Here is a 57671-nt window from a genome sequence, read left to right as displayed (position 1 = left end):
TCGATTGTTTGGAAAAAGCGATCGCATAATTCTGGTTCTTCGTAGGCTCCGCTTTTTAGTGCTTCTACAGTTACTTGAACGTTGCTAATTGGTGTGCGCAGTTCGTGAGAAACATTTGCCAAAAACGAGCGACGTTCTTGCTCTAGTGAAGCTAGTCGTATGCTCATCCGGTTTAACTCTGCTGCTAACTGATCTAACTCATTGTTCTGGTTAATTAAAAGCTTGTCACCAAAATGACCTTTACCCAGGTGAATAGCAAAGTTTCGCATTGTTTCAATTGGTTTAGAAAGGCTGCGCGCAAGACGAGCACTAATCAGCGCACACAGCAAAATTACTAACGTTAATGCTCCTAAAACACTCCAAATTACCCTAGCAAACTGACGCTGATACTGCTCCAGAGTGATGGACATGCGTAGCACACCCAGCAATTGACCACGACGCGAGATTGATTTAGCAATGTAGAGGCGATCTTCATTTGATAAAACTCCTTTTGCAATCCCCTGCGCCTGATGATTTTCTAAAGCTTCGCGGATTCCCGGAACTTTATACCAGTCTCTAACTTGTTTGTCGATTCTGGAATCAGAACTAGCTAGTAAACAAGCTTGTTGATCAAAAATGCGGAGTGTTACTGTTTGTGGCGCACCATAGCGTTGCACTAACTCCTCTAGCTTTTGAATATCTTGTTTTTCTAAAGCATCAGCTGCACTCTCGCTGAGGGCTGTTGTCCAATTCTCTAAATCAGCTTGTCGTGTCCGCATGAAGTAGGTATGAAATGACCAGAGAATGTAACCTGCCATGAAGGAGGTTCCTAAAGCTGTGAGCAGCAGGTAAGTAGCTAATAACCTGGCATATATAGAATTGAAATGGATGCGCCGTAGCCAGTCCATCATGAAGACTGCTCTCCAGAACGACGCTGCAATACTGTTCTGATACTAGCTAGCAGTTCATTAGTTTTAAATGGCTTAGTGATATAGTCATCTGCGCCTGCTTCTAAGCCCCAAATCTTATCAACATCTTGGTCTTTTGCCGTGAGCATAATGATGGGAACATCTGAAAATGCTCGAATTCGCCAACAGACTTCCATACCACCAACCTCTGGTAGCATCAGGTCGAGCACAATTACATCTGGTACTTGCTTGTGGAACTGTTTGATAGCAGTATGCCCATCAGCAGCTGTTGTTACCTTATAACCTTCTTTTTGTAGTGTGTATGTAAGGCTTTCACGCAGAGGAGCTTCATCATCTACGAGTAAAACGTGAGGCATTTTATATTGCACAATCGTCAGCGCCCAATTTTAAACTACATTCGGCACTGAGTTCAACAAAGCAGATCGTATTTGCTGACAAGAATTTAGTAACAATATTGCCTTTTCTGTATCTTAGTGGCAAATTTCCTCTCTGTGTTGAACAAGATACTACGTAGATCCGTAGCAGTCAGACATTGCTCGGTAAAGCTTTAGTTGAACTTGTTAAGCAATGCGATCGCCCTTAGGAGAAGTTATCCATCCTCGCCATTCAACACTTCTGCTACTCTAGCTTCCAGTTGTCCTAAACCAAATGGCTTGGTGAGATAGCTATCAGCACCTCTACCTTCAGCTAAATGCGTAGTCAGCATAAGTACAAATACTGTTCTCTGATTTTGCATCTCTTTGCAGAGATCGTGAATATTCACATCTGGTAAACTCACATCTAAAATCACTAGATCTGGGTGAAAGCTCTGGAATACAGCTCTTGCTGTCTCACCATCTGCGGCAGCTTCCACTTGATAGTTCAGTTTAGTTAAAAAACGCTGGATTAAGTTGCGAACTGCCGGATCATCATCAACTACAAGAATTTTCCTCCGAATCATAAATGTCTCTTTATATGAGAACATAAAGTTGCTTGGTTCTATGTAATATAGTTGTGTAAAGGACAAAGACTAAAATAGTGTATTACAACTCTATAAAAACCGCTATAAAATGATTGCTATTTAAATGCGATCGCCTAAACTGATAAGTTGCCTTGTTTCATATAAAAGACTACTGATAAAACCGTTGAATAAATCAATTTATTATTTTAATAAAATTAAGTTTCAACCAACTGAAATAATATTTGCCTAATGACGACTCACCCAGACATTGCCACCAAGCAAAGGTTAACGGAACTTAGACATACATAAATACAGTAGTGGTGATGTTAGAATGCTCTCTAGGGTTACCGCAAACAAGATTGATATTTAGAGATAATTCAACAGGAGTGAAAAAGTGATGGCTCAGGTTGTAATTGTTGGGGCTGGACCCACTGGTGCAACACTTGCACTCCTGCTTGTGAAACGCGGTATTGAAGTCAAATTGATTGAAGCATCCCGTAACTTTCGGCGAGTTTTTCGCGGTGAGGGGTTGATGCCCAGTGGAATAAATGCCCTAGAACAAATGGGATTATTACCTATCTTAGCACGTATACCCCATCGCGCTTTGGATGCCTGGGAGATTTTAATTAACAACCGCTCACTTTTTCGAGTTGATGAACCAATAGAAGATGGTGGTTGTCCTACTACACTCGTTTCACAGCCAGCCCTTCTGCAAGCGCTGCTCGAAGAAGCAAGCACTTATCCTAATTTCGAGTTTGTGCAGAGCGAACCTGTACAAGATTTGTTGTGGAGAAATCAACGTGTTTCCGGTGTCAAGCTAGGTGAAGAACGCTCTATTTCTGCTGATTTAGTCATTGGGGCAGATGGCCGTAATTCAATTGTTCGGCAACAAGCAAATTTATCTTTAGAACAACAATCTCAAAGCTTTAATATTCTTTGGTTTAAATTAGCGAATAGTCCACTTTTTGACATTGAGAATGTATTTTATTCGATTGTTAACGGTAGTCATGCATTTGCTGTGTTTCAAGGATCAGAAGGTAATCTCCAATTAGGCTGGTCGCTCCCGGAAGCTTCTGCTATAGACTGGAAGCAAGTCGATTGGCCCAAAATGTTGGCATCCGTATCACCTCCTTGGTTAGCAGAGCATTTCCGACAAAATGCAGAAACCATTGAGAGACCTGTACTGTTGACTGTTGTGGTTGGGCGGTGTCCGCGTTGGTATGTACCCGGGTTATTGCTTCTGGGTGATTCTGCTCATCCCATGTCACCTATCCGCGCCCAAGGAATTAATATGGCTTTGCGGGATGTGATTGTTGCCGCAAATTATCTGGTGCCGCTGTTGCGTTCTCAAGCAGGACATATCGATATTGATGCGGTGTTGCCGCAGATTCAAGCTGAACGAGAGCCAGAGATTGTTCGGGTGCAGCAACTTCAAAGTCAGGAAGCGGCTCAGGCTGAACTATTGGGTAAAAGCTCACTGCTCGTATCGGTAGTAAGCAAGCTAGCTTTTCTGCTTCGTAAACCTGTTCGGCAGTCTTGGCTGCATCGGCAGATCCAGTTGCGCCAAGGTGTAACGCAGGTAGAGTTAATTGTTTAAGTTCTCTTTAGCAATATTGTCAACAAAAAGAAAGTGTTAAAACTTCTACTTCCAAGCGATGAATTGTGATACTAATAGCAGAACCCCGCGGTTTGAATTTGGCGATCGCTTGCGATTTTCCTATAATATTTAGATAATTTTTATTTTCATCTTCGCCAGGTTAGCTGTTCTACAATATTTAGCAATTTTATTTGCCCTATCTATTGGTCTGGCTCTCTCAGCTTTTGTCATACTTTGAATATATGAAACTCATTGAATGAGTTTAGTATTAGGGATGTACACTGCTGATTTCTCAAACCAAATCCGCGTCTCCAGCTTAGTATCAAATATCGAAAGCAGTTGGAGTACGGCGTACATAATTACTAACTCTATCTGTGGCGTACTTAGCTCTTTTCTTGGTAGTTACAAATGCGGAGTGTAGCAGTGCGATCGTATTTATCATCTCAGATGATATTGCTTTAGTTACCTAATGAATGTTTAGAAAAACGTCTACAGATGTTTCAGCAATCTAAATCTACTGCGTAAGTCCATCACCAATTTCTTTTACCTAGCAAGAGAAGGAATCAATACCAATGGCACACCTGTTTGAACCATTCAGTATTCGTGAAGTCAGCTTTCGCAACCGTATTGCCGTTTCACCAATGTGTCAATATTCGAGTACCAATGGTTATGCTAATGACTGGCACAAAATTCATTTAGTTTCTCGTGCAGTTGGCGGTTCTGGTTTAGTAATAACAGAAGCAGCAGCCGTAGAGCCACGAGGACGCATTAGCCCCCAAGATTTGGGAATCTGGTTAGATGAACATATTGAGAATTTAGCCCAGATTGTGGAATTAATTCATAACTTTGGTGCTGTTGCTGGTATTCAACTCGCTCACGCAGGTAGAAAAGCAAGCACTGCCAAACCGAGCAAGGGCGGAAAATTTTTAGATGAAACTCAGGAGGGTTGGCGTCCATTAGTGTCCAGTAGTGCGATCGCTTTCAGCAAAGATGCTCCCATACCAGAAGCTTTAAGTGTTGAAGGCATTAGACAAGTTACTGATGCTTTTGTCCAAGCTGCCAAACGTTCTTTAAAGGCTGGGTTCAAAGTAATTGAAATCCATGCTGCTCACGGTTACCTGCTGCACCAGTTTCTCTCACCACTTGCTAACACTCGTACAGATGATTATGGTGGTAGCTTTGAAAACCGTACTCGGTTGCTTAGGGAAGTCGTTCAAGGAGTGCGAGAAGTTTGGCCGGAAACGCATCCATTATTTGTACGTATCTCTTCTACAGATTGGGTAGACAAGGGTTGGGACATCGAGCAAAGTGTTACTTTAAGTGACAAACTCAAGTCTTTAGGTGTAGATTTGATTGACTGCTCTTCTGGTGGCATTATACCGGGCATCAACATCCCACTTAAACCAGGTTATCAAACTCAGTTTGCCGAACGCATCCGCCGGGAAGCGAATATTGATACAGGAGCTGTAGGCTTAATTACATCTCCTGAACAAGCCGACCAAATTATTAGTACAGGAAGCGCTGACATAGTATTGTTGGGACGTGAATTACTTCGCAATCCTTACTGGCCGCATTTGGCTGCTAAACAGTTAGGACACGAAAAACTCTGGCCGGTTCAATATGACCGAGCTTGGCTGTAATATCAAGTCTATCTAATTACCTATCCATCAAACTCAACCCACCTCCAACTCTTACTGCAAACGGCAAGGAATTAGGGGTGGATAAGCTTCTCATACTTTGAAATTCCACTATTGAAGCCATTATTTGATGAAAACTTATCTTTTTCCAATGCCTATAGCTCTACCTGAATTCCTTTTTTTCAAGATGTGTCACTCATGACACATAAATGACATATAAATGTCATTTAGAGTATACTTCCACAGATATATATTTGATAAATTGCTTCTGGTAAAATTCTTCTTAATCTTTTAAGTTTTACAGCCATGTGTACAAGTCTTGGATAAAAACGTAAAAGATTCATTAAAAAAGATGCTACAACTTTACTAGTTTAGTGTTCCTTACTTGAGAAAGGTTAGTGATGATATGAACAAAAAATTTCTGTTGCATTTGCTCTCCACTCCTACAGTATTTACATCTATGCTGTCTATGGTGATGATGGGTCACCCTGCTCATGCAGCTCTTCGTTCAACTGAAGTCATTTATACTGCTGATGGGCGTGCATGTGTACATTCTCCGCACGGTGCTTATCCCACACCTTTAGTCTGTATTCGCCGGAGTAAAAATAATAACGCTGTTGCTGCTCAATCAACACAAGTTGTGGCATCAAACCAAGCAACAACTAGCGATGCTGCCAAACTAGAATTTAGTGAAGCAGAGAGTAATGGAGCTATAGCCTTATTTGGTTGTGATTGCCCTGCTTGCGTTAGTGCCTATCGCAATTTACAAGGATTACCTGGATTACCCCTCTAGAATTGCATAAACAATACTTTTAGATTAACTAATATATCTACAATTAAAAGGTAAAAGTAAAAAGTTGATTTTTATTTTTACCTTTTTTTAGATTAATCATCTCATTTGTTGTTTGTAGATATTAAGAGCATGGCTGAAAAGTTTTTGCTTGAGTACCAGAACTACTGGAGCATCCCCACACTTCAACGGTGCTGTCTCCACTCCAAATAAAATGTGCACATTACTTGTTGTGTTTGCAATTGCTTAACTCTTTCAACCCCTCCTAAAACGGGTGCATCCCAGTTTTTATTTTGCAACTAGAGAATAACTGTCATTGCCAGGAGGAACGACGAAGCAATCACAAAATCTTCAACTAAGAACGAGTCCATGCGATTGCTTCGCTCCGCTCGCAATGACGTTCAAAAAAGTGGGATGCTCCCTCCTAAAACTGCATCGTTTGCTAGAAGTTTAGAATCATTGCTTATAAGAACATCGGACTTTTGGGGCTGATGCGAATTTGTGCTCACAGAGTAAACTCCAGCTATTACAAACAAAAAGATACTAAGCGATCGCGCCCTTGCTTCTTAGCTGTATAAAGTGCTTTGTCAGCTGCATCAATCAGGTCTGGTGGAGAAAATTTTGGATTTGGCACAATACTAACAATGCCTAGACTTACAGTGACATAGTTACAGACACTAGACTGAGCATGAGGAATTGCCAAGTTACGTACTGCTTGTCGAATAAGTTGAGCGACATGGATTGCTCCTTGCACCTCTGTAATAGGCAGGATTATAGTAAATTCTTCCCCACCGTAACGAGCAACTAAATCGGTTGGGCGCTGGACAACAGTTTTAAGCGCATTTGCTATTTGCCGCAAACAATCATCTCCTGCTAAATGACCGTAGGTATCGTTGTAGGTTTTAAAAAAATCGACATCAAACAAAATCAAAGATAAGGGCAATTGCTCTCGTTGATGTTGCTTCCACTGAGCTTCGAGATACTCATCAAATCGACGACGATTAGCTATTTGAGTTAAGCCATCTAGAGTAGCTAATCTTTGTAGTTCTTCATTGGCAACTTGTGTCTGTTGGTAAAGTACCGATTGATGAATAGCAGTCGCCACCTGATTTGCCAATTGTTGTAACAAATTAATTTCAAACGTTTGCCAGTGACGAGGTGTAGCACACTGGTGAGCAATGAGTAAACCCCATAAATAACCCCTATTCAAAATCGGTACTACTATAGCAGCCTTGATCTGATAGCGTTGTAAATACTCAACATCATCAGCTGAAAAATCCGACTGCTGAATATCATGCAGCACTATAGGTAAGCCTTGGACATAATGGCTGAAATATTCTTTGAGCAAAAATGGGTGCATTGTCTGCTCTAACATCTGGGGGTATTGATCGCCCACAGACTGCGCTACAAAATTGCCACTACCGTCAGATTGTAGTTGGTAAATAGCTACGGAGTCTGAAAGCAAACACTGCCGAATACTGTTTACCGTCGTATTTAGAACTTCGTCTAAATTCAATGATTGATGGATCTGTTGAGTTAGTTCAGTAGTTAGCCGTTCGCGCTGTGCCTGTTGTTGCAGTAAAGCTTCGGCAGTTTTGTGAGTACTAATATCTTCCACTGAACCTAGTATCTGCATTGGAGCACCGTTAGCATCTCTAGCAAATATAACTTCTCGTGTATTTAACCAACGCCACTCGCCATTTTTGTGCCGGAATTGGTATTCAGTGGAAAGAACTTCATTGTCGCCAAGCTTGGTGAAGCGGCTTGGTACGTCATAGCACAGGTATTGGTCGTTGGGATGAAAGCAATTTAATAACCACTGCGGATCGGCTCCACAAATTTCTTCTACAGAGTAGCCTAAAACTGTTGCACTTCGCTGGTTAAGATAAATGCTTGTTCCTTGTAATAGGTCAAATAGATACAAAATCTGCGGTACGGTATTAGCAACCTTTTGCAAGAATTCTTGGCTTGAGCGCAAAGCTTCTTCAACTTCCTTGCGTAAGCGAAGCTCGTCGTAGACATCGGTAATATCTCGTCCCACTGATTGAATTTCTAGAATGTTACCGCGAGCGTCAAATATACCTCGGTTAATCCACTGTGTCCAACGCACTTTTTGGCAAGCTACAACCCGATTTTCACTAGTAACAACGGGATTTTCTGAGTTAATAGAATTTATGAGGCTAACGACACGCTTGCGATCTTCCTCAAACACAACAGATTTGTAGCTCTGAGCGATAATTTCTTCACGCTTCATTCCAAAAAATCGACAGAAAGCTTCATTAACAAAGCTAATACTTCCATCTGGCAAAATTCGAGTAATCAATTCCGTTTGATCTTCAACAATGGCACGATAACGCGCTTCGCTTTCTTGCAGTGCTGCTTCTGCTTGTTTACGTGCAGTAATATCAACAAAAGAAGCTAAAACTGCATAGGGAAGAAGCTCGCCAGATTGAAACAAAGGTTGGCAGTTAATTGAAATCCAGCTTAAACTACCATCGGGTTTATAAACTCCCATAACCACATCAAAGCAAGGTTTACCAGTTAACAGCGTCACAATTGCTGGGTGTTCCTCACCTAAAAAGGGCGAACCGTCTTCACGAATCGCTTGCCAATCGGGGTCAAGAGAAGTCCGACCCATCATTTGTTCCGCTGATAAACCCAAAATTTTTTCAGCGCTTAAGTTAAAGGCGTAGATAGCACCATTTCGATCTTGTAAAACAATGCCTTCTGCCATCGCTGTTACGACTGAGCGATAGCGTTCTTCACTTTGCCTTAGCGCTTCTTCTAGCTCCTTATAATTGCTGATATCAAATAATAAACCCTCAAGTGCCTGTGTTTGTCCATCAACACCGAGAACGAGATTGGCTTGGTCTCTTACCCAAATTGTTCTGCCATTATGGGTAATCATGCGATACTCGACGTTCAAAGGCTCTCCAGTCGAGATTGTAGCTTTTACAGCTTGCCAAACACGCTCGCGATCATTTGGATGAATATAATCCGACCAACTATTGAAAGTACTAGGCTGCCAATCTTCAAGAGGAATGCCCAATAATTCTTGTATCTGTGGGCTAATATAAGCTGCTTCAGCAGTACCACTACTATTAATCGGCAAGATATAAATAATACCTGGGATTTGTTCTATTATGTTGCGATACTTTTGCTCTACTCGATCAAATTTTTGTTCCACTTGCTTGCAACCTATAATAATTTAAAAATTTTTAATAAAGTATGCTAATTGTTATTGCAAATTTCACAATAGAGACATGCTCATTAATACCGAGCTACCAACGCTATAACTGCTGACAGTGTTGACTTACACCCCTTTTATTATCAGCAAAACTAGTTTTCTAATACTATAATATTAAGCTGAAATTGTAAAAAATATTTAAAGGTAATTAATATAAACTGGAGTTGAAACTAAATAGTATCTAAGAGAAGAATGTTATTTACTTAAAATTTTTATACAGTCATCTGGGGTTTGATAGCGTGTTGTGGTTTGGTTATGCAAGGATATAACTTGGCTCGGCGTTTGAATGCTGTTGGCTCAATGCGATCGCAAAGCTTCCCTTGCTTACTACTAAAGCCATTCTTATTAGCTGCGTCTCTAAATCTCAGCTTCTTATTAAAGTGCCAAGATACTTTTGATAATTATTTAAACAATCTTGCTTACAGCACGTAAAAAGGCGTTTCAGTGCTATTTAGCAGTAAAATTAAACATAAAAACGGCAGCAGTAAGCTCATTTTTAATGGGGTTTCAGTAAATTTCTGCGTCAAGTATAAAAATTTGATTACTAAGTAATTCTAGTAAGACAATTGACTAATTTCTGCTGTCAGCCTAAAATTCAGTAAATTTTCTGAAGTCATTGATAAGTATTGTTTGTAAAAATAAAATTATTTTATAAAAATTATGTGTTTTTATTTAATAAACTAAAATTTATATTACTTAATTGACAGATTTGATTAAATCATTAATATTAGAAATACTATCAGATTTGAATAAATTCTATAAATATTTATTGAATTTATAATTAAATAAGCTGTTATATAGCTTTTAGCTCTAGCTATTTGGGTATGTGAAATCTAGCAAGTAATATATACTGCATAAGTTAATTATTCAGTTAATTTTTGCTGGCTTAGTATTAATCACCTAATGAATTAGGACTTGCGCACTCGTGACGAAAAACTAAGCCTTTGCGATTACTTCGCTACCCTGCGGGAACGCTTTCAGCGAACGCTCGTAATGACGTAAAATCGTAGTCCTTGCGTAAGTCCTGTAGCGGATTAGATGAATTGGCTAGACTGCAACTTTAGCGGATTTTTGTAAATCAAACTTGAAACAATCCTCATAATTTCTTCACTTTTTATAGATATTCTGAACATAAGTTTCTAATCAAGACGAATTCATTCAGAAACGACTACAGCCAAAGCTTAGTTAATACAACAAATAAACAACTTTTTCACAATACAGAAATTTCATAAATAATTGCCTAAATTAGATTTTTTTCTTAGATAAATGTTTTTGCATCCTAAAGAATTGAGTTTGTAAATAAATTCGTATCTGACAGCAAATGTGTGAAGCAATTTAATAATTGAGCCTAAAAATGAAGCAGCGTTTCTCCAAGCAAATTAAAGCTTTCCCATTACAGATAGTTCTCATTGTTCCATTTGTGATACAAATATTTGGAGCAGTGAGTTTGGTTGGCTACTTATCATTTAAAAATGGACAGAAAGCTGTAGACAACCTAGCAGATCAGCTGATGGATCGAACCAGCAGTACAGTGGATCAACACCTGAACTCCTATCTGTCAATTCCCCACAAGGTGAACCAGATTAATGCTGATGCGATTGCGATGGGATTACTTGATGTGCGCGATCGCAAAACCAATAGCAAGTATTTCTGGAAACAAATGCAGGCGTATGATTTGTCATACATCGGCTACGGACTAACAACTGGCGAGGGAACAGGAGCTGCCCGTTACGATGGTAAAACTGTCACGATTGATGATTGGGGTTCCAAGCCGCCAAAAAATTGGTATACCTATGCTACAGATAACCAGGGTAATCGCACTCGTGTCATTGATATTCTTGATTGGGACAACTTTAAAGAACCCTGGTACACCGAACCCGTGAAAGCAGGTAGACCCATCTGGTCAAAGATTATTACCCTCAATTATCCCAATCATCCATATATCGCTGCTTCAGCGAGTCGTCCCATTTATGATGCACAGAATCGATTGTTGGGGATGGTCGCAATAGATATCCATTTGTTGAAACTCAGTGAGTTTTTAAGGCGTTTGGATATTACCCGCACTGGAGAGGTTTTTATTATAGAGCGCAGTGGTATGCTGATTGCCAACTCTAGCACTCAGCAACCTTTTACAATAGTCAAAGACGAAATTCAGCGGTTGAAAGCCACAGACAGTCCAGATCCGGTAATTAAAAGCATTGCCCAACAGCTAAGGCAAAAGTTTAATGGGTTTAAGTCTATTACCGAACCTAAAAAACTACAACTGAAATCGCAAGGAGAGCCAAATTTTGTGTATGTTACTCCTTGGCGTGACCAATATGGACTAGATTGGCTAGTAGTGGTGAGTGTGCCAGAACGCACTTTTATGGCACAAATCGATGCCAACACTAGCACCACAATTATGCTCTGTTTAGGGGCATTGACTGTGGCAACTTTGATGGGGTATTTCACCTCTCGTTGGATTGCATACCCGATTGTGCGATTAAACCGAGCAAGCCAGGCAATGGCATCTGGTAACTTAGACCAAGTAGTAGATGTCAGCAATATTAAGGAACTTGACACACTTGCTCACTCTTTTAATTACATGGCAGGGCAATTGCGCGAATTCTTTACTGCTCTAGAAAACAGTAAGGAAGAGCTAGAAGACCGAGTGGAAGCACGTACAGCCGAACTCAAAACCACATTGAGTGAGTTGCAGCGCACTCAAGCACAAGTACTTCAGAGTGAAAAAATGTCTAGTCTCGGGCAACTAGTTGCAGGGGTAGCACATGAAATCAACAATCCAGTCAATTTTATTCATGGCAATATTACCCACCTGAACCAATACACTCAAGATTTACTACAGATGATTTACCTCTACCAGAAACGCCATTCTAGTTATGACCCAGAAATTCAAGCATTAGCAGATGAAATTGATCTAGAATTCTTGATTGAGGATTTACAGAAGATGCTGTCTTCAATGAAAATGGGGACTGAGCGGATTCGCAACATTGTGCTATCACTGCGAAACTTTTCGCGTATGGATGAAGCGGAATTTAAAGCAGTTGATATTCATGAAGGAATCGAAAGTACGCTATTAATTCTGCAATACCGTCTCAAAGACAAACCAGATCGTCCAGCAATTGAAATAATTCGAGATTATGGCAAATTGCCTCAAGTAGAATGCTACCCTGGACAACTCAATCAAGTTTTGATGAATATTCTGGTGAATGCAATTGATGCCTTAGACGAAGTAAATGCAGGGCGCACCTGTGAAGAAAACAAAGAAAATCCCAGCCAAATTACTATCTGTACCTCAGTTAGCAATACGCAGTGGATAGAAATTGCGATCGCTGATAATGCATTGGGAATGTCGGAACAAGTGAAAAGTCGAATATTCGATCCCTTCTTCACTACCAAAGCTGTGGGTAAGGGAACAGGGATGGGCATGGCGATCAGCTATCAAATCATCACTGAAAAACATCGTGGCAAATTAGAGTGTTTCTCTACCCTTGGTAAAGGAACCGAATTTATAATTCAACTACCTATCCGACAACAATCATGTAGTTTAACAGTTTAATAGTTACTTAATAAAAATTAAAATTTAATCCAAATGGCTGCACTAATAAAATAAGGGGTAGTTAACAATTAGCCCCACCTTTAGAAAAATAAAATAACTAGTTTATAACCAATATTCCGCTGCTGCGATCGCAAAAATAGCTTCAATCTGCAATTCCGACCAGGAAAGCCACCCTCCGGGAGCCTACAAGCCGGGAAACATATTCAACAGGTTCCTCAAGATGGGACTATCGACGCTCCCAAGCCACTGCTGCTACGTTAACACCAAGCAATGTCTCTCCTTCTTCAGGGCGATCTCACCACGTCTCCCTTTTCCACTTCATCATCTGTTGCCTTCTTTGGGAGAATTTTCAAAAGTACTATTTATCTATCGAATTGCAGATGTATTTGCCTAGAGTACAGTGCAAATAACGAAAATCTAGTTTTGACCAATACAAATTTAAAATTAAAATTCCTAACTAAAGAAATTTTCACCCATTTTCCCTTGCCAAAATTTGGGTAAGCCACAGGCGGCGTTATAGATTAAATAATGTATCTGCAATACCGGACTTGTACTAGCTCGGTCTCAAAAGCAAAGGTTTGGAGATGTTTACTCTATCGGAAACTTCTATCGTTACGGCAATTGTGCTGGTAGCTTTTGGCATTTTGGGTTGGGGCTTTTATCGCGCCAGACCTTTTGGTAAACTGGGAATCTTGGCCTGGTTACAGTCGGTGGTGTTGATGGCTCCTTGGCTGTTGTTCTTTGGTTTGTTTGCAGCTGGAATTTACATCAACATAGTGGGTATATTGTTCTTGGTAGTGGCTTCCGCTGGGTTGTATATATTCTTAGGAAAGCAGTTACGCTCCGCTGGACAAGATGCACTACTTAAGCAAAGAGCAACGGAAAGACTGGCTGCTGAGGCTTCACCTGAACTAAATACCACACCAGATTCTAACCTTCCCACAGGACCTGCGGAACTGAAACTTCAGGTAATGCCAATTCCAGAGGATGATTTGAGTGCAATTAAAAGCATTTTTGGAATTGACACATTTTTTGCTACAGAAACAATCGCCTACCAGGAAGGAGCAATTTTCAAAGGTAACCTGCGGGGAGAACCGCAAGAGATTCACAATCGTTTGAGTGCAACTTTGCAAGAACGTCTGGGCGATCGCTATCGCTTATTTTTAGTAGAGAATACAGACAGCAAACCTGTGGTGATTGTCTTACCCAGTCGCAATGACCCGCGTCCGATGTCCTTACCCCAAAAAGCTTTTGCGGGTATCCTCTTAATCGCAACTTTGGCTACAAGTTTGGAAGCTGCGGGGCTACTGCTGAATTTTGATTTATTTGGACAACCACAACGGTTAGCAGAAACTTTGCCCATAGGAATTGGAATATTGACGATTTTGGTGGCTCATGAAATCGGTCATTGGTTACTTGCTAAACGTCATCAAGTCCGTCTTAGTTGGCCCTTCTTTTTACCTGCTGTGCAAATTGGCTCTTTTGGTGCAATTACTCGTTTTGAATCACTATTGCCCAACCGCACGGTATTATTTGATGTTGCATTGGCAGGTCCTGCGGTTGGCGGTATAGTGTCTTTGTTAATGCTGATTTCTGGCTTGTTGCTTTCTCACCAAGGCAGTTTATTTCAGGTGCCAAATCAGTTTTTCCAAGGATCGATTTTGGTGGGTAGCTTGGCGCGAGTTGTTCTTGGTTCGGCTTTACAGTCACCTTTGGTAAATGTCCATCCTTTAGTAGTGATTGGTTGGCTGGGGCTAGTAATCACCGCTTTGAATTTGATGCCGGCAGGACAATTAGATGGTGGCCGCATTGTCCAAGCGATTTATGGACGCAAAACCGCAGGAAGAGCGACCTTGGCAACTTTAATTTTGCTGGGTATAGTATCCCTTGCTAATCCTTTGGCCATGTACTGGGCAATTGTAATTCTGTTTTTACAACGGGATTTAGAACGCCCCAGCTTGAATGAAATTAGTGAACCAGATGATGCAAGAGCTGCTTTGGGTCTTTTAGCACTATTTTTAATGATTAGTACACTCCTACCGCTAACTCCTGGCTTGGCTGGGCGTTTGGGAATTGGAGGGTAAGAGGGGACGAGGGAGTGTGGGGAGAAACGGGACAAGGGAAGGGGGAATAATTGTTAAGTTGCTTCCTCATCTCCCCCTGCTCCCTGCTCCTGGTCGCCGAGCGGAGCCGAGCCGCTGCTCCCCTGCTTGCTTAGCCTAAGGTTTCCAGCCTGTTAGTAGATTTGGGTATGCGGTACGTGTGGGGAAAATTTGCTGGAAGTTGGTTTGACGATCTAAGGGCTTTTCTTGGCTAAGGTTCCATAGGGTTTCATAGAAAAAGAAAGCTACCCCAGCAAAATTGCGATCGCGTACTTTTTGTACTTGTGTTTGAATTTGTTGCATGGGTACAGGTCTGTCTTTTAGTCCAGTCAAAATGCCGATACTTACGGGAATATGACTCTGTGCTGCTTTCACTTCTGGGTACTCTAATTCACTGATAAAAACATTCAGATCATTACGATATACTTGCAAAAGTAAGTCTTCTACCAGTCCCATACGTTCCCATTTCTGCCAGTCTGCTAAAAAGAAATCGTAGGAAAAACGTTGAGGATTTGGGGCAACAGATACTACACAGTGTTTTTTAGTAGCTTTGATTGCTGTGAATACCTGCTTCATGTAGTCAGTAATTTTATTCGCTCTCCAGCGCACCCACTCTGGATCTTTAAAGTTAGAAGAAGGCGCACGACCACTATGTTCTTTTTTATATAACGCTACTGTATAAGGATCGTAGCCCAATTCTGAGGGTAAACCAAAATGGTCATCAAATTGAATACCGTCAATATTATAGTTTTTAACGATTTCAACTATTAAATCTTGGATAAATTTTTGTACGTCTGGGCGAAAGGGACTCAGCCAAACTCGGTTGTGTGTACCTTCTTTCACAATTCGCGTACCGTTACTCCGATTAGTCAGCCATTGGGGATGAAGTTTGGCTAATTGAGAATCAGCAGGAGCCATAAAGCCAAATTCAAACCAGGGAATGACTGTTAAGCCTTTTTTATGTCCTTCTTCGACAACTTCTTTGAGCATATCTCGTCCTTGCAGCCCAGGTGTTGGGTCGAGCGATCGCCCAATTTCTTTGGCTGCCACTTTGCTAGGATACAGGGTATAGCCCCAATTCCAAACTGTGGGGTATACAGTATTAAAGTTGAGTTCACTCAAACGTTGTAAAGATTTTTTTAGGCGATTGCCTTCAAATAGCACATCACTATCAATATTTGTTAACCATACACCTCTTAATTCCGATCCTGGCGATCGCATAGGAGGATTTTGCGCATTTAAGGGTAACGAGAGCATAACAATAGCTACCATGCTCAAGGTCACCATCATGGCAAAGAATGCCCGTTTTCTACTTTGGTAAACATTCCATCTCAAAAAAGTCACAAACCTCTTCACCAGTTTTTTCATCATTTGCTACAGGCGTCGTAAAATATGAACACATGACTTAAATAGCCAGACAGAAGTTGCATTATTGCCTGCTGGTTAAACATTTATACCAAAAGTTGCTATTAGTTTATGCTGATGATGTAAATTTATAAATATGACCTTTAAATCTTCCCAAACTTCCCATAACTCTCAATCAGCAGCTACTCTACCAAACCCCAATTATCAGGTATACGCAACTCAAGAAATTTAGAAAATTTGCTCTTCTGTTATTTGTATTACAACCCTACTATCAGTTTTCCCGTAAATACGGGGTCACACACTACATCCTCAATTATTAAATAATGCGTAGGATTACTGTAGGTCATCAAATAAAGTGTTATCAAATTTTACCGAAAAATACTTTGGATAACGAGTTGATGAGCGAATTAAACTGAAAAGGCTAAGGTACTTTTAAAGACCAAAGGCAGGATTCTATAATGATCAGCAGCTTTAACAATTCACAGGACGGTATGGGGACTACCGTCGCAGCCACTAAACGACTCGCAAGAGCGATGATGGTTTCTGCTGGTGCATTTTCATTAATTTTGGCATCTTGTAACTCTGCTAATAGGCAACAGCAGGTACTAAATCTGTTAACAGAATTCTCATCGGCGCATATCCAAGAGATTGTGCTACCACCTGGGACTGAAACACTGTATACAACCATCTCAACGACAGTAGGCATTGAGCAACCTGATGTTTTGATGGTCAGAGGTTTAGAATCTGTGATCGATATCAACGAACTCATCATTAGTACCAATCTGATGCGGGATGAGTTCCGGAAACAGTTTCATTGCCCCTTGGTGTTATGGGTAAATGATGAAATTCTCCGGAAACTAATTTGGCTAGCACCTGATTTAAAAGACTGGGCAGCTAGTACGATTAGATTTGATATGCCGAACAATCAGTCAGTTGAACAACAGGCTCTCAGTGCTTGATAATGTTGCCTATAGTGATGTAAATGCCATGCTAGCACCAGATTTTAAAGGCTGGGGAAGTAGTATTGCTAGGTTTAATGCGCCGACAATTCATAAACATTCAGTGCTTAATACTATTCTGAATTTTACGTTTTATATTTACTGAGGCTACTGGTAAGGTATACCTAAAGCCGTTCAGCTCACTTTGTATAAATCTAGCTGTAACAATTCAGGAACAAATAATCAACATATAGGCGTCTATCTTCACATCTGCATCAGAAGATTGACGCTTGTTTAATTTCAAGCTGTTTAGCTTTAGGATTTTATACTTTTTGGTATTTATTTGCAGAGTAGCAATTATTTGACTAGTAACTAAATTATTACTATTAGTATGAAAGGTTCTTTGGGTAATTATTGTACCAGCAATCAAGCACGGATTTTCACTGCCTTAGTGTTAACAGGAATTTTATCTGTTGGGAGTGGGTTAACATTAATCAAAAGCAGTACTGCTGCTTCTGTTGATGCTTCGCCAGAGGCAAAAAACGAAGTCCTGAAAGAAAATTTCAAACAAAATCAATTACCACGTTCAATAGTTAATGTGGTGCTACAAGATTTATCCCAAAGAACAGGAATTTCTAGAAACAAACTGCAAATTATTGATTACAGCCAACAGAATTGGCGCAATGGTTGCTTGGAACTACCTCAACCAGATGAATATTGTACACAAGCCATAGTTCCTGGTTGGCGATTGGTCGTAGCTGATGGTAGACAAAATTGGGTTTATCACACAAATAATAATGGGCGTTCCTTCCGGTTAGCTTCAGCAAATACTTCAACTAATAACACCACAACCCAATTACCACAATCTGTCAAAAATCAAGTTTTGCAAGCTGCGTCTACACGTTTGCAACAGCCAATTTCTCGGCTAAATATTATTCAAGCCCAACAACAAACTTGGAGTGATGGCTGTTTAGGATTAGGTAATGCTAATGAAAGTTGTATCCGATCTGTAGTACCAGGTTGGCGGGTAGTTGTAGCAGCTGTTGGACAAACCTTGGTTTATCACACAGATCAAACAGGTTCCGCACTCAGGTTGAATGAAAATCCTAGCCAAATCGCTAATCAGAAATTGCCCCAAAAAGTAAGGGATGCTGTTTTGCGTCAAGCTTCTCAGGTGTCAGGATTACCAATCAGCGCACTGAACATCGTTGCGTCTAAACAGAAAAAATTCGCTAGTGGTTGCGATCGCGAAGCGTATCCGCAGGATTCACGTCCAGCTTATTCCAATGCTTGCGATCAAATACTAGTATCTGGTTGGGAAGTATTTGTCAAATCAGCTAACAGAATCAGCCCTTGGGTGTTTCTCAGTGATGAAAGTGGTTCCCAAATCCAGCTTGCAGGTCGTGACAGGCCAAATGGTAATACTAGCAACCTTACACCAGTCCCAATCCCCAGCAATGAGTTACCACCAGCGTTAGATCGAAATGTTGTATTTCGGCAAATCTCTAGTGGCGGCTTGGCAGGGAGTACCTACGAAACTGTTTTACTTGATGATGGTAGCTTGATTCGGGTGAAAATTGGTGACGCTAACGATTCTGAACGGAGAGTTCGCCGAGTTTCTCTGCAACAAGTGCAACAGTTTCAACAATTGTTGGCCAGCACAAGATTCGCTCAATTTAAGAATTTGAATTACCCAGCGCCCAGTGGTGCAGCTGATTACATTACCTATACCCTGACCAGCCCAGAAGGCACCGTCAGGTACAACAATATTTCTCAAGATCAACTACCGAGCAATTTACGGACTGTGGTGAAAGCGTGGAATCGGCTGCGCAATAGTCCAATTTCTGACAGCAATACAGGTGGTGCAGTACCTATTCCAGCCAATGAAATGCCATCACCTTTAGATCGAGATGTAGTATTTCGGCAAATTTCTAGTGGTGGCTTTACTGGTAGAACCTACGAAACTGTTTTACTTAACGACGGACGCTTAATTAAGGTGCGGATTGGTGATGCGAATGATTCTGAACGCAGTGTTCGTCGCATTTCTCCCCAGCAGGTGCGACAATTTCAGAAGTTAGTAGAGCGATCGCGATTTGGTGAATTCAAAAATTTGAGTTACCCAGCACCCCAAGGATCGGCTGATTATATTACCTACACTCTTACTAGCAAAGAGGGCACGGTGAGATATAACGATATTTCGCAAAATAAGTTGCCGAACAACTTACTACAAGTGGTGAAAGCCTGGAATCAGATTGCCAGTATTGCTCAATAATATCTAAGAAAGGGCGCGGCGATCGCGCCCTTATGGCAAAGCAGAGCTGAGAAACTGGATTAATTAGACAACAAAGTTTTTAGCGGTTAGGCTAGACGCATTGACATTTTCCAATAGCACAAACTTCTCGAAGCCACCAGATTTTGTTTTTCCATCGACATCAAGGCGGACAACAGTATCACTACCTAATTGTTCCAATTTCACGTAATCAGCGAATTTATTTGTGCTGGTGTAAGATGGGCCAGCCAAAATCTGACGCAAGTCGATCGCATCTTGATTAGAAGCAAAATCAGTAATGGTATCTCCTTTGTCTTGTAGTTTTTCATAGACGAAGGTATCGCCTCCAGCACCACCAGTTAAGCGATCTTTGCCTAACCCACCAGTGATGCGATCATTTCCATCACCTCCATTGAGGATATCTTTAGCTCTGCCACCCCACAACTTGTCATCACCTGAATCACCAGTCAAGACATCTTTTCCTTCTCCACCTCTAAGTTCTTTCCCAGTTTTAGAAGTAGGTGAAGGTGTAAGTTCAGAGACTGAATCTAATACAGAGGTTGGTATTTTGCTGGTGGGGTTGGTATCATTACTACCAAAGTCTTGAACCCAATAGTTTTTGTCAAAACCCACACCAATTTCGGTATAGCGGGGATTAAGGATATTAGCCCGATGTCCTGGGCTTTTCATCCAAGCATCCACCACCTGTTCTGGGGTTTTTTGACCAACAGCGATGTTTTCTCCAATTGTTTGAGCTTCAAAGCCAACTGCCTTGGCTCTATCTCTAGGAGTAGAACCATCTGGCCCTGTATGGCTCAAAACATGGCGTTGCGCCATCACTTCTGCATATTTGTCAGCCGCATAGTTAAGTTCTGCATTTCCTTTAAGTGGTGCAAGACCATTCTTAGCTCGTTCTTGATTAGTGAGTTGCAGAACTCGTTGTTCAAATGTGGCGTTATTACCTTCAGGGCTGGGGTTGGGTGTTGGCGTTGGTGTTGGTGTCGGTGTCGGTGTTGGTGTTGGTTGAGAACCTGAGGTTGGTATATTGCTCTTAGGGTTGGTATCGTTGCTACCAAAGTCTTGAACCCAATAGTTTTTGTCAAAACCTACACCAATTTGAGTATATCGAGGATTAAGGATGTTAGCTCGGTGTCCTGGACTTTTCATCCAAGCATCCACAACCTGTTTTGGTGTAGTTTGGCCACGAGCAATGTTTTCTCCTACGATTTGGGCATCAAAACCAACTGTGTTAACTCTATTCCGAGGAGTAGAGCCATCTGGCCCTGTATGACCAAAATAATTTTTCTGTGACATCAATTCTGCATATCTGTCAGCAGCATAGTTGAGTTCTGCATTTCCTTGGAGTGGTGCAAGACCATTCTTAGCTCGTTCTTGATTGGTTAAATCTAAGACTTGTTGTTCAAATGTCGGGCTATTTGTTGCCATCAATCCGTCCTCCTAAAGATTTGTTCACATGAACTCAGCAGCAAGAAAATTTCCGCTGCAACTTTTGGTAGAAGCAAACCTGAAGAGGGGTAAACAAGGCTAATGACAGCTTTGCTGTCGCAAGAAGCTTGTATGTATCTTGAAGTTTTGGATTAGATACATCAAAGTTACGTGTTAGAAGAGGGTTTTCCTCTGGCGCGACTTCCAGATTCAGAGGTTTGTTTATCTGCCTGAGCTTCTGGCAGTTGAATCACGACCCCGTAGGTTAAAAGGAAAACGATGTAAGCACTAATACACCAGTCGCTTTTCATCAGAATAAAAGATACAGTAGCTTTTTTCATCCTTCCCTTGTGACGGACAATAAAGCGTCACACGGTAGCAAAATTACAATTTATACCTGAGTTTCTAATTTTTATTTTTCTATAAAAAACCTGTTTATCAAGATGAAGCTAGCAAATACAGGAAATAGCTCTTTATTTTATGAGTATATTTTTTTACTTAAATTTTAATATAAAACTAGTGTAATTAATATTATCTAGTAACAAATTACTCCCAAAACGTATATAATGTGAAATTCTCGCTAAGTTACTGGAAGTTAAGGCTGAAAAAATTTACAAAGGCTTATTGAAAAAATTCCGGATGCGATCAAGAATGCCTGAACAGGAAAGAGAGGGTCATTAACCTCCTAGTCTCTTTAGATACTCTCACGGCGTGAGATGTACAGATTTCTGCCCAAACTTTAGAATGCGGAACGTGCTAGTCAGGAATTATGACGACACAAACATTACAAGTAAGTAACGAAATTCTTCAGGCAGAAAAATTACTGTCTTTGCTAAATCGTTACCAGTTGTTACCACAGGTATTACGTGCCAAAGTGATCGACGAAGCGATCGCATCCTACTCTTGCACGGAAGCAGAACATCTCGAGGCGATCGCCGACTTTCGTCAACGTCACCAACTCACTTCACCAGAGATAGAACAAGCATGGTTGCAAAAGCATAATCTAACGGTAGCAATCATCGAAGAGTTGGCAATCCGTCCGCTATTAATCCAGAAATTGCAGCTTGCAATGTGGGGCAATAAACTAGAGTCTTATTTTCTACAACGCAAAGTAGATTTAGACCGGGTAGTATATTCCATGATTCGTACCCAAGATGAAGGTTTAGCCCAAGAGCTATATTTTCGGATTGTTGAGGGAGAGCATTCTTTCGCAACCATAGCTCAGGAGCATTCTCAAGGTGCCGAAGCGCAAACAGGCGGAGTTGTTGGGCCAGTTCCTCTATCTCAACCACATCCGACAATTCAACAAATTTTATTTGTCAGTCAACCCGGTCAAATCTGGAAACCGCATTTAATAGCCGATTGGTATGTAATTATTCGCTTAGAGCAATTACTGCCCGCCCAGTTGGATGAAAATATGCAGCAGTATTTGCTAGACGAACTCTTTGAAGCCTGGATACAAACACAAATTCAAAGCTATTTACAATCTGCTAACCATTGTGTGGAGTATCTGATGGGATGAAGCCAGTGATCACCCAGACCGAAATTTTAGCATTCCTTGTCGACACTCCCCCGTTTAACAAACTCTCATTTGCTAGCTTAAAAAGCATCGCCTTTAAATGCCAACTTTTGCAATACCGCAGTGGACAATGGATGCTGGTTAAAGAAAGAATGCCAGCACAAGTCATGGTGATTTATCAAGGACAGGCGCGGGTATTGGGTTACGACCAATGGACGAACTCTCAAATTAGTTTGACTGTAGTAGAAAAAGGAGAGTTCCTTGGTTGGTTAGGATTGGTGCGTGGGGTAAGTTGCGAGGCGGTAATGGCCTCTACAGAAGTCATTGCTATCACTCTGGAAGCAGCAGAATTTTTGCAATTGATGGACACAGAACCAGAGTTTGCTCAAGCAGTGCGATCGCGTCCCCACATCAGCGAAGTTTTTGAACTCTTAAGTCTGGAAACCCAGCGTCATGCAGATGCAACCACCGATACCAAAGATTTAGCACGCCAAGTTTGGCAACAAACACAGGTGCTAAATTTACCTCCTGGACCAGTTCATTCCCAGCAGTTTAACAAACGGCATTTGTGGCTAGTCAGTGCTGGCGGTATTGAGGGTATGACAGTTGGCTATCGATTAGCGTTGAATGACTCTCAAGAGACTTGGGAAAACACAGCCGAAGTTCGCTTACTTGGCATTCCTTGGAATTCTCCTCATGAATATGGCGCTAGTTTAAAAATTGCTCCGGCTCCAGAATATCCCCCAGACCCCATTGCCGCAAGTCTCGCACCAGCACAAACAATATTTGTATCAGGAAAGGGCATCATTGACGCTCCTTTAGCCTGTTTCCAGATGTTGAATCAGATATTGGGAGGTTCTTTTCGCCGCGATTTAATCCGCAAAGTCTTGACCAATCAACTAAAATCCCACAAGCAGATTTCCTTGCCAGTAGCAGGCGCAGTTGTAGAAATGATGGGTTTGCAGGCCCAGTTAGTTACAGTTCCGGCTCATGTGATTAACCGCTTGACTGCGCCAGCCTTAATTTATTGGCAAGAAAATCTCGCTTTGCTATACAAAATTACAGAGCGGGAAGTTGTTGTCGCGGCTCCAGAAACAGGAGTAACTCAATATTCTCCCGCAGAGTTTGTCCAAATTTGGGGGGAATCTGGGCAAGTGTTGACGGTGGAAAAAGCAGAAGGCGATCGCCCCGAAAAATTTAGTTTGCGATGGTTTTTTCCTTCGATCTATAAATACCGTCTGGTGTTGGTTGAAGTCCTTGTGGCTTCTTTTTTTGTGCAGATATTTGGATTGGCAAACCCCATCGTCACTCAAATCATCATCGACACCGTATTAATTCAAAAAAGCCTCGATACGCTGGATATTCTAGGCATTTTTTTGTTGGTGATTGGAGTGTTTGAGGCAGCTTTAACGAGTCTGCGGATTTATTTATTTGCCGACACTACCAACCGCATCGATATTCGTTTGGGTTCAGAAGTAATTGAGCATTTACTGCGACTACCTCTAAGTTATTTTGAACGTCGTCGCGTTGGAGAATTAGCCGGACGGATTAATGAACTAGAGAATATCCGTTCTTTTCTCACAGGCACAGCATTGACAGTAGTACTAGATGCCGTGTTTTCTGTGATTTATATCGGCATTATGTTGTTTTACAGCTGGATGCTGACACTAGTTGCATTAGCTACCGTGCCATTATTTGCAATCCTGACTACCTTTGTTGTGCCGATTGTCCAACAACAGTTACGGAAAAAAGCCGAACGCTATGCCGATACTCAATCTTATTTAGTTGAGATTCTCACAGGCATTCAAACAGTCAAGGCACAGAATATTGAATTGAAATCTCGTTGGCAATGGCGCGATCGCTATACCCGATACATCAGCGCTGGCTTTAAGAATGTCCTAACTTCTAGCACCGCCAACTCTATCAGTGGATTTTTAAATCAATTTTCGAGTTTTGTGTTGTTGTGGGTAGGCGCGCATTTAGTCATCTCTAATCAACTCTCGTTAGGGCAGTTGATTGCGTTTCGGATTATCGCTGGTTATGTTACCAGTCCTTTGCTGCGTTTAATTCAGCTATCACAAAACTTCCAAGAAGTAGCATTATCTATCGAACGCTTGGGTGACATTTTAGATACAGTACCAGAAGTTCAGCCAAGCGATCGCCATAATATTCCTCTACCGGAAATTGCAGGTGCAATTAAATACAATGGAGTTTCCTTTGGCTTTAATCCAGAAGATAGTTTAAAACTGATCAATATTAATTTGGAAATTGCCCCAGGAACCTTTGTTGGGATTGTTGGACAAAGCGGTTCTGGTAAAAGTACTTTGACAAAATTATTACCACGACTCTACGAACCTGTAGCAGGACAAATTCAAATAGACGGTTATGATATAAGGAAAGTAGAGCTAAATTCTCTACGCCGCCAGATTGGCATAGTGTTACAAGATACCCTTTTGTTTGAAGGGACAATTCAAGATAATATTGCTTTGATTCGCCCAGATGCAACTACCGAAGAAATCATTGCTGCTGCCAAAGCCGCAGCTGCGCATGATTTCATCATGGCCCTACCCAACGGCTACAACACAATTGTTGGCGAACGAGGTTCTGCCCTTTCTGGAGGACAACGCCAACGAATTGCGATCGCTCGTACTGTTTTGCAAAATCCCAGATTATTGATTCTCGATGAAGCCACCAGTGCTTTAGATTACGAGTCTGAACAACAAGTATGTCGGAATCTAATGGAGTTTTTTCGGGGGCGTACAGTTTTGTTTATTACTCACCGACTCAATACCGTTAAAAATGCTGACACAATCATCATCATGGATCGGGGTGTAATTGCCGAGCAAGGAACACACGCCGAACTCATGGCAATGAAAGGACGTTATTACTGTCTTTTTCAACAACAGGAATCGCAAATATGAGGAAGAGAAGGGGGACGCGGTGACTTAGGGACGCGGAGAATCACAAATGACAAAGCGCAAAGTCTGATCGGAGGAAACCTTCGATCAGAACTTTGTAAGAGAGGACAACTGACAAAGGACAACGACCAAGTAGAACTATGCCAGATTTATCTTTGCTGCTAGCTTGCACACAATGTTCCAACGTTTCTCCAACACCTGCTAATTATTGCCAAGAAGTTTCTACTGATGAGAAAACTCCAAGAAAATCTGATATGGGTGCTTGCGTTAGCAAACCAGAAAGCATGGAGTTAGCATTTTCACCACCTATTAATCAAGAAAATTCGGTAAGCCATAGCACAATCGGCTCAACAGTAGCGCAAGCCAAATCTGAAAATCAACCATTTTTGCAGCAAAAGAGCGATTATCACAACAATTATATCGATGCTGTTGAAGCTCGCCCTTTAAATCTCGAAATGCTCCTATCTACGGGCGGTTTTTTATTTTTGTTTGCAGTTGGAGGAATATTCATAATCTGGAAGCGGTTTCCTGAGGCCCAGCGTCAATGGCAACTGCTTCTACAAGGAGATGTAGGTGTTTTTGGTGGTTCAGGGCTGACTTTACCCAAAGAGAAAGAGGAGTTCGATCAGCCTGTCATCCTCAAACAATCTCGTGCTTGGTCTCATGCTATTGTCTGGAGCATAGTAGGAGTAAGCAGTTTTGCAGTCATCTGGGCTTGTAATGCCAAGATAGATGAATCTGTTCCTGTGCAAGGTAAACTCGAACCTAAAGGTTTTGTCAAAGAGATCCAAGCACCAGTGGGCGGGGTAATTGCCAAAATTCACGTGCAAGAAGGGCAAAGAGTCAAAAAAGGCGATTTATTAGTAAGCTTCGATCGCACCACCAGTCAGGCCAAATTAACTTCTCTGCAAGCAGTTCGCGCCAGCTTAAAAGCGGAAAATCAGTTTTACCTTACCCAAATGCGATCGCTCTCAGCTAATTCTAGTTCTAAGCAGTTGCAAGAATTACCGGAATTAGCAGCGCTGACAGAAAACCGTGCGGCGTTAGTGCAGGAAAATCAACTTTTTCGTGCAGAATTAAATCAAGGTCTAGGAATAACGGATTTAAATCCACGATTTAAAGAACGCTTACAGACTAGGCAATTAGAAAGAGAAACTCGAATTGAGTCAGTGCGGTTGGATAGAGAACAGTTAACTCGGCAGTTAAATCAAGTGCAAGTGCAACTGATTAACGCTAGAAGTAGTCTGACGACAAATTTAGAGATTGCTAGTAACTTAGAAACTCTGGTGCAAAAGGGGGCATTTGCTCGCTTACCTTACTTAGAAAAACGACAAGCAGCAGACACTAGCCAAGCTGAAGTTAACCGCCTGGTGCAGGAAGAAGAACGTCTAAGATTAGCGATCACCCAAGGGCAAAAGAAATTACAAAATGCGATCGCTCTTTCTAAAGAAGATTTACTCAGCAAAATAGCCGATAACGAAAAGCGTATCGCCGACATTGATAGTCAACTCACCAAAGTTATTGTCGAAAACAATAAAAAAATCCAAGAACTTAACAGTCAAATCAGCGAACTCCAGTTAAATATGAAATATCAAGAACTGCGAGCTTCAAATGATGGTATTGTTTTTGATTTAAAACCTCGTAGTCCCGGATACGTTTATAACAGCAGTGAATCTATTCTCAAAATTGTGCCGCCAGAAAACCTAGTTGCACAAGTTTTCATCACTAACAACGATATTGGCTTTATCAAAGCCGGAATGCCTGTTGATGTCAGACTTGATTCATTTCCCTACACTGAATTTAGTGACATTCAAGGAGATTTAATCCGTGTAGGTTCTGATGCTCTACCCCCCGATCAAACCCATCCATACTATCGTTTTCCGGCAGAAATTCGGTTAAGAAAGCAATCCATTAATATCAATGGCACAGAAGTCCCACTACAATCAGGAATGTCTTTGAGCGCGAATATTAATGTTCGCAAACGCACTGTTATGAGTATTTTCACAGATAAGTTTTTAGGGAAAGTTGAAAGTCTGAAATATACTCGTTAAAGGCTTTTTGCGCAAATCTTAATTAACACGGAAAAAACCACAAATGAACACCAATTTATCTGTGTTCCTCTGTGGTTTAATACGTATGCTTTGAATCATAATTTGAGAAAAATCTTGAACCATAAATTAAAAGAAAGTTAACGCAATTTCAGCAACACAGCCGATAGCAACGCAAGTTTCTGCATCAAATTATGAGAGAGTGTTTAATTTCTGAACCATATTTCAAGTGGTTAGGCGATTGGCTATTTAATATTTACTTTACGAATCAGCTCTAATCGTTAACCTTAGAGCTACAAACTGGCTGCGTATTTGTAGGTACGATGATCTAAAAATCTTAGTGAATTAACACCCTTGTCGGGTAAACTCTGGGCTTTAAAAACCCTCACTGTATTAGGTACTCCTAATCAGTGGTGGGTAGTTTACTATTTCTCACCGTTACATAAGACCGATCCGAAGCATAGATCCGAAGTGAGGAGTACTTCAGTTTGGAGATGTGGGCATCAACTATTGTATAGGCTCTGAGGTTCTGACGGTCTAACTGACCGCGTTTTTCAGATTCAATGCAGCGTTTAAATTAGTTTAGGCAAGATAATGGCTTATTTAATACATATGCATAATTTATGGCATTATAAAATCCAAAGGTGAACAAACCTGTATTTAAAAGAAATATGTAATTGAGGTAATGGTGTGAGTACATTTCTGTCTGGTGTGGCTGTATTCCTCTCTACTGTGGCTTTAATATGTGGTGGCTATGCAGCTTACGAAGTTTTCACACTGCGACAAACGCTAAATACCACCAACATTAGCACAGGAGTTAGTACTGCTATTTCTCCCACCTCTGCCACAAAATCAATTCCCGCAGAACCCACAGCATCGCCAGAAAAAACAACACCAGCATCGGTCGCTATCTCAGTACTTCAGCCTGGTCAATTTATGCAACCTGCGTTTGGTAATAAGGCAGAAGTTGAGTTACTTTCAGCAAAACGGATTAAAGATCCAGAAACCGGAAACCGTGATGTAGTGAATGTGCAGATGCGCATCCGTCGCCAAGCTACTGACGGAGTTGGTGGTGGCGATATTATATCCGTTGCTAGTACAACAGCTCGTAATCCTGAGACCAGTGAAACCTACAAAGCAATTGCTTTAAATCGCTCAACAGGTAGTGTTTCTTTAGCGCAGCTACGTCCCAAAGCGTCAGCCGATGCTTATGTATGGATCAGGGTTCCTGATGGTGTCAAGAACCTGGACATTTTTGTGCCAGATACAGCTGCATTTAAAAATGTACCAATTTCTAACTAAACTTCTAGCTGGATGATACTGCAATCGCAAATTTCACCAGCTAGTTATCAAGCGGTTAAATATCCTATCCATCAGACGCAGGATTTTACTCACCACCCGAAAGCCAAAGTTACCAATAGACAATTTTCGGGCGAAAGGGTGAATAATTGTCATGTGGCGTCTCGATCCCAAGCGGTTGTATCTATTTTGAAAATACTCATCTTCCGTAAGATTCCACTTTTGGCGTAAGTGTTTGAGGCTTGCCAATTCCCAGCGATCGCTCCAGCGCAGCATATAGTAATGTAGGTCTGTCCACTCTAGGGGTGGCCCTGGTACATAAGTTACGAGAGATTTCGGTTCGAGATAGACTGTACCGCCAGCCTCGGCTACCAACATGCATAAATCGACGTGTTCTTTCGTGGAAAGCAGCGCTTCATCCAAAAAACCAATTTGCTGAAATATTTCTGTGCATACCAGCATACAGTGAAATTCTGCTAACCCCGTTTGCTGCTGTTTTAGCTGGGGTTGCACATCTGCAACTCGCCGACCTTGATCGTAAATCTTCTCAATAATCCGCCGTCTGTGCGTTTCTACCTTAACCCCCGTTTCGCCTCCTGCACAATGTACTTCTTGATGTAGAGGTGTACCTTGGCACAGGAGAGGACTGACTACGGTTGCTTCCGTTGCTTGCGCACAGTCTACCAATGGCTTAAGCCAACCTGGAGTAACAACTACGTCGTTATCTAGGAAAACAACATATTGGCTAGTAACTTGTTTGAGTCCCATATTTCTAGCGCAGTTTGGAGACAAGTAACGATCGCTGCGAATTAGTTTAAATTGCTTTTGCTGTGCTTGTTCTGTTAGATAATCTTTGATATGAGGAGGCGAATTTCCATCTACATAAATTAAATTAAATGGATAGTTTGTATGCTCATAAATGCTTTCCAAAGATTCGCGAGTATAGCTAAAACGCTCTCGTGGAACAACAACAATTGTAACTTTGGGGTTTGCGATCGCTGATAAGTTCATCTCTGTATTAATATCCTTGAGAATTCAAACTTCTGGTGACAGCTAAAGCTGGTTCTAGTAGCGGTAAATTATTACTACTTACTCGTTGATAAATTTGTATCAATTCATCGTTAAGCATGTTGATATCGTAGTGTGCTTCTACATAAGCACGGCCTGCTTGACCCATCTGTGACCAAATTTCTGGATGCTTGATTAGATAAGTTAATTTTTCGGCGATCGCATCAACATCGCGTTCTGGAACAAGAAAACCAGAAATCCCATCTTCTACCAGTTCAGGAATACCACCATGTAGCGTACTGATGACTGGTAAACCCATAGCCATTGCTTCTTTTAAAGTGTTGATGGGAGCATCTTGATTACCATCATGAGTTGTGACGCTTGGAGCAATAAAAATATGGGATTTATCAAGAATTTCAATAATTTCTGGCTGATTTCTCCACCCCAAAAGCTTGATTTGAGTAGCAACATTTAATTTTTCAATTAATTGCTGTAAATCGGCTTGCAAATAACCATCACCAATGATGTTGTATTCGATACTGGGGTAAGTTTTTACCACCTCAGCAACAGCACGAATGCTGTATTCTATGCCTTTCTTTTCAATTAAGCGACAAGTTGTGGTAACGTAAATTTTCTCATTTGCACTCGGAGGAAGCCTTAATTTAAATTGAAATTGGCTACAATCTATTCCTGAACCATGTACAACAATTTTTTGTTCATCACAACCCAGTTTAATAGCTTTTTTTTGAAAGTATTTACAATTTGCTAAGAAGAAATCTCCCTTCTTAAAGAGTTCGTCATAGATGTGTTCCCCACGTTCATGAACAAACCAAGTGATATCATAACCCCGAAAAGAAGTAATCAACTTTCCTTTAATAGCGCCGATATCACGCCAAATCATAGCTTCGCGGGCAAATGTGCCAAATTGGCAATGGATGATATCGTAGGATTTAGATTCTAATAAGGGTATCACTGAGTAGAACAATCTTAAAGAAGTTGCCCATCTGCCATATTTGAAAAAATTAAGCGATCGCAGTAATACTAAAGGATTTTTATAGAAATTCTTAATTAGTAATTTTATAGCTTTCAACAGCCGTGAAAAGTGATTTGGAGGTATATATGGTTGATAAAAAGTCCGATTTAACAACTGATACTTCTTCACGTTCGGATGTACTTTAAGAGTATTAGCTGGTTGATAAGCGTAAATATCGACTTCATGACCCCGGTCGATCGCACCTATAATTTGATTAAGAATAAATGTTTCTGACAACACGGGAAAATATCCAACTACAAAGGCTATTTTCATTATTAAATTGCCAAGATTAGCTTACTACATGAAACTTGGAGCAATTGTTTTAGGGCTAGGCAGTGCCTAAATTATGCTGTGTATTTATTTTTGTATGGTTGCAATGAATTTTAATATATATTTATGCGGAATTCAACAAAATTTTTTTGAATAAAACCTGACTTTTTGATATTAGTATTTTAGAAAAATATTTAGTTAAAAATAATACATTATATTGGACTTCTATTTGATTTTTGAACGAATTCCGTATACTTTAAACTTCCCTTCTTTCCTGTTCCCTACCTCTACGAGTGATTTCTCCGAATCAAATCAGATTTGTATCTGTTTGTAGCTGTAAAACAGAAGATTAATATCAAGCTGCTTTTCTCGCTTTCAATTACAAAAAAGCCCTCACTTTTATAGCGAGAGCCTGGTGTTTATTGATACTTTTTAAAGAAGCTAATCAAATATAATTTACGTTTAATGTGAATTAAATCTTGAAACCATTGTAATCTAGTTGCTCATCAGAAAATCGTGATTTTGGGCTAGTCTAGAACCCTTGTAAGATAAGCTGTTAGGCGCTACAAGTGCACGATTATGCATTATGGCTGTCAGCCCAAAGCAACTTTTGACCGTTGAATCTTAACCACCGAAACTGCGACAATGTGCAATTTAAATGCGCCTTAGCTTAAGAAATGTTACTAATTCACATAAGACCTAATTTAGAAATAAGTAAAAGGGTAAAAACCTTACTTATAAAATAGCTTCCTGGCATAAATCATATTAGAGGATGCCAAACGCTTTAGCAGCAGTGGGGTAAAGAGGGTACAAGAATCCTGTCTAAATACATTATTTTTACCTTAATCACCCCAAAAAGCCAATTTATAGCTATAAACCTCTATCTGCCGCTAATTTACGTAATTTTTGGACTAATTCCTTCCCGTTTCCCAGCTTATGTTTCGTCCCTAGGTCGATTAGTTCGCGTTCGATTTGTTGTCTATCGATAGCATCTCCATCTAAGTAAAATCCAAACACTATATCTACCATTGCATCTGTGTTTTGGTTAGTTAAGCGTATCAAATTCTCTATCATTGCGTATCTCCAAAATTAGTTGTAACAAGCCTGGAGTAGGAAAAACAGCATAATCACATGTATACTTCTCCTAGACTTATGCTATTCTTCCCGTGATTTTACTTAAAATAACAAAGTATGTGTTAAGAAAAATTTTAATACTTAAATGCTGAAAGAGCCTTTGGTTCTTTTCACAAAAAAAAACCGTAGCTGGCGACTACGGTTCTATTGAGCGAACTGACTCTAACTTGCTGTGAGAAGATGGAAGTATTACAACGTGAGCAACTCTGGCGTTGTTTAATATCTTTGAAAACATAGTCTACTGGCTCTAGTTGCATATGTCATTACTTAGATAAGCTAATTAGGTTAGTTAGATATTTATCTAAGCCACCGTAAAATTTTGTATAACAGGCAGTGTTAAAAAAGCTTGTTTAGGCAGTTTAACCGTAATAACACAGTAAATTTGATAATTGAAAACACTTTACTATAATGTAAGTAGTGTTAATCACCTCAATTATCACTACGACTGTAACGTAAAATTCAGTAAGCTGATGTAATATTTCTTTAAACTTACTGAGGTTAATCTTTGAGCAAGAACATCAAATTGCTTTTAAGCAATATAAAACCCTGAGTCACCTCAGGGCAGGCTAAAAAGTAATATACCAGCGTTAATTATTATCAAATTGCTGGTGATGCTATGGTTTCGTCCATTGGGTATATTTAGTTGTCTATCAAAAGACTTAAATACTTCAATATTATTTACATTGCTATAAGTATTAATACTCATAATTTAGGGTATTGACAGAAGGTTATAAGATTATATTTGCTAGTTAGGAAATATATTCTCTAACTCTTTTTAATTAATGCTTTAGGTAGATATTCGATCTATCTGCAAATTCTAAACTTTTATTTGGTAGGACACTTATGTAACGACTCACACGAATTTATCCCCACATATTGATGTGGGGATTTTATTTTTTAGTTAGCCATTAGTTACTATAAACTGCTTTTTCAGTTTCTATCTATAAATACAAAATAAATCTAAAATAATTTTGGCAAATTTTTTGCTCAATAAAGTTAGTATTTTTACTAAAATTTAACTAGAATTTAACTCCAGTTTATCTAGTTATGTGTAAATAAATTAGTATTCTCCAAATTAATAAAATTTGCGATCGCTTCAAAAGTTTGGTCTGCGCTTTTAGCAGTAAACATTGAACCATTAGCTAAATATATATCATTTTCAGAGTCCAACCTGAAAATAATATTGTAACTACTGCTATAGGAAATGAGCCAGACTTTGTTAAAAGTACTAAGGGATAACTACCCCATGCATCAATAGTCTTTGTATCTAGCTTTGCACCTTGTAATACCTTTTCTCTAAAATCTGGCTACAAATGAATCTTCCTATCTCCCCGTCTCCGCGTCCCCGCGTCATTCATCATCTTTTGTCTACTTTTAGAGAATTGTTATAACTCTTGAATATCCCAATTTTTAACTTGGGATTTTAAAAAACCTTTAATAACTAATTGACAACGCCCTTGTGTAGGTGTCGAGCGATTACAAGTAAGAGTAGTTGCTCGGGTGCATCCCAGTTTTTATTTTGCAACTAGAGAATAACTGTCATTGCGTAAAGCCTACGGCATAGCTTCGCTTAGCGCGTAGCGTCTCGTAGAGAGGAGGAACGACGTAGGCGGAGCCTTCCCGAAGGGTAGCAATCACAAAATCTTCAACTAAGAACGAGTCCATGCGATTGCTTCGCTCCGCTCGCAATGACGTTCAAAAAAGTGGGATGCTCCCTAGTTGCTCTGCCTAGCGATGTTACCAAAAAAACACCTCCAGCTATGAAGATGCTGCCAAATAACCAATACAGAAAGCCTTTTGGTTTGAGATTTATCCTTAACAAAGTTGGAGTTTGCTGTAAAATGTTTAATCTCATACTTGCATGTTAAGTAAGTTGGGGTAAAAATAAATACCACTATCAATCAGATGTGGGCGCTTGTTTAGGGCGTTTCTGACTCGTGAGCAAGAGTGAGACAGCCAGAGTTTAGGGGAGGGGAAGCACTACGTTCACTCGCTAGAGTTACAAACCTTCAAGAACCCGCAGCTAGCACATGTATTTCCCCAACGCAGCCCGATCACAGCGAAATGGTATTACATTGATTGATTGACGAAATACAGCAAATATGCGTCTACCGTAACAACTAACATATATCACGCTCAACATATCAACTTTATATATTGTTCAGCAAAGATGAGTTCAAGATAATTACTAGAGCATTTTGGTATTTTTAATTAGTCATTAATAACAATTAAATACATTCGTCTTGATAATATTTTGGATTGCAATTTGAGTAAGTACACAATTTAAGTGTAAAAATCGAGCATAAATACAGAAGATTTTACTTCTGAATTCTGGCTCTTGAATTCTACTGAGTGGATATTGTGCTTCTAGTAAATGAAGCTCCTGAGCATGAATTAGAGTGCGATCGCACTCTAAGGTAAATCCTTGCTCAACACAAAACTACTTTGACTTGAATTACTTGATTTAGGAATTTCAGTATGCAAAAAAAAATTAACTGTCATATCAAAAGCTTTAGTACTAAATCTTCAAATTCGTTGAAATACATATTAAAGTTTAGGTTTACATCTAAACGTGTAGGCTTGATGAGGTATACACACAGCAGTAATAAACACAACATTTTTGCAGGAGTTTTGGATAGTAAACCTACCTTGTTGGAACAATTGCAAATATATTGTGTTGGCTTTGATATCAAAAAATTGAAAAAATAATAAATTATGGTGAATACTTCTCAATTAAATAGTTTAAATCAGTCAACTCCAAACTGGCGATCGCAATCTGGCTATCTCAGCGCAGGTCACTCTGATTTTGAATCGGTACATATTTTATTGGGCCGCTTTTTATGCGATCGCCATTGTTGAACCTTGGAAACATGTTGGTCACAATCCTTTAGGTGATACGAAGATACTTACAGATTTTAAAACCAAAAAATAGAATATTTAACTTAGTCAAATTTTTCATTAACTAATTATGCTGCACTATCGTTTTCCAGACACTACAGTTGGTTCCAGTAATAATATAAAAACCCAACTGAATATACCCAAAATTATTCTTGATAGTGATTTTGGAGGAGATGATTTCTTAAGCTTTTTGTGGCTCCTGAGCTTGGTGAAACAGGGACTTGCCGAACTTATTGCTGTCACTGCTGCGGATGTTAATGTCACCGCAAGCCGCAAGTTTTCGGTTGCTACTAAGATTTTAAGATTATTTGGGTTTCAAAATATTGAGGTGGGTCAGAGTGTTGCTGCGGCAAGAAAAGCTGTGGAAGATAATGCTCACATTAATGAAGTAAATAGAGTAGAGCATTTATCGTATACATTGCCTTATACGGCTGCTTTCTGTGAGGAGTCGCCTTACTCTGATGAGATTATCATCAGTAAGTTAAATGCGGCTCCAGGAGAAATTACGTTGGTAGCGATTGGTCCTTTAATTAACCTTGCTGCTGCCGAAACGAAACATCCTGGTATCCTCAAAAAAGCTAAAGAACTTTTCGTTTTAGCAGAAGCTTTTCAGTGCCTAAAAAATCCAAGCGTTCACACTAATAGCAATTGTTGGTTTAATCCGGAAACCTCTCAGATTGTCTTTGATAGCCGTGATGATATTATGCTTCTGTAGAAGAAATATAGCAAGTTTAGATATCGAAAGCATTAGCAATGGCAGCGATCGCTGCGATGACCTCAAATTGTAGTACGGTAATAGAGGCGATCGCTTCAGTAGCAAGTTTTATCAATAATTAGTCTCAACTCCAGCCTTGAGATGCATCTACAGGCGACAAACTTCTAGATAAATAAACACTAGATTTAGGTTTTATAAATGATGATTAAGTCAATTTATTTTATATCAAGGTGCATGAAAACAATGGATGCAGATGAAATTATCCAATGTTATGCGAAAAAACAGCGAAATTTTCAAAGCCTGGATCTTAGTCGAGTGAATTTGGCAGGAGTTGACCTAAGTGATGCTGATTTTAGTCATGCAAATCTCAATAGCGCAGATTTGAGTCAGGCAAATTTAAGCGGCGCAAACTTCATTTGGGCAGATCTTAACCGCTCAAAGTTAAGTCAGGCAAAATTAAGCCAGGCTTTGCTGTCATATAGCAGTTTTTGTTGGGCTGATTTACAGGAAACTAATTTAAGCGGCGCTAATTTGAGCAATGCACGTCTAAATCATGCTAATCTAGCATCTGCTTGCCTCAGAAATGCTAACTTAACAGAAGCTTCTTTAGAGTTTGCTTGTATCACACAAGCAAATTTGGAAAGAGCTAATTTATTCAAAGCCAGTTTGACAGGTGCCAATCTAACAGGTGCCAGTCTCAATGATGCCAATCTCAGCCGAACTAATTGGGAGGGTGCAATCTTGAGCAATAGTTTATTGCGACGAGTCGATCTAGAAGAAAGCAAGCTCAACGAAACAATTTTGAAAAGAGTTGACTTAACCCAAGCCGATTTAGTTAAGGCTGATTTGCGTTACGCAGATTTGACAGAAGCAATCTTAAGCAAAGTTGCCCTAGAATTAGCAATTATGAATTACGCTGACTTGAGCCGTGCTAATTTAGAACTAGCTTCCTTATTTCAAGCCAATCTAGAGGGAGCAATCCTTCATAATACAAGTTTAGTTACAACAGATTTAAGACACGCTAACTTCAGAAATGCCCAATTTCAAGAGGTAGATTTCTCTGGTTCTCGTGTCAAAGGCGCAGATTTTACCGATGCTCAAGGGTTAACGAATGAGCAAAAAAACTGGCTGAGAGCGAATGGTGCATTAAACATTTCTACATAGTAAATTGCGATATTAATGAGAAACATTGAAGAAATTATTGAATTCGCAATTAATTTAGTTTCTGACAAAACAGGTCAGTCATTCAGCTATATTCATAAGGTAATTCTACGCGAATCGCTACTAGAAACCAAAAAGACTTACGCTCAAATTGCTCAAGAAAATAATTATTCAGAAAACTATATCAAATTTTGTATTGCCCCAAGGGTGTGGCAATTGCTCTCAACTGTAGTTAACGAAAAAGTTAACAAAACTAATTGTCGGGCGCTGTTAGAACAATACATTAAACAATCAACCGCATTAAAGAATCTAATTGAACTACAAAATCATGATAATTTGACTGTCCTAGAATCTCCAGAAGGACAAGTTCCTCTAGCTTCTGCTTTATATATTGAGCGTCCTCCAATTGAAGAAACTTGTTATCGAGAAATTCTGCAAGCTAGTTCACTTATTTGCATCAAAGCACCTCGCAGGATGGGAAAAACATCCTTGATTGCACGAATTCTAGATTATGGAACTCAACAGAATTACCGCACAGTTCGCCTCAGTTTAAATCTCGCTGGAACGGCTGTTCTTACATCTATCGATCGCTTTTTGCGCTGGTTCTGTACTAATGTGACTCAGCAGTTAGGTTTAGAATCTCATCTAAATGAGTACTGGGATGAAGATATGGGAGCTTTAATCAACAGTACTATTTATTTTCAGGCATATTTGCTGCCAAAAATAGATCGTCCCGTTGTTTTAGCATTAGATAGCGTCAGTCAACTATTTGAATATCCCCATCTCGCTCGAGATTTTCTGGCTCTACTTCGTTCTTGGTATGAGGAAAGCAAAGATATTTCAGTCTGGCAAAAATTGAGGATGATTATCTCTCACTCTACGGAAATTTATATTCCTCTCCCCTCAAATCGCTCTCCTTTCAATGTAGGATTGACAGTAGAATTGCCGCCTTTCAATCGAGAACAGGTAAAAGATTTAGCTCAGCGTCACGAACTGCAAATTAACGCGGCTGAATTAGATCAGTTAATGATTCTTACAGAAGGTTTTCCTTACCTGGTAAGGCTAGCAATGTACCAGAGTGTGCGTTCTCAAACTGCTCTGAATGCATTACTAAAAGATGCAACAACAGATACTGGCATCTATAGCCAACATCTTCAATATCAGTTATGGCACCTCCAGCAAGATCCAAAACTAATAGAGTCTTTTCAACAGGTACTACTTGCACCAACTAAGTTAGATATTGAAGTAGCATCCAAGCTCAAAAGTTTAGGATTGGTGCAGATTGTCAATAATCAGGCAACGGTTAGCTGTGGATTGTACCAAAAGTTCTTTAGTATCCATGTGCTGAATTAATTCAGCCGCTTTGCAGGCAAGAAGAACATTCAATTTTTTTGATAATAGAATAATATAGCTATATTAAATCTCTGTAACAAGCCGAATAAGTTACTCCCAGCCAAGGCTAAATTAGAAACAAAATCAGCCGAAATCAGGAGTTATCATGAGTCATCAAAGACCTGTTTTTCTAATTCCTCAATCTCAGCAAGCACGAATGCTTAATTGGATTGCGCTTGCAGGACTAGTTGCATTGTTTGGTATTGCCATTCATGGATGGTTTGCATTACCAGAAAGTATACCTATCCATTTTGGAATTGATGGCAAAGCCGACGGCTGGGGTACTAAAAATTTTCTCTGGCTGTTGCCAATTGTAGGGTTAATAATTTATGGGATGCTGACATTTATCAACCGCTACCCCCATACCTTTAATTATGCAGTGCGAATTACCGAAGAAAATGCACTGCGGCAATATCAAATTGCCTGCTCAATGCTCAATTGGTTGAAAACTGAAATAATTTTGCTGTTTGCTTACATTGAATGGCAAATGTTTAACCTAGCAACTATAGAAAACCCTAGCTTAGGAATATGGTTCCTTCCTGTTTACTTAATTGTTATCTTTGGGACGAGCGCATATTGGTTGAGTCAATCGTTTCTGGCTCGTTAATCAAGGATACGCTCGGGTATTTTAGTTTTTGGCGGTTTCTAGCTCTTTTGTATCTTCACTCATAGCAGTTGTGCTATTCATTTGTTCTCGCAAAACTGCAATTTGAGAAACCATAATTGCTTCTATCGTACTAGTTGTCATTGCTCCCATCCAACGAATCATTGATGATAGAAATAGCTCTTTGAGATAGGCAAAAGAAAAGCCATCTGTCATCACAACTATCTGGCTAACAGTCTCTGGTGACATACGCATGGCAGCTTTTAGCTGCTCGTTCCACAGTGTGATGTAAGCTTGTCGTACCGAGTTATCTGGCAACTCAAAATGATACTTGCGATCAAAGCGGCTGGGGCGATCGCGAATAGCTGGATCTAAACGTTCGGGATGATTAGTACTAGCAATAGTGACAATCCCCTCATTAGCAGCGAAGCCATCCAGTTCATTAAGAAAGAAAGAACGATTTTCATCAGTCAATAGAGAATCTAAATCCTCTAGCACCAAAATACATGGAGCAGACTGTCTTGCCTGTTTGAATACTTTCCGAATATTTTCGCTATCAGTATCATATTCCGACTGGAAACTTTTAACATACAAGCAAGGCTGTTGCATTTGATTAATTAATGCTTTGACTGTATGAGTTTTGCCATTTCCTGGCGAACCGATGAATAAAATACCTCTTTTCCAAGGAACACCGTAAGCTGCATATACTTCTTGAGAAACAAAGAAGTTTGTCAGGTCATCTTTAATATCTTGTTTAAGATTGCCATGCAAAATTAGATTATCAAAGGTGGCATTTTTAATAGATTGAAAAAGCTCAGAATTTTTTGCCCAATAACCATCTTCAAAAACTAAAACCTCATCACGAATTTCCGAATTCCATTCACAAACGGCAATAAAAAACTTTTCGGCTAATTCTTGACTATCAGCCAGAATCCAGTAATATCTGGTTTTACAATAGCCTTCCTGCCAACTCATTAAAAGGATATCAAGTTTCTGTCCTTGCCATTGCACCTCAAATTCAGCATTTTCGGTATATTTATACAGATGATTTTCCATCCCATCCCAGCCAGTCAGAATCTGGTTGTGATTTGAGGAATTATATTGAATCTGGCAAAGGTTAGCCTCAGCATACTTCTCTAAATTAAATGTAGAGTCGTTCCCTTCTAAAAGTACTTTCTTAGGGTAAAGCGCTGCTAATTCTTGACTTATATGATAGGCGATCGCGTTATTAGGCAGACTAAGCGCTGCTGTAATCAGTTGTTGGATTCTCATCCTGATTTAGCTACTTTATTAACTATGTTATAAGGAACTACATAACACCCGTTATAAATTTCGGAATGGCAAATGAAAATTGATGTTTACTCGACCAGATAAAATATTAGGGTGTGTATTGCTAATTTTGTCAAAATATAAATATTCAGGTGAGTATTGCCCACCCCACATATTAATTTTTTTTGTAAAGAATTAGTTTAGACATATTTTTGAGTAAATTCATAAATCAAATCTACTCTTCCTTTACGTAACATGGCTGGATCTAGTCTTTCGGTAGTATTACAAGTCATCAATACAACTAAACGCTGCTTCATTTGCAGCCCAGACTCGTCAATTATACTTTGGTACAAAGTTCCATCTAACAAACTGAGAATGTGTTCCGTTTTATTATTATATTGCGCTACTTCGTAAGCACGATTTTGGGCTAAGTTATCAGCTTCATTAATAATGATGCAAATTTGTTCTAAATAAGTTGGAGGTACAAAGTTAGCGATCGCATCATGATCTAAGATGAAAATTACATAGCCTAAAGGTACTAAGATTTCTTTTGCTATAGCTTGTGTCCATGCAGTTTTACCTGTACCTGGCTCTCCATGTACAACAACCGCTAACTGATGTTGATTGAGAATTGCTTGCTGGACTGTGTCTGTAAAGCTTTGAATATCTGCTGGGAACGTCCGAATGGGAAATTGGCTATGAACCTTGCCTACACGACTTTGATAACCACTTAACATCACCGCTAAATCATAAGTTGCTTTGTTAATCAGCGGTGCCATATTTCTCGACATCAAAGTATATTGTCGTCGTCCGCGATCGTAGGGATCAATTTGCAACCAAATATCGTATTTAGACCAGTATGCGTAAACAGTATTAATGACATCTATACGTTCCCAATTGATAAATTTATCGACAGGAAAATAAAAATCTCGTTCAGAATAATATTGAGTAATAATGTCAGGACGTTCTAATAGCTTCAAAACTCGCAATACAGTAATTTCTTGCAATCGATTCAGCACATAATCAATAGGAATACTATTGCGGCTGACAAATTGCATGATCGGCGTTTCTGTACTTAAAACTTCCTTGTAGCGATTATCTGGCGTCAGGGGTTCTGGGGTGATGAAATTCCAATATTTTTGCAGTTCACCCCGGGTATAATCTGAAGCTACATTTAATAAATTCGCCCACCAGCTATAATCTCTTCTACCTAAAGCATCGGCATAATAACTTGCTAGATTAATACTTTTTTGGGTTAACTCTTGGGTATCATGAAATACAATTTGCCAGAAAAAGCCCCAATCAAAGTCGCGTTGGAATGGCCGCCAACCACTACTCAGCAAATTTTGACGGTTGTTATTTCCAGAATTACCTTCGTTATTTCTAAAATCATCAAAAACCATATTTTTATGAGTATAGCGGTAGTTGAGTTATTTGATACTGACGTAATATATTTTAAAAAGTTTTTTTTGTAATATCATCTAGCCGTCCAGCAGTTGCTAGCGCAATTAAGACAATTCTATGTAATCCTTTAAGCAACGGCGTTTTCGCAGAGTAAGCAGAAAGAAATCAGTTAATTTAACAAGCTTTTCAACCTTTTTCAACTGCATAATTATTTCTACTATCCTGCACTGGACTACATATATCTACATATAACTTGTTGCGATGATTTAAATTGTCAAAAATATTTACAGGACTATCTGTGATTAAAGTTTGGGATTCATCTCTATCTAATTGAGAGGGAGATTAAGAACGCATCTAAATTTTTATTAATTGGTATTCATTTGTAGTACATTATAATACAAAAATTCTAGATATGTCAAGTTGTGACAAGTAGTAGGCTGCACAAATGTATGTATGCTGATTGCGCTGTCTATTGATAAAGATCTGAAAATAAGCTGTTGCGCATCTCAGTTACATTATTAGGGCAAGATACTCGAAACCACTTGCTAACCTGCGAGACAGAACTAAAATAACTTACTAATTGCCGTTTTCTAAGTTTGTGTATATTTAATTACCAAAATACTAAAGAAACCCGAAGCTTATAAGCAAGTTAAAATCTATATAGTTTTTTAGCAATTGAAAGTCAGGCTCGGGCAAATATAAAAATATTCTTTAGTTTTGCTTATAATATTGAAAGTACTGTTATAGATGCAATCTAGGTTTCTTAGCCTCAGTGACTGTTTCATTAGTAAAATTTTTCAACTAGAAGCAAGCAAAACAAAATTGAATGCTGAATTAATAGGCTTGTTGTTATTTACTAAAGATAATAAATCTCATATTGTATGCCCAGGAGAAGAAATGTATTTAACACCTTCATTCATGAGTGATGAAAAGAAGTACAACACTCAAAAGCCTTTAATTTTGGCGGTAGAAGATCATGGTGATAATCTGGTGTTAATTAGTTATGCTCTAGATTCTTTTGGCTGTAGATTCATTTGTCAAACAGACAGTGCCAATACGTTAGTAGTCGCAAAAGAATACCAGCCAGATTTGATTATATTAGATATTTTGTTGCCAAGTCTGAGCGGTATCGAGGTGGTACGTTATTTGAAGCAAGAACCAATCACTTGCGAAATTCCCGTAGTTGCAGTCACAGCTTTAGCGAGCAAAGAGGATCAAGAACGCATTCTAAAGGCTGGTTTTGATGCCTATCTAAGCAAACCCTATATGATTGAGGAGTTAGAAACCATCATCCGCCGTTTACTCTGTGGTAAGCTTAACTCTCAATCAGTTTTTGAGTTATGTAGAGAGTAATTCTCTCTTGATCGATTTAATAAGTTGTTGCAAATTTAATTTACATATTATTTTTCAACAAAAATAGCATACAGTAAGCAATGCATACCATGTGCTACGTTTATGTCAAAAAATTTCATAGGTATTCTATAGAAAATTTATTGATTTTAAGTAGCCCTAGATAATCAGGAATTTATTACAAATTTTGAATTGCTTAGGCAGTGTTTTTTGGTAATCGGACTTTAAATATACTGCCTTTACCTAATACAGAGGTTACCTCAATATTTCCGCCATGTGCTTCTACAATTCGGCGCGATAAATGTAGTCCCAAACCACTACCTGAGCGTTTATTTCTACCTTGGCGAAATCGCTCAAAAATACTTGCTTGGTCTTCAGGAGCAATGCCATACCCTGTGTCTTCAATCTCAATAGTAAGATAACTTTGATTTCCCGCCTCGGCTAATTGTTCCGAAAAGCGAATTTCTATACTGCCTGTATCTGTAAACTTAATAGCGTTGCCAACTAAATTGCTCAAAACTCTTCGTAATTCCAGGCTATCACCCATAACTACACCAGATGTTTCTCCTATTGGCTCTAACTCATGGGTGTCTAATTTTAGAGTTAAATTTTTCTCCATAGCTAGAGGAGTGAGTTCGCTGACTACTTCTTGAGCTATCTCTATTAGATTGCTACTCTCCCAGTTTAAGGTCTTTTTACCAGCCTCGAAGCGAGACACTTCTAAGAGAGTATTTACCATTTGTGTCAAATTTTGGTTACTGCGAATCATCACGCTAATTGCCTGTTTCATTTCCGGCGAAATTTTACAGAAGGTGTCTTCCATAAACAAATTGAGCATCCGATCGGCAGCTACTAGAGGAGTTCGCAAATCATGAGTCAGACGAGAAACAAAGTCTTCTCTTTGACGCGCCATCTTTCTTTGCTCGTCAAGACTGTGCTTCAAGCGCAAGAGCGATCGCACTCTTGCTAATAGTTCGTCAGTATCAAATGGTTTACGGATAAAGTCGTCTGCACCAGCATCCAGACCTTCAACAACGCTAGATTCATGAAAGGCAGTGATCAACAGAATTGGAATATAGCTTTTTTTGTCCGGATTATTACGAATGCGACGTGTAACTTCATAACCATCAATTCCTGGCATCATCACATCTAACAAAATTAGATCGGGTGGAGATTGTTCGATTTTTTGCAAAGCTGCTATTCCATCTGCTACTAAGTCAATCTTATAGCCCTCACTTTCTAAAATTGTTTGCACCAAAATAAGATTGTCTACAGTATCATCAACGACAAGAATACGATCAATCGGAGAATTTTCTACAACAGACATGATTTATATCAACTTAACTATTTACAATTAATTTTAATTTTATAATTTTTAATTAGGAGAAGTCATCGATACTTTATTAGATTGAGTATGAGATGAATGCTGGTTTTGGTTGTGTTGAAAATGAGATGGGTGGGGATTTTGAGCCGAACAAATAATATAATCACTATCAAATTTTAATACTGTACCATCAACTGCTGTATTAGATACTGTTATTTGACGTGGCAATTCAATCCTAAACATTGAACCAACCCCCAATTGACTTTTGAGAATGATTTTACCTCCCATCATTCTGACTAAAGAATCTACAATCGCCAAACCCAAACCTGTACCAGGATATTTACGAGTAATACTTTGATCGACTTGGCGAAAAGCTTCAAAAATTATTTTGAAGTCCCGAGAAGCTATGCCAATACCCGTATCTCGCACGGTAATTGCCAGCTGATTTTGGATATTTTCAGTTACCTCAACCCAAATATTACCAGACTCTGTAAATTTAATAGCGTTGGAAAGTAAGTTAACTAAAATTTGTTGTACACGACTTGAGTCATTAAAAACTAAAGGATTTTGTAAGTTTACGTCAACTAACAAGGACAGCTTTTTTGATTCAGCTAAGGAACGGATTTCAGCGACGGTAACCTCAATTATCTTTGGTAAATCAAATAATTCTGGCTTTAACTCGAAACGTCCTGCTTCCAACTTAGAAAAGTCTAGCACTTCATTTAATAGCATCAGCAAATGTTTCCCATTGTTGAGGATACGTTCTACCATATCTGTTTGCTGATGGGTAAGCTGACCAAATTTATGACGTAGCAAAATCTGAGAAAAGCCAATTATGGCATTCATCGGAGTTCGCAGTTCATGAGATATAGTTGCTAAAAACTGCGATTTTAGCCGCGATGCCTCTAATAATCTTAAATTTTGTAGGTGAATTTGTTGCCTTTGTCTTTCTAGTTCTTGGTTCTTACGAGTTAGTTGCTCATTAGTTTCTTTTAGCTGTTGGTGTGCTAAAGCTGCTTGCATTTCAGCTCGATGTAGCCGAATCGCATTCCGCAAAACCTGTGTTAGTGTTTCTGAGGATACCCTGGCTTTGGATAAATAATCTGTAGCGCCAGCTTTCATCAGCTCGACAGCGATGTTTTCATCTCCTTGACCAGTGAGTACTACTATAGGAACTTTAATTTCCAAAGAGCGTAACTTTTGGATCAAGGTCAAGCCATCCTGATCTGGTAAGTGATAGTCGAGAAAAATGCAGTCATAGGTAGTATTTCTGATGGTAGAGAGCGCATCATTGCAGACGCTTACTTCTGACAGTTCTATTGGTACGCCTGCTTTAGTTAAGGCCCGTCGCACTGTCATGCGGTCTACTTCATCGTTGTCTACAACCAAAATTCTCAGCGTCTCTTCCATCGGCTTTTATGTTCGCTGTCAAATACAGGATGACCTTTAGCATTACCGTTTTCAAACTTTTAAGCTAAATAATTTTAGATTTAAGATTGGGTAATGCTCACTATTTATTTATCATTAGCATTACTGTAAATTCCCAACCTCCAATCAAAAAACCGGGTGTCTATAACCTCGGTATTGGTTGACTAAAGCATTTAGCACAGTATCCAATACCTGTTGAGAGTTGCCATCATTTCTACAAACTTTGAGAAAGTGATAGGCTTGAGGAGCTAGCCAGTAACATTTAAGCTGGAGGCTTTTACTCGGTCTTGCTCTTGGTTTGATCTCGTCATTACGACCACAGGAGTTTTTGTTAATATCGGGTTAGAACATAATTCTTGAAGAAATTCGATCCTGCCCATTTTCGGTATATTTAAATCCAGTAAAACCAAGCGCTGTTCTAGAGAAACATCTGGAGGCTGAGGGCTATTGCCATGAAGCGTACTGAGCGCTTCTACTCCATAACTTTTCAAATAAACTGAGTTGGTAATATTAACTCTCATGAATGCCTTTTTGACATTTATGACATCAATTTCATCGTCCTCCACTAGTAGTATGTTAATCACTATCTCCGACATTTTCCCGATGCAAACTTATGCTGTTTTCTACACAATTGGGTTAACTTAGTTGTATATAGGCATTAAATACCTTACACAGCAGAGCCAGCTAGCGTATTCAGACCTAGAGATTATCGAAAATCCCAATCCAAAATCAATTCACCAAAGCTCTGTCATCATTAGCAATTAACAAAACTGGAGGTTATTGACCCTCCAAAGCAGACGTAGCCGATACAGAGTAAAATAAAATACTTGCATCAAGCTTCAACCCAATTCTAAATGAGCAGATGAGACCCTGTCGTCAGTCATTGGTGTGAGTTGCACACTAACATTATGTACCATAAGCTTGAGCAACTTTACTCATCAGATTGCTTGGACTGGGTAAAGCGGAAAGTGCTACCTTGATTAATGAAGGATTCTTTAAGTAATCAGATCTCCTAGTGTTTTGACAATTTTCTTGACGATCGCCAAACCAATTGCCGTGCTTTTTTTGCGATCGCGAGATTGATTCTAGAGTTTGGAACCTGTAAGTTCCTCGTCCCTGCTGTTGCAAGAACAATTCAGCGTGTTGATGTTTTTATATTTCTTCTATGTGGCGATTTCCGGCTTCTAGCTGAGTTGCTGAAGCTATTTGGCCTCAGTCAGATCCCGACCTTTTAGGACTAGTAGCACAATTCGCCCACTGCGATTTTTAATCGGGCGGATGGTGAAATCAAGGGTCGCTACTGTATTACCTGTTCCTAGGATATCAACTTGATTAGCTACGAATTCTCCACTAGCAGCAGTAGCGATCGCCTCCCGTATTTTAGTTGGGGTTGCTTTGGAAATCTTCCACCAACTAGCTTCCCACAATGGTAAACCTACAACATCGTTGCTAGTGAGACCACCAAAATCTAACGCTGTCTGATTGATGTCAATCAGAACACCATCTATCTCCATTAAGGCAATGAATTCAAAAGTTTGATTAAATATAGCTCGTAAGGGGCGCTCAATTTCTTCGATGACAGCTTTAGTTTGTTGAAAATTTTCCATTTATTTTAGAGTTTTGATATAAGAAATATAGTATAGCGTTACTATATGATTTATGAACTTAGTTGTAGAGGCAGGCAAAAGGGAAAAAGCATAATATTGCTTGAGTTTCAAGAATAGGCCATTTTTTATTGAATCAAACCAGATTACTTTACTAAATGCTTATGAGTTATCACTCGCTGGCTAAAGACAAAAGCATAGGACAAGCAGAATTTTGTCTCAATATTTCAATTTTTCTCGTAAAATATCTATACATCTCCGGCTAGATTTTTACATCTATCTAGGACTAAAAATAGCAAATTTATTATTTCTATCGGTGGATGCAGTCTAGTGTAAATATCATCTATCTTTGGTTTGGGAAAAACAAATAAATACCTTAGATAAGTTAGGATTTTCCAAACTGGAGTCGAAAAACGTGAGCGTTGCAATGAGTGAAATTAGCATTATTCTAATAGAAGATCACGATCTCACCCGTATGGGGCTACGAGCTGCACTCCAGTCTCAGAGTGGACTGAAAGTGATAGGTGAAGCAGCAAATGCCACCCAAGGATTAAAACTTTTAGAAACCGCGAAGCCAGACGTAGCTGTTGTTGATATTGGCTTGCCGGATATGGATGGGATTGAACTTACGCGCAAATTTAAACGCCAGCAAGCCGAAACCGGGCAAGCAACCAAGATTCTCATCCTGACAATGGATCATACAGAGGATGCAGTACTGGCTGCATTTGCGGCTGGGGCAGACTCTTATTACATGAAAGAAACCAGCATCAGTAGATTAACAGAGGCGATCCAAGCGACTTATACTGGTAACTCTTGGATTGATCCTGCGATCGCCAACGTAGTATTGCGGAAAATGCGCCAAGGTTTGCCTGGGGAAGCTCCTACAAGCGATAAACCAAAGACTGTAAAAATAGAGGCATTAGCATCAGAGTACGAGCAAGTTTTGGAAACTTATCCCCTAACTCAACGCGAATTAGAAATCCTAGAATTGATTGTCGCTGGGTGTAGCAATGGTCAAATTGCCGAAAAACTCTACATTACAGTTGGTACAGTCAAAACCCACGTTCGCAACATCCTCAATAAACTCTGCGCTGATGACCGTACCCAAGCTGCGGTTCGTGCTTTACGTTCTGGTTTAGTCGGGTAATACCTATCGAAAATTTGGGATAAACAGTCTTGATTAATTTGATATGAAGTAAAAGACTGCTAAAGATGAGGCTGGCAAATTTTGCTGCTCATTTTTCCAGGAAAGAGATTTTTTAATTAATCAGAAAAATCCCACTGCTAATAGCAGTGGGGGTGGTAAAAGTAGATTTAACCCAATCGCGACTGCAAACAGTCAGCAATCCGTTGTGCTGCACCTGGTTTACCCATCCGCAGTACACCGTTGTCTGCAATTAACTGCAAAGTGTCAGGATTATTGAACAGAGATTGCACTACTTTGGCAACTTGGCCTGGTTGGTCTACTAAAATCAAGGATGGGCCTAAAAGACGACTTTGAGCTTCAGCAAAAGCAGGATTGTATTGAGGGCCAGAACCGGGAATGGCGATCGCAGGCTTGCCTAAACCGACAAATTGTTCTGTTGCTGTTCCTGCCATTGCGATCGCAAAATCTGCCAAATGTAAGCAGTCGTTATAGGCATTTTGAGTCAGCAATAAGTAATCATTTTTTTGCTTGAATGTCAATACCTTGGGATCGGCAATTGCGATAGGGGACTCAGTATGAGGACGCCAGCCTTGGGTTGTGAGAGTTTGGGATAAAGTGTTACAGTCCAAACCAGGAGCGATCGCCCCCAAAAACACCACTGTGCCAGAAGTGTGAAATACTGAATCTCGTTCCCGAAAACTGGCAAGCAATGCAGACACAGCAACCATAATGTTTTCCCAGTTATTGTAAGCCTCCGGCGCGCGGGAACCAGGAAGCAGAGTCACAATTAGAGGACGAGTAATTTCTTGCTGTTGCACATCCGTAGTATAAAACCGTGCGGTGGGAAACGACGGTTCCAAGCCATCCATCATCGGATTCCCTAAATCAAAAGCTGGTACTTGCAACTTTTGTAACATCTCTGTCGTTAGCGAATCTCTAGGGAACACCGCCCGACAACGGCGACGACTCATCAACCACCTTTCCCAAGGATGATAAATCGAACCAGAAAAATTTTCCCACTTTGCACCTTTAGTTTTGCGTGGCAATAACCCAACTTCATCGCGTACATAATATTCTGATTTCGCTGTTCCTACAAAAGCATAGTTGGCACCACTAAAAGTTGCAAATAATAACGGTACTATATCTCCTACAGCTAGGATAGCTCTCTTATTACCTAATTTTTTTTGATTACTAACCCAACGACGTACAGCTTTAATTTGGCTTAAAGTAAGTTGCAATAAACCACCGCGTACATCTTTTACCAATTGGCGTCCATCCATATAAATAAAACCACCAGAAGGCATATTACGCACTGAACCAACTACAGGGATATCTAACTGTTGGTAAGCGTGTCCTTCACCCACCAGAGGCAAAGCAAAAATATCTGGTGGGTTTGATTGTTGTAATAGTTTCTGCAAAATCCGGACTGCAATTATATCCTCACCATGACCATTACTTAAAACGAGTAATTGCAAACGAGAAGCAGGAGATTGTCGGTGAGAAACTACAGATAACGGAGATACATCACTCATATAGGAATCCTAATTGATTTGTTAATTTACTCGTACAGCTAGGGAACAGGGAACAGAGAAAGAAAGGAGGAAAATGGGTAGATTGATGTTTTTGATATCAAACCACAGATGAACACAGATAAACACCGATATTTATCTGTGTTCATCCGTGTTTATCTGTGGTTCCTTTTTGTTTGATGCGGATTTTCCAAAAAATCTATTATCTTCAAAACCCAAAGGAGATTGCTGTAAGAAACAAAAAATCATAATTAAATGTCTGTGTAGATAAAGAGGTAAGAATGGGGATAACATTCGCTTAAGCAGCTGGAAGTTAGTATTATCCCCGTTGACGAACCTCGCTACAAATAATTACCAGTTAATTAGGCTATATAGGCTAAATATTATGCGAGTTTCTTCTGCTGCAATTTTTACTTTAGCGACATTGGCGGCTAATAATGCCACTCAGCAAGCAATGGCTACACCTACCACAAATGCCATTCAACCTGAAAAAGCAAGTAAATTGGTAGTTCCGGTAATTGAAGACTCGCCAGCACGCTTAGAAGCAGTTTCAGCGCCGGAAACCGTAATTTCTCAACAATTTTCGCAAAGTCCTGTGGTTGTGGAAAGAAGTGTTAATCACAATTCTTCAGTATTGTTAACGCCAAAGAAGGAAGCAGGGGAGCAGGCTAGCAGAGGGGACAAGGAGGACAAGAAGAATTTACAAGTTGTACTTCCTACTGCGCCGTTAATCCCACAATCCTCTTCTCCTGCTTCTGTTTTTCTGGAAAAGGGAACACAGGGGAATTCTAAAGTTACGCTCCCTAAAACTCAAGCTCAAAAAGTAACTCCATCTGCTAGTACTCCAGCTGCTCCTGCTACTATTGACAATAATTTAGTTGTCACAGCTACAGATGTGCAAATATTGGGAGCAAGTGACGAATTACAGCAGATAATTCGGAAGGTAATTAAAACCCAAAAAGGGGGGAATACCAGTCAAAGTCAGTTACAAACAGATGTGGCAGCAATTTTGGATACAGGTTTATTTACCAGTGCTAATGTAAATAGCCGCATTACTCCTACTGGGTTGAATGTAGTGTATCAGGTACAACCAGTAGTAGTGCGATCGCTGCAACTTTCTGGTGCTAAGGTGCTTACCTATCAAGTGGCTCAAGCACCGTTCCAATCTCAAATCGGCACTGTCATCAGTCCCTCGGCGCTCCAGCAAGCAGTACAACAAATTAATAAGTGGTATACCGATAATGGTTATAACCTGGCTAGGGTGCTATCAATTAAACCCAGCCGCGACGGAATTCTTAGCATCAATGTAGCAGAAGGCTTGGTGGGGGATATCAAGTTTCGCTTTATCAACGACGATGGCAAAACCGTCGATAGCAAAGGTAATCCAGTGGCGGGACGTACCAAACCTGATTTTATTCGCCAACAACTCAAGCTCAAGCCTGGTCAAGTCTTTCAAGAAAATACTGTCCGCCAAGATGTTCAACAGCTATATCGCACTGGCTTATTTGAGACTGTAAATGTGGCTTTGGAAGGAGATGCGACAAAGGTAAATTTAGTCTACGAACTTAAAGAAGCTGGGGCCCGTGCGGTGAATGTAGGAGGTAGTTACAACGCTGACCAAGGTGTTTTAGGCACATTAACTTATCAAGATCAGAATGTTGGCGGTGTTAACAATACTCTAGGTTTGAATGTGGGAGTCGGCTTGCGTGACTTTCAGTTTGATACCAAATTTAACAGTCCCTATCGGGAAACTAACCCCGATCGCCTAGGATATACGATTAATGCCTTTCGCCGCCGGGAACTGTCGCTAACATTTGATGACGAAATTCCTCTAGCAAATGGGGATAGAGCCAGAGAAGGTAGGATTGGTGGTAGTGTTAGCTTTCAAAGACCAATAGACGATTGGGATACATCCTTGGGATTTAATTACAATCGCATCAGTATTCGCGATCGCCAAGGTAAGGTTACCCCAACTGACGCCCAAGGAAATCCTCTGAGCGCGAGTGGTACTGGTATTGATGACCTAACTACAGTATCTTTTACCGCCAGCCAAGACCGACGGAATAACCCCATCAATCCTACTCAAGGTTCGCTTCTCAGGCTAAGTACAGAACAATCAGTTCCTATTGGTCAAGGTAATATTTCCATGAATCGCTTGCAAGCGAATTTTAGCCAATATGTGCCAGTACAGTTATTTAGCAGCAAACAACCACAAGTATTTGCCTTAAATCTCCAAGCTGGTACAGTGCTGGGGAATTTACCACCTTATGAAGCCTTTAACTTGGGTGGTTCTAATTCTGTGCGCGGTTACAATACTGGGGAAGTTGGCAATGGTCGCAGTTATGTTTTGGCTTCCGCAGAATACCGCTTTCCTATAGTGTCAGTGGTAGGAGGTGTACTCTTTGCTGACTATGCTTCAGATTTAGGTTCTGGTAGTACTGTCTTAGGAGATCCAGCAGGCGCGCGGGGTAAACCAGGTAACGGTTTTGGTTATGGCGCAGGAGTACGCTTCGACTCACCCATAGGCTTAATCCGGGCTGACTATGGTATTAACGATCAAGGAGAAAGCCGAGTGCATTTCGGCATCGGTCAGCGTTTTTAGAAAAAGTGTGCAGGATAAAGTATGAAGTATGAAGTCAGGATTAGCTCCTTAACACTTCATACTTCATCATTTCATTTGTCAATGTATTATTAAAAAGACAAAACTGTTGCGATAATAGGGAGGTTTTTCCCACTGAGGGAGGAAGCGATTTCTTCGGAAATACCTTAAAACTCAGGACTCAGTACTTATCTGCTCACTCAGGACTCAGGACTCAGGACGCAAAAATCTTTATGTTAGCAGGTACAACTTTGCAGGGTGGAAAATATACCCTAAATCAAGAAATCGGGCGCGGTGGCTTTGGGATTACGTTCAAAGCTACGCATCACTATTTAGGTCAGGAAGTAGTGATTAAAACCATTAATGAACGGCTGCGACAACATCCTGATTTTGCCAAGTTCGAGCGCCAATTCCAAGATGAGGCCAGACGATTAGCTACTTGTATCCACCCAAATATTGTGCGGGTGAGCGACTTTTTTGTCGAAGCAGGGCTGCCTTACATGGTGATGGAGTATATACCTGGCGATACCTTGGGAGATGCATTTGTCTTACCAGGGATACCGTTACCAGAAGCAACCGCAATTCATTACATCCGACAAATTGCGGCAGCGTTGCAAGTAGTACATAACAACGGTTTGCTGCATCGGGATGTTAAACCAGATAATATCATCCTTCGCCAAGGAACTCAGGAAGTTGTACTGATTGATTTTGGGATCGCCCGAGAATTTAATGGCGGTGTAAGACAAACACACACAGGTATAGTTTCTGAGGGCTATTCGCCCATTGAACAGTATTTGACACAAGCGCCACGCACACCCGCCACAGATGTTTATGGCTTGGCAGCTACATTATATGCATTGTTGACGGCCCAAGTTCCCCTACCAGCACTACTGCGCGATCGCGAACAAATGCCAACTCCTCGCGAACTACAACCCCACCTCAGTGCTGCTGTCAATCAAGCAGTCATGCGTGGGATGGCGGTAGAGTCTCGCTTTCGTCCATCGACAGTTACCGAGTGGCTAAAACTGTTACCAGGTGATGGGGTAAATGTAGTACCGCAATCTGTACCAACTCACACAGTAGCAACTATCAATTTATCGGTCGCAGAACAGGAAAATTCTCTCAAAAGAACTGCCAAAAATCAAATTGATGCATCATCAGTCATCAAGAATGCGCGATCGCTTGCGCAAAAACTAGCGGCATCTAAGGTATTTCTTGGCACTAGTGTCGCTGTAGTTGCTGCTACAGCAGGTTTTGGCATCACTAGTATGCTCCCAAAATCTCCACCGCAACCCTCAAAACCGCTGTTTGCCCAACCGACAACAGAGCCAACCGCGGAAACACCTGTTGTTAACAGTACACCTTCAGATACAAATAAAGAAACTCAAGCCAGTTCTGAGTCTGAAACCACATCCGTTTCCACTTCCTCACGGCGCAGGCGCAATCGCCGTGTTTATCAAGAAGAATCTTCTAGCCCCAGTAAAGATTCTCAAGCAGAATCATCGTCACGTCAAAACCCTGAACAACCTTCACCTGCACCTAGCGCTTCTCCTTCATCATCTCTAGTGGAAAAATTACGAGCAATTAGATCATCTCGTAATGCTACTCCTTCACCAGCATCAGAAAATAACTCATCTTCTACTCCTAAAAATCCTGCTCCACCAAAATCAGAGAAACAGTCAAACCCTGTAGTAATACCAGCAGCACCAGTAGAAACTAAAGGAGCCGCTCCTCCTGCTGTAGTAGTACCAACCCAAGATGTAAAACAAAATTCAGGCACAGAGAATCAATCTCAGAAAGGTGAAAAACTACCAGAACAAACGCCAGAAGCCAATAATTAGCTAATTGCCGATAATTTTTGGAGATAAGGCAGTTACCCTACATCTGGTTTGGGGTAAGATTCAATTCGGGAAAAGTTTGGAAAATAATACGTAGACGCGAAGAGGCTAAGGACAATTTCAAGATGCGATCGCATCTTGACAACAAGCAATCAAGTTTGACCCACAAAATGTCATTGCTTGTAATTATCTACAAATGATCAAGCTAACAGCACATAATGATTACGCTTAATCCTAATTGATCAGAGAATACTTTAAAAGTTGAATCAGAGTAAAAGAAGCAAGGAATATTTGTTTCTCTTTTATTGCTATTTATTAAGATTATCATTTTTATAAAAAATAAAAGATGTAATTGCTTGTGTCTGTCATGAATGCTTCATGGCTCACCGAAATTACACTTATATGTCAAAATAATTTTGAGTAACAGTACCTTTTTAAGTAATGTTACTCCTCCAGTCGTGCAAATACCGATATTAGTTTGACAATGACTAAGAAAATAGCACTGCTAATTGGCGTAAGTGAGTATGAGCCTGGGTTACATCTTCTTCCTGCTGCTGTCAAAGATGTAAAAGCTATGCAACGAGTGTTGCAAAATCCCAAAATTGGTGGGTTTGATGAGGTAAAAATCCTTACTAACCCTGATACTCACACCATGCATCTAGAAATAGAAACCTTCTTCTCTGGTCGTAATAAAGAAGATATACTACTTTTGTACTTTTCTGGGCACGGAATTAAGGATGATAACGGTAGATTTTATTTTGCTACCAGAATTACCCAGAAAAATTTAAACAATCAACTAATTAAATCAACCGCTGTTGTAGCAAGTTTTGTTCATGACCAGATGAATAACAGTCGTTCTAAGCGTCAAGTAATTATTCTAGACTGTTGCTTTAGTGGAGCATTTGATCCCTCATTAATATCAAAGGATGATGGTTCTGTAGATTTGCAAGGTCAACTAGGTGCAGAAGGGCGAGTTGTTCTTGCATCTTCTAGCTCAACGCAATATTCTTTTGAAGAACAAGGCGCAGATGTTTCAGTTTACACTAATTACTTAGTAGAGGGATTAGACACCGGAGCAGGAGATTTAGACCAAGATGGTAAGATTGCGGCACGCGAGTTACATAAATATGCTTGCGATCGGCTTGAAGAAAAATCTTTAAGCATGAAACCCAAAATTATTGTTTTGAAAGATGAAGGCTTTGATATTGTTATTGCTCAAACAAATCATATGGTAACAAAACAAAAGCTTGAAGTTATTAAAAACGATAACTTTGGAGAAATCAAGCTAGGAAGAGCAAAACCATCAGGAGACATATATAAACTAGAAGCACCGACATTTCAGCTACGCAACTTTCTCGAACCTTACGAAAACTTCATCAGAAATTTAATTCAACAATTTACCAATTTAGTAAATGAAAATTTAAATATTAACTCGGAAATTACTCATCAGATTTTAAATATAATTAGACAAACTTCTGAAGCCGATTTTGTATTTATCCTGGGAATTGATAATCAAGATAATTGGTATGTAAAGTCCAATAGCAATCTTCCTAAAAGTATAGATAATAGCTTTTATTTTAATACTTTTAATTCACATATTTTACCTACTGTTTCATTAGTAGCAATTTTTAACCCTGCTTATCATGGTATTTATAGATTACATGAAGATAAAAATGGTATTAAAAAAGCTTTTGTGCTCATACCTTTAAAAGGGCTACCACAAGCTGAAGTGATAGTAGTTTGTGGTATACCTCAAGATTCTTATCTTTTAGGAGATGTATACGGACGAATTTTATCAAGTTTTTATCATGCTTCTCATAAATTATCATTTAACGCTGCACTAGTAGAAGCTGCTATTATTGATGATTTAAAGAAAGATTTTGGATTTGTTGCTGCACATTTGTATGAACGGAGATTTCAATTATTTTGCGAGCGTCTGCAAAAAATGATTGTTTATTTTGAACCTGTTCTGCATTTGGATGCTGACGAATTATTTATTAGCAGTTGGGAAGCTTTAGCCAGAGATCCTGAAACTTTAACTGCGCCTGTAGATTTATTTCAAGCTGCGGAGATGTGGGGGCCAAGGTTTACGATTGAACTCGATCAGTACTTTCTTAGAACTGCCACTGCAAGCTATCAAGAAGCTAGAAAAAGATCAAAACAAAATAGATCTGAAGATATAACACCACTATCAGTTAACGTTTACCCAGAATCTTTGATCAGAACTGCTTATTTTGAAACAGTTCGTCAGGTCTTGAAAGATAAAGCTATTACATCCAGAAATCTTATATTGGAAATCTCAGAGAAAACCGAATTACCGCAGTTTAATAATGGTAGCCGCTTAAAATCTCCTTTAACATTTTTTAAAAGTAAATTGCTGGAATATGTTAAGCAATTACAAATTAGATTTGCAATTGATGACTTTGGTGTTGGCTATGCTTCAGTTTCTCGTTTGGCAGGATTGAATCCATCTCATGTAAAAATTGATCGTAACATTTTATATCATCAACCTTGTGACATTATTATTCGCTTTGTTCATGAATTAGCTGGAGCAAATAATCTTAATCCATCTAATGTAATTGTGGAAGGTATAGATGAAACTACGCCAATTAGCTTACATCGTCTAAAAGAAATTGGTGTTAATTATATTCAAGGGCATATTGTAGGCAAACCCAGTCCTGAGATTTATCGTTTAAGCAAAGAGAAGTATGATGATTTAAAAAAACTTATTTTAGAAAGACCCTAGGTGAAGGTTTTGATTTAATAAAATACCTCGATAAATTGGCAAGTTTAAGTCGGGGTATGAGTACAATATATGTCACTACTACTTTATTTTGCCCAATTCTGCCTAAAAATTCTGAGGTGGCAATGGTTTTCCTTGACTATTAGGAACGTTGACCACCTTTAAAGTTTTGCTAATTGCAATAACATCATTTTCTAAACGCAAAGCTTTACCGTTACCAGGACAAGTAATATCTGGTGATTGCTGACCACCTAAACTTACGGTAGTAGTCGTACCAAAAGAAGTGGATTTGACGCAATTTGGCTTGACTGACAAATTTGATAATGGTTCAGCAAGTTTGAGATCGCGGAAAAATCTTTTCGTTAGTTTTTCTGGCAATTTAGCTTGACCAGAACCTTTTCCATATACATAATTAACTTCTCCTGAGGGCGAGACATAAATGCGATAACCAACAGTGTTGGTGGAACCACTGTTGAGGATAACTCCTACATTATTAGGCACAAGTGCCATTGTTGATTGCGAAGCACAAATCAAAAATGTTACACCTGCTAACCCTAGTAAGCTTTTAGAAATAAGTTGATTCACTCAGAGGGTGACAACCTACCTATAAAGGTTGCTGCATAAGGGATAGGGCATAGA

Annotated in this window: 37 protein-coding genes and 2 pseudogenes (1 of these 39 running past the window's edge); 21 read left to right on the top strand and 18 right to left on the bottom strand. The window is 39.8% G+C overall.

Annotation, left to right across the window (positions count from 1 at the left end):
* The 3 genes and pseudogenes from BV375_RS07430 to BV375_RS07420 form a co-directional block, all read right to left on the bottom strand.
* Positions 1-887, bottom strand: partial view of a HAMP domain-containing sensor histidine kinase gene (locus BV375_RS07430; protein ID WP_086758944.1) — the 5' portion only. The gene continues 535 nt to the left of window position 1, outside the view; only the first 887 of its 1422 coding nucleotides appear in the window; it begins with the start codon at positions 885-887; its stop codon lies off the left edge, out of view.
* Positions 887-1264: a response regulator gene (locus BV375_RS07425; protein WP_086758855.1), complete on the bottom strand. Its 378-nt coding sequence runs from the start codon at positions 1262-1264 to the stop codon at positions 887-889. Before BV375_RS07425 ends, BV375_RS07430 begins: the two co-directional genes overlap by 1 nt.
* A gap of 251 nt (positions 1265-1515) precedes the next feature.
* A pseudogene (locus BV375_RS07420) lies at positions 1516-1848 on the bottom strand (response regulator); the annotation flags it as partial.
* A 397-nt stretch (positions 1849-2245) separates the two neighbouring features.
* On the opposite strand from BV375_RS07420, the gene BV375_RS07415 reads away from it, so the two are divergent.
* The 3 genes from BV375_RS07415 to BV375_RS07405 all read left to right on the top strand — a co-directional run bounded on the left by BV375_RS07415 (position 2246) and on the right by BV375_RS07405 (position 5875).
* Positions 2246-3445: an FAD-dependent monooxygenase gene (locus BV375_RS07415; RefSeq protein ID WP_086758850.1), complete on the top strand. Its 1200-nt coding sequence runs from the start codon at positions 2246-2248 to the stop codon at positions 3443-3445.
* 572 nt (positions 3446-4017) lie between these two features.
* Entirely contained in the window at positions 4018-5085 is a 1068-nt protein-coding gene (namA, locus tag BV375_RS07410) for an NADPH dehydrogenase NamA (protein WP_086758848.1), read from the top strand.
* Positions 5086-5488: 403 nt separating this feature from the next.
* A complete protein-coding gene (locus tag BV375_RS07405) occupies positions 5489-5875 on the top strand; it encodes a hypothetical protein (RefSeq protein ID WP_086758845.1) in 387 nt (128 codons plus the stop codon).
* Between the two features lie 523 nt (positions 5876-6398).
* Here the strand turns inward: BV375_RS07405 and BV375_RS07400 are convergent.
* On the bottom strand, positions 6399-9059 hold the full coding sequence (locus BV375_RS07400) for a PAS domain S-box protein (RefSeq protein ID WP_086758843.1): 2661 nt from the start codon (positions 9057-9059) through the stop codon (positions 6399-6401).
* Between the two features lie 1414 nt (positions 9060-10473).
* On the opposite strand from BV375_RS07400, the gene BV375_RS07395 reads away from it, so the two are divergent.
* Both BV375_RS07395 and BV375_RS07390 read left to right on the top strand, forming a co-directional pair.
* Positions 10474-12678: an ATP-binding protein gene (locus tag BV375_RS07395; protein ID WP_086758841.1), complete on the top strand. Its 2205-nt coding sequence runs from the start codon at positions 10474-10476 to the stop codon at positions 12676-12678.
* A 584-nt stretch (positions 12679-13262) separates the two neighbouring features.
* On the top strand, positions 13263-14762 hold the full coding sequence (locus tag BV375_RS07390) for a site-2 protease family protein (RefSeq protein WP_086758839.1): 1500 nt from the start codon (positions 13263-13265) through the stop codon (positions 14760-14762).
* 135 nt (positions 14763-14897) lie between these two features.
* Here the strand turns inward: BV375_RS07390 and BV375_RS07385 are convergent, their stop codons facing one another.
* Positions 14898-16148 carry a glycoside hydrolase family 10 protein gene (locus BV375_RS07385; protein ID WP_086758837.1) on the bottom strand — a complete coding sequence of 417 codons (1251 nt, stop codon included), beginning with the start codon at positions 16146-16148 and terminating at the stop codon, positions 14898-14900.
* Positions 16149-16603: 455 nt separating this feature from the next.
* On the opposite strand from BV375_RS07385, the gene BV375_RS07380 reads away from it, so the two are divergent.
* Positions 16604-17104 carry a hypothetical protein gene (locus BV375_RS07380; protein ID WP_086758835.1) on the top strand — a complete coding sequence of 167 codons (501 nt, stop codon included), beginning with the start codon at positions 16604-16606 and terminating at the stop codon, positions 17102-17104.
* Positions 17105-17474: 370 nt separating this feature from the next.
* The gene (locus tag BV375_RS07375; RefSeq protein ID WP_086758833.1) at positions 17475-19355 is read left to right on the top strand and encodes a hypothetical protein; all 1881 of its coding nucleotides are present in this window, start codon (positions 17475-17477) and stop codon (positions 19353-19355) included.
* Positions 19356-19418: 63 nt separating this feature from the next.
* Here the strand turns inward: BV375_RS07375 and BV375_RS07370 are convergent, their stop codons facing one another.
* On the bottom strand, positions 19419-20798 hold the full coding sequence (locus BV375_RS07370; protein WP_243713873.1) for a CAP domain-containing protein: 1380 nt from the start codon (positions 20796-20798) through the stop codon (positions 19419-19421).
* A gap of 769 nt (positions 20799-21567) precedes the next feature.
* On the opposite strand from BV375_RS07370, the gene BV375_RS07365 reads away from it, so the two are divergent.
* The 4 genes from BV375_RS07365 (at position 21568) to BV375_RS07350 (ending at position 28585) form a co-directional block, all read left to right on the top strand.
* On the top strand, positions 21568-22320 hold the full coding sequence (locus tag BV375_RS07365) for a peptidylprolyl isomerase (RefSeq protein WP_086758831.1): 753 nt from the start codon (positions 21568-21570) through the stop codon (positions 22318-22320).
* Entirely contained in the window at positions 22317-25238 is a 2922-nt protein-coding gene (locus BV375_RS07360; RefSeq protein ID WP_086758829.1) for a peptidase domain-containing ABC transporter, read from the top strand. The genes BV375_RS07365 and BV375_RS07360 overlap by 4 nt, the downstream gene beginning before the upstream one ends.
* Positions 25239-25375: 137 nt before the next feature.
* Complete coding sequence (locus BV375_RS07355) at positions 25376-27286, top strand: HlyD family efflux transporter periplasmic adaptor subunit (RefSeq protein ID WP_086758827.1); 1911 nt, start codon at positions 25376-25378, stop codon at positions 27284-27286.
* Positions 27287-27973: 687 nt separating this feature from the next.
* Complete coding sequence (locus tag BV375_RS07350; protein ID WP_086758825.1) at positions 27974-28585, top strand: hypothetical protein; 612 nt, start codon at positions 27974-27976, stop codon at positions 28583-28585.
* Positions 28586-28618: 33 nt separating this feature from the next.
* On the opposite strand, the gene BV375_RS07345 is transcribed toward BV375_RS07350, so the two are convergent.
* The 3 genes from BV375_RS07345 to BV375_RS07335 form a co-directional block, all read right to left on the bottom strand.
* Positions 28619-29593: a glycosyltransferase gene (locus BV375_RS07345; RefSeq protein WP_086758823.1), complete on the bottom strand. Its 975-nt coding sequence runs from the start codon at positions 29591-29593 to the stop codon at positions 28619-28621.
* A 7-nt stretch (positions 29594-29600) separates the two neighbouring features.
* Complete coding sequence (locus BV375_RS07340; protein WP_086758821.1) at positions 29601-30896, bottom strand: glycosyltransferase; 1296 nt, start codon at positions 30894-30896, stop codon at positions 29601-29603.
* 867 nt (positions 30897-31763) lie between these two features.
* Positions 31764-31922, bottom strand: a complete 159-nt coding sequence (locus BV375_RS07335; RefSeq protein ID WP_243713872.1) for a hypothetical protein — start codon at positions 31920-31922, stop codon at positions 31764-31766.
* A 2820-nt stretch (positions 31923-34742) separates the two neighbouring features.
* Here BV375_RS07335 and BV375_RS35830 point away from each other — a divergent pair.
* From BV375_RS35830 to BV375_RS07315, 5 genes are all read left to right on the top strand, one after another.
* Positions 34743-34886: a hypothetical protein gene (locus BV375_RS35830; RefSeq protein ID WP_208099076.1), complete on the top strand. Its 144-nt coding sequence runs from the start codon at positions 34743-34745 to the stop codon at positions 34884-34886.
* 109 nt (positions 34887-34995) lie between these two features.
* Positions 34996-35640 carry a nucleoside hydrolase gene (locus BV375_RS07330; protein ID WP_086758816.1) on the top strand — a complete coding sequence of 215 codons (645 nt, stop codon included), beginning with the start codon at positions 34996-34998 and terminating at the stop codon, positions 35638-35640.
* 234 nt (positions 35641-35874) lie between these two features.
* Positions 35875-36804, top strand: a complete 930-nt coding sequence (locus tag BV375_RS07325) for a pentapeptide repeat-containing protein (protein ID WP_086758815.1) — start codon at positions 35875-35877, stop codon at positions 36802-36804.
* 15 nt (positions 36805-36819) lie between these two features.
* Positions 36820-38154 (top strand): AAA-like domain-containing protein, encoded by a 1335-nt coding sequence (locus BV375_RS07320; RefSeq protein ID WP_086758813.1) that lies wholly within the window; start codon positions 36820-36822, stop codon positions 38152-38154.
* Between the two features lie 145 nt (positions 38155-38299).
* Positions 38300-38800 (top strand): DUF1648 domain-containing protein, encoded by a 501-nt coding sequence (locus BV375_RS07315; RefSeq protein WP_086758811.1) that lies wholly within the window; start codon positions 38300-38302, stop codon positions 38798-38800.
* Between the two features lie 21 nt (positions 38801-38821).
* On the opposite strand, the gene BV375_RS07310 is transcribed toward BV375_RS07315, so the two are convergent.
* Both BV375_RS07310 and BV375_RS07305 read right to left on the bottom strand, forming a co-directional pair.
* The gene (locus BV375_RS07310; protein ID WP_086758809.1) at positions 38822-40069 is read right to left on the bottom strand and encodes an ATP-binding protein; all 1248 of its coding nucleotides are present in this window, start codon (positions 40067-40069) and stop codon (positions 38822-38824) included.
* A 197-nt stretch (positions 40070-40266) separates the two neighbouring features.
* On the bottom strand, positions 40267-41469 hold the full coding sequence (locus BV375_RS07305; RefSeq protein ID WP_086758807.1) for an AAA family ATPase: 1203 nt from the start codon (positions 41467-41469) through the stop codon (positions 40267-40269).
* Positions 41470-42367: 898 nt separating this feature from the next.
* Between BV375_RS07305 and BV375_RS07300 the strand changes: the two genes are divergently transcribed.
* Complete coding sequence (locus BV375_RS07300; RefSeq protein WP_086758928.1) at positions 42368-42823, top strand: response regulator; 456 nt, start codon at positions 42368-42370, stop codon at positions 42821-42823.
* A 193-nt stretch (positions 42824-43016) separates the two neighbouring features.
* Here the strand turns inward: BV375_RS07300 and BV375_RS07295 are convergent, their stop codons facing one another.
* The 5 genes and pseudogenes from BV375_RS07295 to BV375_RS07275 form a co-directional block, all read right to left on the bottom strand.
* Positions 43017-44147 carry a hybrid sensor histidine kinase/response regulator gene (locus BV375_RS07295; protein ID WP_086758805.1) on the bottom strand — a complete coding sequence of 377 codons (1131 nt, stop codon included), beginning with the start codon at positions 44145-44147 and terminating at the stop codon, positions 43017-43019.
* Between the two features lie 48 nt (positions 44148-44195).
* Entirely contained in the window at positions 44196-45554 is a 1359-nt protein-coding gene (locus BV375_RS07290; RefSeq protein ID WP_086758803.1) for an ATP-binding protein, read from the bottom strand.
* A gap of 191 nt (positions 45555-45745) precedes the next feature.
* Positions 45746-46168, bottom strand: a pseudogene (locus BV375_RS07285) (response regulator).
* A 310-nt stretch (positions 46169-46478) separates the two neighbouring features.
* Positions 46479-46706: a hypothetical protein gene (locus tag BV375_RS07280; RefSeq protein WP_145954673.1), complete on the bottom strand. Its 228-nt coding sequence runs from the start codon at positions 46704-46706 to the stop codon at positions 46479-46481.
* Positions 46707-46774: 68 nt separating this feature from the next.
* Positions 46775-47179, bottom strand: coding sequence for a PAS domain-containing protein (locus BV375_RS07275; RefSeq protein ID WP_086758799.1), 405 nt, complete (start codon positions 47177-47179; stop codon positions 46775-46777).
* 424 nt (positions 47180-47603) lie between these two features.
* Between BV375_RS07275 and BV375_RS07270 the strand changes: the two genes are divergently transcribed.
* Complete coding sequence (locus BV375_RS07270) at positions 47604-48323, top strand: response regulator transcription factor (protein ID WP_086691095.1); 720 nt, start codon at positions 47604-47606, stop codon at positions 48321-48323.
* Between the two features lie 167 nt (positions 48324-48490).
* Here BV375_RS07270 and BV375_RS07265 read toward each other — a convergent pair whose 3' ends face one another.
* Positions 48491-49855 (bottom strand): lipid-A-disaccharide synthase-related protein, encoded by a 1365-nt coding sequence (locus BV375_RS07265; RefSeq protein ID WP_086758797.1) that lies wholly within the window; start codon positions 49853-49855, stop codon positions 48491-48493.
* A gap of 382 nt (positions 49856-50237) precedes the next feature.
* On the opposite strand from BV375_RS07265, the gene BV375_RS07260 reads away from it, so the two are divergent.
* From BV375_RS07260 to BV375_RS07250, 3 genes are all read left to right on the top strand, one after another.
* Positions 50238-52454, top strand: coding sequence for an outer membrane protein assembly factor (locus BV375_RS07260; protein ID WP_208099075.1), 2217 nt, complete (start codon positions 50238-50240; stop codon positions 52452-52454).
* 230 nt (positions 52455-52684) lie between these two features.
* Positions 52685-54292, top strand: a complete 1608-nt coding sequence (locus BV375_RS07255) for a serine/threonine-protein kinase (RefSeq protein ID WP_086758795.1) — start codon at positions 52685-52687, stop codon at positions 54290-54292.
* 481 nt (positions 54293-54773) lie between these two features.
* Positions 54774-57035, top strand: a complete 2262-nt coding sequence (locus tag BV375_RS07250; protein ID WP_086758793.1) for an EAL domain-containing protein — start codon at positions 54774-54776, stop codon at positions 57033-57035.
* Positions 57036-57137: 102 nt separating this feature from the next.
* On the opposite strand, the gene BV375_RS07245 is transcribed toward BV375_RS07250, so the two are convergent.
* A complete protein-coding gene (locus tag BV375_RS07245; protein WP_086758791.1) occupies positions 57138-57617 on the bottom strand; it encodes a hypothetical protein in 480 nt (159 codons plus the stop codon).
* Positions 57618-57671: the final 54 nt, after the last annotated feature.

It is taken from the genome of Nostoc sp. 106C (assembly GCF_002154725.1).
GTDB lineage: Bacteria > Cyanobacteriota > Cyanobacteriia > Cyanobacteriales > Nostocaceae > Aulosira.
Note: the sequence above shows the minus strand (reverse complement) of the source record. Positions and strands in the feature narration are given on the sequence as shown.

Bases quoted from the DNA above. Each gene is read 5' to 3' on its own strand.
- BV375_RS07370 (WP_243713873.1), bottom strand. From the start codon at position 20,798: ATGGCAACAAATAGCCCGACATTTGAACAACAAGTCTTAGATTTAACC.
- BV375_RS07265 (WP_086758797.1), bottom strand. From the start codon at position 49,855: ATGAGTGATGTATCTCCGTTATCTGTAGTTTCTCACCGACAATCTCCT.
- BV375_RS35830 (WP_208099076.1), top strand. From the start codon at position 34,743: ATGGTGAATACTTCTCAATTAAATAGTTTAAATCAGTCAACTCCAAAC.
- BV375_RS07345 (WP_086758823.1), bottom strand. From the start codon at position 29,593: ATGAACTTATCAGCGATCGCAAACCCCAAAGTTACAATTGTTGTTGTT.
- BV375_RS07325 (WP_086758815.1), top strand. From the start codon at position 35,875: ATGAAAACAATGGATGCAGATGAAATTATCCAATGTTATGCGAAAAAA.
- BV375_RS07315 (WP_086758811.1), top strand. From the start codon at position 38,300: ATGAGTCATCAAAGACCTGTTTTTCTAATTCCTCAATCTCAGCAAGCA.
- BV375_RS07300 (WP_086758928.1), top strand. From the start codon at position 42,368: ATGTATTTAACACCTTCATTCATGAGTGATGAAAAGAAGTACAACACT.
- BV375_RS07415 (WP_086758850.1), top strand. From the start codon at position 2,246: ATGGCTCAGGTTGTAATTGTTGGGGCTGGACCCACTGGTGCAACACTT.
- BV375_RS07425 (WP_086758855.1), bottom strand. From the start codon at position 1,264: ATGCCTCACGTTTTACTCGTAGATGATGAAGCTCCTCTGCGTGAAAGC.
- BV375_RS07310 (WP_086758809.1), bottom strand. From the start codon at position 40,069: ATGAGAATCCAACAACTGATTACAGCAGCGCTTAGTCTGCCTAATAAC.
- BV375_RS07360 (WP_086758829.1), top strand. From the start codon at position 22,317: ATGAAGCCAGTGATCACCCAGACCGAAATTTTAGCATTCCTTGTCGAC.
- BV375_RS07330 (WP_086758816.1), top strand. From the start codon at position 34,996: ATGCTGCACTATCGTTTTCCAGACACTACAGTTGGTTCCAGTAATAAT.
- BV375_RS07290 (WP_086758803.1), bottom strand. From the start codon at position 45,554: ATGGAAGAGACGCTGAGAATTTTGGTTGTAGACAACGATGAAGTAGAC.
- BV375_RS07305 (WP_086758807.1), bottom strand. From the start codon at position 41,469: ATGGTTTTTGATGATTTTAGAAATAACGAAGGTAATTCTGGAAATAAC.
- BV375_RS07405 (WP_086758845.1), top strand. From the start codon at position 5,489: ATGAACAAAAAATTTCTGTTGCATTTGCTCTCCACTCCTACAGTATTT.
- namA (WP_086758848.1), top strand. From the start codon at position 4,018: ATGGCACACCTGTTTGAACCATTCAGTATTCGTGAAGTCAGCTTTCGC.
- BV375_RS07395 (WP_086758841.1), top strand. From the start codon at position 10,474: ATGAAGCAGCGTTTCTCCAAGCAAATTAAAGCTTTCCCATTACAGATA.
- BV375_RS07355 (WP_086758827.1), top strand. From the start codon at position 25,376: ATGCCAGATTTATCTTTGCTGCTAGCTTGCACACAATGTTCCAACGTT.
- BV375_RS07255 (WP_086758795.1), top strand. From the start codon at position 52,685: ATGTTAGCAGGTACAACTTTGCAGGGTGGAAAATATACCCTAAATCAA.
- BV375_RS07270 (WP_086691095.1), top strand. From the start codon at position 47,604: ATGAGTGAAATTAGCATTATTCTAATAGAAGATCACGATCTCACCCGT.
- BV375_RS07295 (WP_086758805.1), bottom strand. From the start codon at position 44,147: ATGTCTGTTGTAGAAAATTCTCCGATTGATCGTATTCTTGTCGTTGAT.
- BV375_RS07385 (WP_086758837.1), bottom strand. From the start codon at position 16,148: ATGAAAAAACTGGTGAAGAGGTTTGTGACTTTTTTGAGATGGAATGTT.
- BV375_RS07275 (WP_086758799.1), bottom strand. From the start codon at position 47,179: ATGGAAAATTTTCAACAAACTAAAGCTGTCATCGAAGAAATTGAGCGC.
- BV375_RS07250 (WP_086758793.1), top strand. From the start codon at position 54,774: ATGACTAAGAAAATAGCACTGCTAATTGGCGTAAGTGAGTATGAGCCT.
- BV375_RS07375 (WP_086758833.1), top strand. From the start codon at position 17,475: ATGAAAGGTTCTTTGGGTAATTATTGTACCAGCAATCAAGCACGGATT.
- BV375_RS07320 (WP_086758813.1), top strand. From the start codon at position 36,820: ATGAGAAACATTGAAGAAATTATTGAATTCGCAATTAATTTAGTTTCT.
- BV375_RS07260 (WP_208099075.1), top strand. From the start codon at position 50,238: ATGCGAGTTTCTTCTGCTGCAATTTTTACTTTAGCGACATTGGCGGCT.
- BV375_RS07340 (WP_086758821.1), bottom strand. From the start codon at position 30,896: ATGAAAATAGCCTTTGTAGTTGGATATTTTCCCGTGTTGTCAGAAACA.
- BV375_RS07380 (WP_086758835.1), top strand. From the start codon at position 16,604: ATGATCAGCAGCTTTAACAATTCACAGGACGGTATGGGGACTACCGTC.
- BV375_RS07365 (WP_086758831.1), top strand. From the start codon at position 21,568: ATGACGACACAAACATTACAAGTAAGTAACGAAATTCTTCAGGCAGAA.
- BV375_RS07335 (WP_243713872.1), bottom strand. From the start codon at position 31,922: ATGGTAGATATAGTGTTTGGATTTTACTTAGATGGAGATGCTATCGAT.
- BV375_RS07390 (WP_086758839.1), top strand. From the start codon at position 13,263: ATGTTTACTCTATCGGAAACTTCTATCGTTACGGCAATTGTGCTGGTA.